Genomic DNA, 48,790 nt, shown 5'->3' with positions numbered 1-48,790 from the left:
ACGAGATGTCGGACGATGAGATGTCGGACGATGAGATGTCGGACGATGAGATGTCCGACGATGAGATGTCCGACGACATGTCCGCCGAGGAGATGGCCGCAGCGGAGGGCGACCTCGTTGCGACCGCCGCAGCCCGTGACGATCTGACGACGCTCGTCGCCGCAGTCGAAGCAGCGGGTCTCGCAACGACGCTCGCCAACGACGGCCCGTTCACGATCTTCGCGCCGAACGACGAGGCGTTCGTCGAGTACCTCGGTGAGATGGGCATGACCGCCGAGGACGCGCTCGCCGACACGACATTCCTGTCGACGCTGCTGCAGGGCCACGTCGTCGAAGCCGCCGACGATTCCGGCATGGTCGCCGGCATGGTCGACGTCCCGTTCGTCAGCCTCGCCGGAACCGAACTCCCCGTCACCGTCGACGGTGACACGCTCACCATCGGCGGGGCAACGATCCTCGAAGCCGACGTGTTCGCCACCAACGGCGTCATCCATGTGATCGACACCGTGCTGGCACCGGGCTGATGACCGATCAGGCGACACACGATCACGTCGGGTCGTCGCCCGGTGAGATGGACCCGTCGGCGGCGGAGCGCGAGCCCGTCGCTCGACTGGTCCATCCGCGAGCGATCCGCTGGCTCCATTGGATCAACTTCCCGCTGTTGATGATCATGATCTGGAGCGGGCTGCGGATCTACTGGGCCGAGGACGTCTACGCAGTGGGCCTCGGAGGCTGGCAGTGGTTCGTGTTCTTCCCGGAGTGGGTCTACGAGACCTTCGGGTTGGAGCGTCGCCTTGCCCGGGGGATGGCGTTCCACTTCGCCGTCGGCTGGCTGTTCGTGATCAACGGAGTGATCTACACGATCTATCTGTTGGTGACCCGGGAGTGGCGACACATCGTTCCCGACCGCCACTCGGCTCGCGAAGCAAAAGACGTCGTGTTCCACGACCTCCACCTACGCGCCGAGGCGCCCCCGCAGGGGAAGTACAACGCCGCCCAACGGCTCGCCTACACCGCCGTGCTGGTGATGGGGGTGATCGTCGTCCTGAGCGGCTTCGCCATCTACAAGCCCACGCAGCTGTATCCGCTGCCGCTGTTGTTCGGCGGATATCAGGGGGCGCGATTCGTCCACTTCTGGATGACGATCGGGATCTCGTTGTTCTTCGTGGTCCACCTGCTGCAAGTCCTTCGCTCCGGCTGGGGCAACTTCCGCTCGATGGTCACCGGCTACCTCGTCGAGCAGCGATCGAAATGAGCCCTGAGATGAACGACGAACACGACCATGACCATGACCATGCAACGAGCGACGCAACGAGCGACGCCACGAGTGAGTCAACCAGCGACGCAACGGGTGAGTCAGCCGTGGGCATCGCCGCGGCCGACCGCGACGAGGCGCGGCGAGCGGAGCTGCAAGCGTCGATGGCCGACGCGCCGACGATTCCCCTCTCGGAGTTCCGACGCCGCTCACGACGGTCGTTCCTGACCGGCGCGGCCGGAGCCGGTGCGGCGTTCCTCGGGTGGCGGTGGGTGCAGGACAGTCCCAGCGACGACGGCATCCCGCGACCGTTGCGCCAAGCGCTCGAGTTCAACGAGTCGCTGTGGAGCGACCTCACGGAGCTGACGGGAAACCGGTCGGCGCCCGAGCATCCCATCTCCAAGGCCACGCCGATCCAGGTCAACGGTCGGATCGGCATCCGCAACGAGATCGATCTCGACGACTGGTTCGTCCGTGTCGAAGGCCCCGACGGCGAGGTGCTCGACGAGCTCGACCTGTCGGTGTTCGAAGCGTTGCCTCAACGTGACATGGTCATCGAGCACAAGTGCATCGAAGGGTGGTCGAGCATCGTCCACTGGGGCGGAGCGAAGTTCTCCGACTTCCACGCTCGGTACGCCGACCGGGTGGGCGACGTCCCCTACGTCGGGTTCGAGACACCCGACGGGCTGTACTACGTCGGGTGGGACATGCCGTCGGCGCTGCACCCGCAGACGATGCTCGCACTCCGGCAGGGAACCGAACCGCTCACACAAGTCCACGGAGCGCCGCTCCGACTGGCCACGCCGAACAAGTACGGCATCAAGACGCTCAAACGGATCGGCGTGATCCGCTACTCCCGCGAGCGCCCCGCCGACTACTGGGCCGAACGCAGCTACGACTGGTACGCCGGGCTGTAGCTGCGACCCTGCGTTCGATCCAGGCTCGACCCGGCTACCTCTCCAGCAGCGACCGTTGGAGGGGCGCCGGGTAGCGCGGCCGGACGACGGTGTCGCCGGTCGTCGCCAGGTAGCGGTCGACGCTCTCGTCGACGAGCGATCGTTGCCGGACGGTCGTGGCCTCCAAGTACTCGACCACGACCGCTCCGTCGGGACGATGCGCCCACGTGCCGACGACGGCGCCGTCGGCGACGATGCTGTTGCCGGCGTTGCCGTTGCGATCGAACACCGTGTGACCGAACCGGCCGTGCTCACCGCAATACCAGTGGCGTTGCTTCCAGCCCATGACCGTCGGATCGAGACTCGGCAACACGGTCGCCCAGGTGGTCGGCGCCTCGACCCGATCGAGATCGTCGGGGAGCAACCAGGCGACGGCGGGACCCGGGTCGGGTTCGCCGTCGACCGACACGGGAACGGCTCCGACCGTCTCGAGCGCCCGTCGCGTCGCGCCGACCGTCCAGCCCGCCCACCACTGCAGGTCGACCGCCGTCGCGGGTCCGAAGGCACGAAGGTACGCAACCGCAAGCCTCGCTCGCGCTACGTCGGTGCCGATGCCGATGCCGATGTCGATGCCGATGCCGATGCTGTTCGCCGTGTCGCGGGCGGTCGTCGCGAGAACGGTGAAACCGTTCGGGATCCAGTCCTTGCTGATGGCCCAGCGGAACTCGCCGCCCACCCACGACCCGGTCGACTCGGTGCGGACGATCTCGCCGTCGAAGCCGAGGTTCTGGACGACCTGCGTGTGCGCACCCTGCGTTCCCTGGTACGTCGTACCTGCGGCGATGACGAGGGGGATCGCGAGGTCGGGGGCGTCGGCGCCGAGCTCGCGGGCCGTGCACGAACCGCGTGCGGCGATGACCTCGAGTGCGCGCTGGCGGGCGCCATCCAGCCAGCTCGCGGGATCGTCGATCCCGTTCGCGGCCAGCGACTTCTCCAGCTTCACCCACTCCTTGCGCGCCAAGTCCATCGTGCACGCCTGATGCGCGGCGGGCGCGAGGTCGAGATCGAGGATCCACACCGTGCGTCGCATCGCGTGATGACGGACGGCAGTCCGATCCTCGAGCAACGTGCGGTCGAGGGCCGCGCGTCCCGGCTCGGCGAGCCGCAGCGACACGCCGATCTGAGGCGTCGCCGGATCGGTGGCGTGCCAGGCTCCACCCAGCGCGCGAATGACCTGGAGCGCGTCGGCGGCTGCCAGTCCCGGAGCGAGCAGGTGCCGGACACCGAGACGCGCCCGACGTTCCTCGAGATCGACGTGACGATGGGTGGCGATCTTCACCATCACGACACGGTCACCATCACGACACGGTCACCATCACGACACGGTCACCATCACGACACGGTCACCATCACGACACGGTCACCATCACGACACGGTCACCATCACGACACGATCACCATCACGACACGGTCACTGGTGCCGTGCCGAGGGATCCTGCGGCCGGGCATGGCGACGATCGTAGATGGCCCAAGCCAGCGGATCGCTGCTTCCACCGCCATCCGTCCGCGCGCGATCGCGGCGCCGCGGGAGTGTGCGAAGGTCGCGGGGTGCAGTCGTTGGAGGTCGCGGGCGTTGGGCAGCGATTCGGTGAACGGATCGCATTGGATTGCGTGGATCTGAGCGTTCCCTCGGGGAAGGTGATCGGGCTGCTCGGCCCCAACGGTGCCGGCAAGTCGACGCTGATGCGGATCATCTTCGGCGTGATCGAACCCGACCAGGGCGTCGTGCGCTGGCGTGGGCGTGCCGCGACCCCGCTCGATCGCCGTTCGTGGGGGTACATGCCACAAGAACGAGGGCTGTACCGCGACATGCGGGTGATCGATCAGCTGGTGTGGATCGCGCGTCTGCATGGCCTCGACAAGGGCGTTGCGAGCGAGCGTGCGCTCGACCTGTTGGGCCGCCTCGGCTTGGCCGAGCGATCGCGCGACACCGTCGCGCAACTGTCCGGCGGGATGGCGCAACGGGTGCAGTTGGCGGCAGCGATGGTGCACGAGCCCGACCTGTTGGTCCTCGACGAGCCGTTCGCGGGGCTCGACCCGACCGCTGTCGAGTTCTTGTCGGCGGTGGTCCTCGACCACGTGGCGCAGGGCCGCAACCTGCTGTTCTCCAGTCATCAACTCGACCTCGTCGAAGACGTGTGCGAGTCGATCACGATGATCGACGCAGGCCGAGTCGTGCTGCAGGGCGACGTCGCCGGCCTCAAGCGCGAGAGCCCCGATCGTCATCTGCGCGTCGACGTCGCCGTCGAGGCCGAGTGGATCGCAGGCGCCCCGGCAACGATCTCGTCGACCGGTCCGTCGGGCACGCGGCTGCGACTCGAACGCCACGCTGATCCCGCAGCCGTTCTCGACCTGGTGCGAGCCCGCGCGGCGGTGTCCGACTTCGGCGTGGAGACCCCCACGCTCTCGGAGCTCTTCTTGGCCGCGGTCGGTCGTGACGCGCTGGTGTCACCCGACGCGTCGCCAACCGCGGAGGTTGCCGATGTCAGCTGACCCCGACACGACCGCGAGCGACCCGACCAGCGCGGGCGACACCGGCGCGAGCGACGCCGGGACCGGGGAGCTGCGTGCGATCGGTCTCGTGATCTCGCGAGAGTTGCGTGAAGCCTTTCGTCGCAAGGCGGTGTGGATCACGGCCGGGTTGTTCCTCCTTGCCTCCACCGCGCTGATGGTGCTGCCCGACGTGCTGGGTGGCGATGACGACGGCCCAGCCGAGCGGACGGTCGCCACCACGGGCGCGATCCCCGACTCGTTCGCCGACACCGTCGTCGTGATCGCTCGTTCGGTCGACATCGACCTGACCCTCGACGGCGACGCGCTCGCTGCAGCGTTCGACGTGCCTGCCACGACGGACATGGCTGAGACGACGGACTCGAGGGAGGCTGCTGGCACGGCTGACTCGACGGACACAACGGACTCGAAGGACACCACCGTCTCGAGGGAAGCGGCTGTCACCCCGGACACCACCGTCTCGACGGACACGGTCGGCGAGGCGACGGACGGCGGCGTCGCGGGCAGTTCGTCGACCGATCTGGCGACGTTGCTCGATGACGCCGACGTCGACGCGCTCGTGCGGTTCGACACCGACCCGGTGCGAATCGTGGTCGACAACGACGACGATCAACTGCTGATCTCCGTCCTCCGCCAGTCGATCCAGTCGACCTCGACGCTCGAGGCGTTGGGTGAGGCCGGGCTCACCGACGACCAGATCGCCGAGGCGGTGACGGCACCCATCACCGACGTCGAGATCCTCGACACCGAGCGAGGCGGTCGCCAAGCGGTGGCGCTGGGCGCGGCGTTCGCCCTCTACGTCCTGTTGTTGCTCTTGGCGATTCAGGTCGCGAACGGTGTCGCCATCGAGAAGGCGAGTCGGGTGAGCGAAGTGCTGCTGGCGATCGTGTCGCCCCGGGCGTTGCTGTTCGGCAAGGCGATCGGCGTGGGAGTGATCGGTGTGTTCACCCTCGCCGCCGGAGCGCTCCCGGTCGTGGTCCGATTGCTCGCGGGCGGGTCGATGCCGCCGGGGGCGGGACCGACCCTGGCCGTGAGTGCGATGTACTCGGTATTGGGCATCGCGCTGTATCTGTGCCTGGCCGGTGCGCTGGGTGCGCTCGTCGCACGCAGTGAGGAGGTGAGCAGCGCCGTCGGCCCGCTCACGTCGATCCTCATCGTCGGCTACATCGCCGGGCAGGCGACGTCCGACAACATCGTCGGCTTGGTGCTCGCGCTGTTTCCGCTGACCTCGCCGGTCGTGATGCCGGCGAGGGTGGCGCTCGACGAGTCGTCGATCGTCGAAGTGGCAGCCTCGATCGCGCTGTTGGCGGCTGCCGTCGTGATCGCCGTGCGGCTCGCAACCACCGTGTATCGGCGCGCCATCGTCCGAACCGGTCAGCGTCTCAAGCTGACCGATGTCCTGCGAACTCCCTGACCCGACCTCGACCGCCCGGCTTTCGACCGGCCTGACACGGGCCGGCCTGGTATCGGCTCGTCTGGGACGGGCTCGTCTGGTATCGGATGGCGCGACCCCGACTGGCGCGACCCCGACTGGCACGGCGTCGACCGGCCAGCCCCCGACTGGCCCGGCGCCGAACGGCGTGTCGGCGGCCCGGTCTGCATGATCTGCCCGCCACGGGTGGTGATCGTGAGCTCGCGTGACGGGTCGAGCGTCACCTTCCAGCGTTCGTCGTGGAGACGCGTGTGGTGGTGCTGGCAGACCGGCAGCAGATTGTCGAGATCGGTGCGACCGCCGTGGCGCCACCACACGACGTGATGGAGCTTGCAGCGGTCGTAGTGGACCGTGCATCCCGGTACCGCGCACGTCGCGTAGAGCGCACGCAGCGCTCGCCGTTGGGCGCGGTTGGCGAGTCGGGTCGAGCGCTCGAGATCGAGCTTGCCGGGAGCGTGGAGCACCACCCCGTTGGCGACGACCACCACGTCGGGTGACTCGACACCGAAGAGCTCCTGCAGCACCGAGAACGGCAGCTCGGCCGGAATGCCGTGGTCGATGACCGGCCCGACGTCGGCCGCGGACTGCGTGGTGTCGATCACGACGACCGCATCGATCCGCGAACGATCCGAGCCCGGGCGCGCGAGTCGGTCGGACGACCCCAGCACCAGTCGGCTCAACGCGAGCGCATCGACGTGACGTCGACGTTCGAGCGGATCGGACGGGGCCGGCTCGGGGACACCGTCGGCGATGATCGAACCCGCCGCTTCACGGAGACGTCGGGCGAGCAGGCTCCCGGTCGCCGGATCGAACCGACCCGAGATGTTGAACATCTCCTCGCCGTCGATCCACGTGCGGAGCCGGGAGTTGCGACGTTGACGCTCCAAGCGCTCCTCGCCCGACTCGCGCTGCAGCGACCGGACCTTGCGCTTGAGCAGTCGGTCGAAGTCGGCGGCGGACGACCCGGACGCAGCGTCGGCCAACTCGTCGCCCTGGTCGAACAGTTCGGCCCGTTGCTCCGCCTCGAGTTGACGACCGGCTCGGGTGAGCGCATCGACGTGGCCGGGCGAGATGGCGCCGTCGGACAGAGCATCGGAGATCGCCTCGACGGCGTCGAGCGTGTCGGCGCGTTCGCGCTGGCGGTCGGCCTCACCGAGCGAACACCGAGTCGCCTCGGCGATGGCGGTCTCGGGCGAGGTGCCCGGGAGCGCCGAGAGCATCCGGGTGAGTTCGGCATCGTGGGAGGCGAGGAACGACTGCACTTCGCGTGAGGCGGCCAGCGCCGCGCTGATCTCGCGCAGCCCGGCATCGGGCGAGCCGGTGGCCGCCACCACTCGCTCCAGACGCTCGATCGCCGCCGACAACTGCATACGAACAAGTGTACGACAGGGGTGTCACAGAGTAGGTGCGTTGGTCGACCAATCGCGGCGAACCGCTGCGTCGAACCTCGACACCCGTGGCCCCGGCGGACACGGTCGGCCAGGTCGACGAGCGATGGGGATCCGGTCACCCTGTGACACGGCGTCTCTACACTCGGCGGTGTCCATCCGGAACATCATCCGGAACTCTCGTCGTCGGCGGTGCCCTCTCATGCCCAAGTTCATTCATTCAGCGGATTGGCAGCTGGGCATGACGCGCCACTTCCTCGCCGGGGAGGCGCAACCTCGATTCGACGCAGCCCGCACCGATGCCGTGCGCACCATCGGCACGGCGGCCGTCGAGCATGGTTGCGAGTTCGTGGTCGTCGCGGGTGACGTCTTCGAGACGAACTTCGTCGACCGCACGGTGGTGCTTCGTGCGCTCGATGCGATGGCGGCGACCCCGAGCATCACGTTCTACCTCCTACCCGGCAACCACGATCCGCTCGACGCGTCGTCGGTGTTCCGGTCTCGCACGTTCGTCGACAACCGCCCCGACAACGTCGTGGTCATCGGGTCCGGTGAGTGCATCGATCTGGGCGACGGCGTCGAGTTGCTCGGTGCGCCCTGGTTCACGAAGCGACCGTTGGGCGACCTCGTGAGCGACGCGTGCGCTGACCTGGCGGCCGACGGTACGACGCGGATCGTCGTGGGCCACGGGGCCGTCGACGTGCTGTCGCCCGATCGCACCGACCCGGCCGTCATCTCGCTCGAACGACTCGAGGCGCTGATCGCCGAAGGGTGCCTCCACTACGTCGCGCTCGGCGACCGGCACTCCACCACGTCGGTCGGCAGCACCGGGCGCATCCACTACGCCGGTGCGCCGGAACCGACCGATTATCGTGAGGTCGACCCGGGCAACGTCTTGCTGGTCGATGTCGGCCCTGACCACTGCACGGTCGAGCCGATCCCGATCGGCTCGTGGCGCTTCGTCGACCGGCAGTGGCACCTCAACGGGCCGAGCGATCTCGACGCGCTCGAAGCCTGGGCCGCCAGCATCGAGCGACGCGACCGCTGCATCGTGAAGTTGAGCTTCGTGGGGCAGATCTCGCTGACCGACCAGGCGCGTCTCGACGATCTCCTCGAGCACTACCGGTCGTTGTTCGCGTCGGTCGAGACCTGGGAGCGCCACACCGACCTCGTGGTGATGCCCGACGACGACGAGCTCGCCGACCTGCAGCTCAGCGGATTCGCCGGGGTCGCGCTCGCCGAGCTGCGCGACCGCTCAGCGAGCGACGACGCCGTTGCTCGCGACGCGCTGGGCCTGTTGTTCCGCCTCGGAGCCGATCGCTCGTGAAGCTGCACCGCATCGTTCTGCGTGACTTCCGCGGCGTCGAGCACGCCGAGGTGGCCTTCGACGTCGACGGGGTGACGATCGTCGAGGGCGACAACGAGGTCGGTAAGTCGTGTATCCCCGAGGCGCTCGCGCTGGTGCTCGATTCGCTCGACTCGTCCCGAACCAAGCAGATCAAGGCGGTGCAGCCGGTCGATCGCGACGCCGGACCGGAAGTCGAAGCCGAGATCAGCACCGGTGACTACCACTTCGTCGTCACCAAGCGATGGCTGCAGAAGCCAGCGACGACGCTTGCGGTACTGCGTCCGCGCCGCGAGCAGCTCACGGGCCGTGAAGCTCACGAGCGCGTCGAGGCGATACTCGCCGAAACCCTCGACGCCGATCTGTGGAACGCGCTCAACGTGCAGCAGGGCAGTGCGCTCGACATCCCGGCGTTCAACGTCCCTGCGCTCGGGCGAGCGCTCGACGCGGCGTCGGGCGGCTCGATCAGCACCGCGAACGACGACACGCTCTGGGAGCGGATCGAGGCCGAACGCGCCCAGTACTGGACTCCAGGCGGCAAGCCGATCGCGACGCGCGAGGCCCGGCGCAAGCGGCTCGAGGAGCTCGCCGAGCAGGCTTCGGCGGTCGGGACGATCATCGGGCAGACCGAGGTCGACGTCGCCGAGGTCGAACGACTCGCTCGGTTGCTTCCGGAACTGGAGTCCCGTCTCGTCGGCGCGGAGGAGCACGCAGCCACCCTCGACGAGCGCCGTCGTGCCGCTGCCCAGGCGACCGCTGCGCTCGATGCGGCGCAGGCCGGTCTCGCCGCGGCGACCGCAGCGTTCGACGTCGCCGACGGCAAGGTCGATGATCGCTCGGCATTGATCGCCGAGGTCGACACCGCAGCCCAACTCGTCGGCGACCTCGAGGCCGCACGGGCAGCGGCCGCTCCGGCTCGTGTGGCCGCCGAGACCCGGCGAGCTGAGCTCCGCGAGTCGGTCGACACGCTGCGAACGACTCGTGATGCGTGCGATGTGGCGCTGCGTCTCGCTCAGCGAGACGCCGAGGCGCTGCGGCGTCGTGACGAGATCGAACAGACCCGACTCCGCCTCGACCAGGCCCGTGGCGCCCACGATCGACTGCGCGCCGCCGAGGAGACGCTCGAACGCGTCCGTGTCTCGGCGACCTCGCTCGCCGAGATCGAAGGGCTTCATCTCGCCTCCGTCACCGCCGACGCAGCACTCGGCGCGAGCGCGGCGACATTGCAGATCGAGGCGGTCGCCGACACGCGCCTCGTGATCGACGACACCGACATCGACCTCGATGCGGGCGGCACCCACGAACAGTCGGTCCCGGGGTCGGTGCGCGTCGATGTGCCCGGGATGCTGCAGATCACCGTCACGGCTGCAGCGTCCGCGCTCGATCTCGGCGCTGATGCCGCCGCCGCACGAGAACGCTACGAGCGAGCGTGCGCGGAGGTCGATGCGCCCGATGTCGGTGCAGCCCGAGCGTTGCTGGCCGAACGCAACGCCGCCGACGTCGATGCCGCCAGTGCCCGTCAAGCGTTACGCGACGCATTGCGTGACTCGACCATCGAGGCGCTCGCCAGCAGCATCGCGGCGCTCGAGACCCGCGCCGCCGAGTACGACGCCGAGCGGGCTGCGGCGTCGCCGGATCAGCCGCTCCCGTCCACCGTGGGCGATGCGCAGACCATCGTCAGCGAGGCAGGTGACGCGCTCGACGCATGCTCCACTCGGCTCGCCGATGCGCAGGCCGATCTCGAACGAGCCGACGACGCGCTCCGACAGATCGAGATCGACGCGGCCACGTCCGCCTCGACGCTCCAGAGCGCTCGCACCGACCTCGACCGACTGGCACAGCGACTTGCAGAGGCTCGCGAACGCGAGGACGACGAGCGACTCGCTGCGGCGGCTGTGACCGCTGCCGATCACGTGGCGGCCTGTGAGCAGGTGGTCGCCGACGCAGATCGCGCGGTCGGCGAGGCCGACCCCGCGCTGCTCGCGGAACTCCTCGACAACGCGACGGCTGCGACCAAGCGCCTCATTGCCGAGATCGATTCGGCGAAGCAGGCTCGCACCGAGGCGATGACGCGCATCGCGGTGCGCGGCGACGAAGGTCTCCAGCAGCAGCTCGACGACGTCCTCACCGAGCGCGCGCACGTGGAGTACGAGTACGAGTCGATCGAGCGCCGAGCCGAGGCTGCTCGACTGCTTCGCGACGTGGCATCGGCGGCCCGCGACACGATTCGGCAGCGCTACCACGAGCCGTTCCGCCGACAGATCGAGCGTCTCGGAGGCGTCCTGCTCGGCGAGAGCTTCGAAGTGGAACTCGACGACGATCTGCGCATCGCCACCCGCACCCTCGACGGTGTCACCCTCGAGTTCGCGCAGTTGAGTGCGGGTGCGCGTGAACAGCTCGGCATCATCAGCCGACTCGCGTGTGCGTCGATCGTGAGTGCGCAGGGTGGCGCTCCGGTGCTCCTCGACGACACGCTCGGCTGGACCGATCCGACGCGTCTCGGTGCGATGGGCGCGATCATCGCGGTCGCCGGCAGGCAGTGTCAGGTGATCGTGCTCACCTGCACGCCCGGTCGGTACTCCTCGATCGGCAATGCCGACATCGTCCGCCTCACGAAGTCCGGCGCGCGTGTCGCCGACTCAGCGCGCAACGGCGAGAACGACGTCGGTGACGAACTCGGCGATTCGCTCGGGTGACCAACCGAGCTTGGTCAGGTCGAGCACCTCACGCGGGTCGCTGACGACATTCCACGTGAACAACAGCAACGTCGAGTCGGTTCGCGGGTTCGCTGTCGGCTGGGGGTTCGCTGTCGGCTGGGGGTTCGCTGCCGGCTGCGTCAATGCGTCGAGGACGGGGTCGAGGGTTGCGCACAGGTGTGCGAGCACGGGGTCGCCGTTGCGTCGACGTTCGAGGAATCCGATCGGGGAGCGCAGCCGTACCGCCAGCTCACCGTGCTCCAGACATGCCTCGACCCACGCTCGGTTCCATCGTCGGAACCGGTCGCTCGCCGACTCGGCATCGCTCGCGGACTCCCGGAATCGGTCGATCGCGCGATCCGGCAATTGCAGCACGAAGGCCTGGATCGCGTCGTCGACCGAGGCGAAATGTCGGTATGCGGTGGCAGTCGACAACCCGGCCAGTTGCGCGACGTCAGCGAGTCGAGACGGCGCCCGTCCGTGCTCCGCGACCCACGCGTTCACCGCAGCGACGAGTCGCGCCCGCGAGTCGCGTCCGTCGGAGCGTTCAGGGGCCGAGCGGCCTGCCAACTCGTGCAGCGCTGGCGTGGCGGTGTCGCTGCGGCGTGACATGTGGCTACAGTAGCCGAAATGAGAACTGATTCGCATTTAGACGGATCCTCCGAGCTGCGGCTGCCTGAGCGCCAGACCCATGCGCGCACCACGCCGCGAGTGCAGGCGTTCGACGCGTGGATCCGCGGTCGGTTCGTCGATCTCAACACCGAACTCGAAGACTTGTACGCCGCGCAAGAGCACCGCACGCGTGTCGAGGGCGTCGGCGATGCGCTCAAGGCGGCGCTCGTCGAGGAGGGCCGGGAGTTGATCGTCGCGCTGCTGGAGGAGGGCAACACCGACGAAGGGTTCGATCGCAACTTCGAGCTGCTCGGCAACGTCGGGTACTACATGGCCGCGTGCCGCCGCCACGAGATCACCGAGCCGTCGCGCGAGCGCGTGTCGCCGCTGACGGAAGCCTCCGCGCTGGCGCTGCATCTCGGTGCCTCGGTCGGCACCGTGCCGCGCTTCGTGTCGAGCCACATGGAGACCTACAACCGCGCGGTCGACGGTGTGTATCGAACGTTCACGTGGCGAGAAGACGAGACGATCTTCCTCGACTACAACACCCGCTCGGCCCTCGCCTACATGCGAGCGGCCGACGCTCTCGTGCGCGTGCACCCGATGGGGGTCTCGCACCCCGCCACACACGACCTGCTGGTCGATGCCCGACGCGCCCTCGACGACGTGCTCGCCCTCAACGTCGAACTCGCGGAACGGCTCGACGTGACCGAGTTCTTCCATTGTGTGCGGCCGTACTACAAGCCGTATCGGGTCGGCAGCCAGGAGTACCGCGGTGCCAACGCCGGCGACTTCGCAGCGTTCAACCAGGTCGACGTCCTGCTCGGGCTGTGCTCGCCGGCCGACCCCGGCTACTCGGCGATCGTGATGGAGAAATTCCTGTACCTCACGCCGAAGGAGCAGGACCGTCTGCGCGACACGTTCCGCTACCCGAACTTGCTCGACAGCTTCCTGGAGCAGCACGACCTCGCGGACCGGCCGTGGTTCATCGCACACGCGTCGGCGTTCCTCGAGGTGTGTGCGTCGCATGCCGCGGTCGCTCGTCAGCACCACGACGTGCTCGTCGGAGACTTCATCACCGCACCGTCGCAGTCGCTCGCCGAGAGCGAACTCCACGGCATCACCGCCAGCGGCCCGCCACTCGAGGTACTCCTGCGCTCGCTGGAGAAGCTGCGCGACCTCCGCTCGGCGGCCGACCGCGACGACATCTCGACGCGACACGCCGACATCGAACGGCTTCGCCGACTCGTCGCAGCATCGTGACCGGCGACTCCGGGCTCGACGACACGGGGCAGGGCGGGCCGGCCGACGACGTCGCCAGGCGCTTCGTGCGGCCAGCGGGGACCTATCTCCTCAGTCACTCGATCGGCCTGTCGCCGAGCGAGACGGCGCAGCACGCGCTCGAGGCGCACCTCGGCGTCTGGGATCACGATCCGGCCGGTGCGTGGACGCACTGGCTCGCCGAGATCGAGGGTTTTCGCAGCGCGCTCGCTGCACTGCTGGGTCACGAGGCGGCATGGTTCTGTCCGCAGGTCAACGTGTCGAGCGGGTTGACCAAGGTGCTCCAGGCGTTGCGGCCGAGCGGGTCGGTCGTGATGACCGAGGAAGCGTTCCCGTCTCTCGGGTTCGTCGTCGACGCGCTCGGTGCGAGCACCGTCTTCGTCGAGCGCGACGCCGACGTGTTCGATCTCGACGTCTGGGCGGAGCGCTTCGACACTGCCGATCCGGTCGGTGCAGTGCTCATCACCCATGTGCACTCCAACACCGGCGAGTTGCTCCCCGTCGCCGACATCGCCCGTCTCGCGCGCGAGCGAGGCATCCTGACGATCGTCGACGTCGCGCAGTCGGCCGGCGTCATTCCGATCGACCTACGGGCGTGGGACGTCGACGTCGTGCTCGGGTCATGCGTGAAGTGGTTGTGCGGCGGGCCCGGCGCCGGGTGGATGTGGGTCCGCCCCGATGTGTGCGAACGCAGCGCGCCGACCGACGTCGGGTGGTTCTCCCACGAGGATCCGTTCGAGTTCGACATCCACTCGTTCCGCCCGGCATCCGACGCGTCGCGATTCTGGGGCGGCACGCCGTCGGTGCTGCCCTTCGCGATCGCCCGACGGTCGATCGAGCTCATCGACGCGATCGGGGTCCGTGCGATCCGGGCGCACAACGTCGCACTCACGAGCCGGCTCATCGACGCATTGCATCCTGATCTGGTGGTCAACCCGACGCAGGCCGATCGACGCAGCGCGACGGTGGTGATCGACGCGGGCCGTCAGACCGACGAGGTCGTCGATGCGCTCGTCGCCGCCGAGGTCCACGTCGATCGACGCCCGACCGGTATCCGGGTGTCGCCGCACGTCTACAACGCCGCGTCGGACCTCGACACGGTGGTGCGAGTGATCGACGGCGTGCTGGGCACGGCTTGACGGTCACGAGACGAGCGACCCGCGCACCGAGGATGAACGGCGTCGACATCCGACGGAGAAGGTAGAAAGGCAGCATGGCGTATCACCACGGCGGTCTCCCTGACACGCTGCGTCAGGCCACGGCCGAGTTGGTCGCGGAACGCGGACCAACGGGTTTCAGCCTGCGAGAGGTCGCCCGTCGCGCCGGAGTGTCACACGCCGCGCCCCAGCACCACTTCGGGAGCGCACGAGGGCTGCTGACGTCGGTTGCCGTCGAAGGCTTTCGGCGCCTACGCGACGAGTTCGTCGACGCCATCGCGCTCGGCGGCACGGCCGCTGAACTGCTCGAGCGAACCGGACTCGCCTACGTCCGAACCGCGCTCGCGTATCCCGGCCACTTCGGTCTCATGCTCCAGCACGACCTCGTCGATCCCGACGACCCCGAACTGGCGGAGGTGAGCACCGAGACGTTCGGGCTGCTGGTGGCCGTGATCGAAGCGGTGCGTGACGAGTGCAACACCGACCTCGACGTCGACGACGCCGCGATCATGTGCTGGTCGCTGATGCACGGTCTGGTGGTGCTGACACCGAAGCACGTCGAGATGGCAGAACGAGAGCTGACACCTCGACCGGAGATCGAGCAGCGGGTGCGTGCCTTCACCCACTACCTGATCGCCGGGTTCGCGGCGCGCGAAGATGGCGCATGCTGAAGTCGCTGGGTGCCACCGTCGCCAACGTGACGGCCCGGCTCGGAGCTGGCCGTCCCCCTGGCTCACCCCGATCGCTTTCCGACGTGTCCGTCCTCGCGATCACCAGCGCGCAGCGCCGTCGGCAGATTCGCACGCTGTTGCTGCTCGGCTTGGTGTTCGTCGTCATGGTCGCGTTGTTCAGCGCCGTGTTCCATTCGTTGATGGATCGCGAAGGCCGGTCGTACTCCTGGCCGACGAGCGTCTATTGGACGCTCACGACGATGACGACGCTCGGGTTCGGCGACATCACCTTCGAGTCCGACGCAGGTCGCATCTTCTCGGTCGTCGTGCTGCTGTCCGGCTCGACCTTCCTGCTCGTGATGCTGCCGTTCGTGTTCATCCAGTTCGTCGTGACCCCGTGGATGACCGAGCGCGAGCGCCGGCGCACGCCTCGCGAGGCGCCGTCGGGGTTGCGCGACCACGTGATCCTCACCGCGATCGGCCCGGTGGAGTTGGCGTTGATCGAGCGTGCCGGTCAAGCCGACGTGCCGTATCTTCTGATCGTCGACGACCTGGTCGAGGCCGGCCAACTCCACGATGATGGCGTCGCCGTGATGCTCGGGGCGTTGGACGATCCCGAGACGTACCGCCGAGCGCGGGTCGATCACGCCGCGTTGGTCGTCGCCACACGCAACGACCCGACCAACACCAACATCGCCTTCACCGTGCGAGAGATCGCGCCCGACGTCGACATCATCGTCAGCGCGAACTCGCCAGCAGCGGTCGACATTCTCGAAATCGCTGGCGCGAACCACGTCGTGCAACTCGGGAACATCCTCGGCTCCGCGATGGCAGCGCGTTCGCTCGGTCTGGCCGGACGCAGCAACGTGATCGGCGAGATCGCCGGGCTCCTCATCGCCGAAGCCGGTGCCGGTGGATCGAGCCTCGTCGGCCAGTCGCTCGCCGAGGCGCAGCTCCGCAGTCGCCTGGGCGTCGGGATCGTCGGCGTGTGGAATCGTGGCCACTTCGAGATCGCTACCGCCGACACCGTGATCGAGCCGTCGACGCTCTTGCTGCTCGCGGGCACCAAGAAGCAACTGGCCGCCTACGACGTCCGGCACGGAACGCCCGGTGCAGAGGATCGCCAACACACGGTCATCATCGGAGGTGGCCGCGTCGGTCGCGCCGCCGCCGCCGACCTTGCTGCGGAAGGCGTGTCGTGCACGATCGTCGAGCAACTCGCCGAGCGGGAACGTCCCGCCGTCCAGTACGTGATCGGTGATGCCGCCGATCGTTCGGTGCTGGAAGCAGCCGGGCTCGACGACGCCAGCGCCGTGCTGATCACGACCCACGACGACGACATCAACGTCTACCTCACCCGCTACATCCGAGGGTTGCGACCCGACGTGCGGCTCGTCTCACGAGCACGGCTCGACCGCAACGTCACCACGCTCTATCGCGCTGGCGCCGACTCGGTGTTGTCGTACGCGGCGACGGGCTCGGCAGCGATCTGGAACCACTTCCGGGGCACCGAGACGGTGTTGGTGTCGGAGGGGCTCGCCGTATTCCGCACGGCGGTGCCCAAGCGTCTCGTCGGTACGACCCTGGCCGACGCGCACGTGTACCGCCTGACCGGGTGCAACGTGGTCGCCGTCGACCGCAACGGCGTGATCGAAGGGAACCCCGACCCGCGACTGCCGCTACCGGCCGATGGTGAGCTGATCCTCGTCGCGACGCAGGAGTCCGAATCGCGATTCTCCGAGGAGTATCCGCACGCACGACGTCGGCGAGTATCGGCCGATCGCCATCAGCGCTGATCGTCGCCGAACATCGAACGCACCGCACGACGGAACGCGTCGACGTCGACGTCGAGACCGATCTGCCACCGGGCGAACTCCGACACCGTCGACTGCACCGATCCGGCTCCGGCGCGTTCGAAGAACGGAACGCGTCGGTCGGCGACGGTCGCTCCCCACGCTGGGCCGGGTGCTGTCTGCACGGCGAGTGGCAGCACGGGTCCGTCGACCAGCGGCAGGACGGCTGCCATCGTCGCGAGGAGGTCATGGCACGGGAACTCGCCAGGCGCGCAGAACGTTCCCGCCGATCGACGGTAGAAGTCGAGTGGCTCGTGCAGGAAGCTGGCTGCCGCGGTGCGCTCCTCGGCCAGCAGCGCGACCTCGGAGGCGGTGAACGTGGCCTGGTGGGTGACGTCGAGTCCGACCAGTAACGGCGGTTGCCGCCACGCCGCGATGACCACCTCCGACGCTGCGATCGGGTCATGTGCGATGTTGGCCTCGGCGGCGGGCAAGGCGTTGCCCTGCACGGCGATCGTGCCGCCCATGACGACGAGGCGATCGACGAGCGCCGCCAGCTTCGGCTGGGATCGCAACGCGATCGCGACGTTGGTGAGCGGGCCGAGTGTGACGAGGCTCACTTCGCCGGGTCGCTCGGCGCACACGTCGTGGATGAGCGCCGTCGCGTCGGGTTCGATCGTCCACGATGCCTGGGGGGAGCGACCGGTGTTGCCGAGCCCGTCGAGTCCGTGGATGAAGTCGGCGGGCCGCAACGCCGGCACTGGACCCGCCGGTGTGTGTTCGCCGATCGCGACGCGCACGTCGGTGCGGCCGGCCGCTTCGAGCACCGTGCACACGCTGCGAGTCGCGACATCGATCGAGACGTTGCCGCCGACGACGGTCACGCCAGCCAGGTCGACGAACTCGGACGTGGCCGCGAAGAACAGCGCGGCGGCGTCGTCGATGCCTCCGTCGGTGTCGATCACCAGTGGGCGGCTGTTCACCTCGTGCTCGTCATCTCGTGCTCGTGTTCTGATCTCGTCGTGCTCGCGTTCTGATCATCGCGGCGCGCCCGTCGCCCACTCGGCGTCCGGCGCGACGTGCGGAGCTGTCGCTGCCAGTTCGGCGAGCACCTTGCGGTACTCCAGCGTCATGCGATCGGCTTTCGTGTGCAGCTCGGTCGTCGGTTCGATCGGGAAGTTCGGGTTCACGTGCTCGAGCAGCGCTTTGTCTTCTGCCTGGACCTGCCGGTCGACGGCGGTGATCGAGTCCCACAGCTCGGGTGGCGGGTCGTCGTTGCGCGCGATGAACTGGCAGAACAGTGTGGTCTCGTCGTCGATCGGTGTGCAGGTCTTGAACAGCACGTGTTCCAACCCGTTCTCCTCGTAGACCATCCGGCCGCGGAAGACGAACGGTTGCACCAACGTCGCGTGCGTCGTGCGTCTCGTCAGGCCGACGTCGAGGCCGGTGTTGCGCTGCTGGCTGTCGTTGATCTGCGAGATCATCGTCACCGAGAAGTTGATCGTCGAACCGTCACGCTCGATCGGTCCGGATTCGAGGCGTGGATTGGCGGAGCTGCCGATGGAGTTGCGGTGGACCCAGGCGGCGTGGCTGACGTCGAGCGCGTTGTCGATGATCCGCGGCGCCGACGCCGTCCAGACCTCCATCATCTCGTGGATCAGCGTGTACCCGGCGGTGTCGGCTTCGTGGAGGTCGGGGATGTCGGCGCGCGGCATGCCGACGCACACCCAGACCAGTTCGTAGCGTTCGCCGGCGAGCACCTTGTCGACGTGCGCTCGAGGTGGGATCGGCAGGGCCGGGTCGGCCGACGGGATCTCGACGCAGCGGCCGTCGGCGTCGAAACGCCACCCGTGGTACGGACACGTGAGACACCCGTCGGTCACCCACCCTTGCGACAAGCGCGCTGCTCGATGAGGGCACTCGTCGACAGCAGCCTGGACGGTGCCATCGCCAGCGCGCCACGCGACGTACTGCTCACCGAAGATCCGAAACGCGACCGGCTCGTCGGCGATGTCGGCGCTGTACGCGATCGGATACCAATAGTCCCGAAACGCGGGGACCTCGCTGATCAACATGTCGGCTCCTCGAGCGCTGGTGCGGACGTCGATCCGGACCGTATTCACGCCACGGGTCGGGGCCAACACCGCGACCGAGAGTTCACGCCAGCGAAACAGACCCCCGATGTTCAGCGATGAGAATCGGTGCGAACAGGTCACGCCGAAACTCATCGCCCTTGGGTGAGTCGTACTGCGATGAGAATCGGTGCGAACAGGTCACGCCGAATCTCATCGCCCCTGGGGTGTGGTCAGGTGGAGGCGACGATGGGGAGTGTCGGGGTCTCACTTCCCGAGGCCCGTTCGACGGTGACGCCGAGCTCGAGGTCGCGCGGGTCGCGATCGTCGAAGCGCTGCTCGACGCTCCCCGACTCATCGGGTCGGAACAACCCGACCGACTGCGCTCCGCCTGCGTCGTCGACGAGCCACAACTGGTAGGTCTCGTCGTCGGAGAGTTCGGGCACGTCGGTGCCGAGGACGACGAGCGCGTCTTCGGACGGGGAGAAGGTGACCGTCAGCGCTCGGCCGAGTTCGCCGTCGAGCACGCGGGTGACCGCGTCGGGAGCGAGGGCGACCTCCTCGATCGGTGAGCGAACGTCGTCGTCGCCGCCGGTGATGACCGCGACGCCGCCGGCGAACAGCACGGCGACTGCGGCTGCTGCGAGGAACGGCATCCAACGCCCGCCGCGGCCGAGTCTCGGCCGGCTGACCGGCTCGGAGTCGTCGTCGAACTGATCGTCGAACTGATCCCGGAGCGCGCTCGTTCGATCGACAGGGCCGCGAGCGGTCGTCGACGAGTGTGCCGTGTCGGGCGCGTCCTGCTCGACGTTCGCGATCGCGGCGAGGACGTCGTCGCGCAGCGTGGTGGGCGGGGTGATCGGCTGGGTCGTCTGGAGCGCAGCGGCGACCGCGAGGTCGGCGTCGAGTTCGTCGGCGATCGTCGCGTCGGCAGCGAGGGCCGCGTCGAGTTCGAGCTCCTCGGCCTCCGTCAACTCACCGAGAGCAGCGAGCGCGAGGAGTTCGTCGATCCGGTCGTTCATGGTGCGTCCCCGATGATGCCACGCAGTCGCTTGAGTCCACCCCGTATGCGACCTTTCACCGTGCCGAGCGGCAGATCCAGTCGTTCCGCGATCGCGCCGTGCGGATGCCCGTCGATGAAGGCGAGCTCGATCACTTCACGCTGGTCCGCCGGGAGTTGTGCGAGCGCCCGCCCGACCCGTTCACGGTCGAGCGACGACACCACAGCGTCGTCGACGCCGTCGGTCGGTCGGTCCGGTTGGCGGCCGAGTTCGTCGATGCGGTTGCGCTGCGACTGTTCGCGTCGCACTCGGTCGACCGCCCGGCGGCGGGCGATCGTGACGATCCAGGTCGACACGCTGGCGCGGCTCGGATCGAACCGGTTCGCGCTGCGCCACGCCTCGACGAAGACCTCCTGCGCGACTTCTTCCGACATCGCCGGATCGCGCAGCACCCTGGTGATCACGCCGAGCACGATCGGTGCGACCGCGTCGTAGAGCAGCGCGAAGGCATCGTGATCGCCGCGCTGGATGCGCTCCATGAGCAGGTTGGGATCGTGGGTGACGGCGGCGATGCGCTCATGATGCCACGGGTGTGGCTCGTTCAACCCTCGACTCGTCGCTGCACGAGGTGCCGAGCTTGGTGTGGCCGTCGATCGCCGGCCGGGCGTTGGTCCGCTCGGCGGCGCCATGAGCATGGCGGTCACCGACATCCGACGAACTCCGTGAACGTGCAGGCGTGGAGCGACAGGAACCACACCGGACGACCCGGCGAACTCCACCGAGGCACCTCGAGTCGCAGCCCGGCGTCGGACAGCTCGACGAACGCATCAGGTGACGCAGCGGCCGAGACGGGGATCGCGATCGGGCTCGGTGCTGCGGTCCCATGCGTGACCACGAGCACGTCGGCTCGTCGTGACAACTTGACCTCGCCGAACAGATCGAGCAGCGCCGTCGTCGACGAGCCCAGCCCGACGGCGAGACCACTGTGGAGCTCGGCGAGCGCTGCCTGGGAGAACATCATCGGGCGTCCGACGAGCCCGCTGATCTCGATGCCCTGCATCGAGCGCGGACGGTGGGTTCGGTCGGCGGTGTCGGCTCGATAGTCGCTCATGTCAGTCGTTCGCATCGCCGTTCCCCCTGGATCACTCATCACTCGATCCGTCACGCTCGAACCGTCCCGGGACGCGACGAAGGCGGGGAAGGCCGAAGCCCTCCCCGCCGTCGTCAGCGTGTGATCAGGGCATCAACACGGCGTCGATCACGTGGACCGTCGCGTTGGCCGTCTGGATGTCGGCGCAGCCGACGTTCGCCTGACCGTTCACCACGAGGGTGTCACCGTCGACGGCGAGCGTGAGATCGTCACCGTTGACCGTGGTCACCGAGTCGAGCTCGGCGAGGTCGGTGCTCGAGAGCTGTTCGCCGGCGACGACGTGGAACGTCAGCACCGAGGTCAGCGCATCGATGTCGGCGAGCAGACCGTTGAGCTCTTCTTCGGAGAAGGCATCGAAGGCCGGGTTCGCCGGTGCGAAGATCGTGAACGGGCCGTCGCTGTTGAGCGTGTCGACCAGTCCGGCTTCGACCACCGCGGTCACGAGGGTGCTCAACGCAGGGTTGTTGGAAGCGGCGGTGCCGGCCGGGTCGTCGGTCATGCCGGCGAACGAGCCTTCTCCGTCCTCGGGGATCGCTGCGCACAGCGGGCCACTCGGCGCCATCGCGCCTTCCATCTCGCTGTCCATGTCGCTGTCCATCTCGTCGTCCATGTCGCTGTCCATCTCGTCGTCCATGTCGCTGTCGATGTCGCTCATGTCGTCGGTCGGCGGCATGAGGACGCTGCCGATGATGTGGACCGTGGCATTCGCCGTCGTGACGTTCGAGCAGAGGACGTCGACACCGTTGACGGTCGTGCCGTCGGGACCGAACTCGAGGTCGGCTCCGTTGACGGTCGTTGACATGCCGGTCGAACCGAGACCGGCAGCGTCGAGCAGCTCACCGGCCACCACGTGATAGGTGAGGATCGACGTCAGCAGGTCGTTGTCGGCGAGCACGGCGTCGAGGTCGGCAGCCGGGATGGCGGCGAACGCATCGTTGACCGGGGCGAAGATCGTGAACGGACCATCGCTGTTCAGCGTGTCGACGAGACCCGCCTGGTCGACGGCGCCGACGAGCGTCGACAGCAAGGGGTTGTTCGAGGCGGCGGTGGCGGCCGGGTCGTCGGTCATGCCGGCGAAGGAGCCTTCACCCTCGGTCGGAACCGCGCTACAGGCCGGACCGAACGGCCCGTCCTCGCTCATGGGAGCGTCGGTGCCGGATGCGGCCGGGGTGTCGGTGACGGCGGGTGCTTCGGTCTCGACGGGGGCGTCGGTGGTGACGGCATCGTCGCTGTCGCTACCGCAGGCGGCGGCGACGAGGGCCAGCGATGCGCACGCTGCGACCATCTTGGAGGTTCGGCGGGGGTTCATCTCAGGTGTTCTCCATCTTGTGTTGGGGGGTGTTCACGCTGCGATGCAGCGAAGGTGGGTCTTCGCCGAGTGAGCGGGGGGAGGGAGCTCACTCGACGAAGACCACGATCTGGTGTTGCCCGGAGGCACCGTCTGGCAGTGGTTCGGATCGTTCGTCGGTTTGGATCACACCGGATCCGTCGATCGCGCGGCAGCGGATCGAGGTGCGCGTGCGGTCGGTGCCCGACGGGGTGAAGCGGTACGCCCACTGCCGCCAGGTGTCGTCGTTGAGCGCGTCGCCGAGCTCGGCGGCCTCCCACGAGCCGTCGTCGATCTGCACCTCGACAGCGCTGATGCCACGGGTCTGCGCCCACGCCACCCCACCGATCGCCGCGGTGCCGTCGGGGCCGACGGTGAGCGTGCCGAGTCCGTCGACGGAGTCGATGCGGCTCATCAGCTTGACCGGTGCCCGGTCGGCGTACCCGCGCGGCACCCAGTACTGCTCGAAGTCCTCGAACGTGGTCAGCTCGATCTCGACGAGCCACTTCGTCGCCGAGATGTACCCGTACAGGCCGGGCACGATCAGACGAACGGGGAAGCCGTGCTCGAACGGCAGCGGCTCGCCGTTCATCCCGAACGCGACGAGCGCGTTGCGGCCGTCGGTCGCCGCCTCGACCGGGAAGCCACACGTGTAGCCGTCGATCGACCGGCCGACGACCTGCGTGGCGCCCGCCTGCACGCCAGCCTCCGCGAGGAGCTCGTCGAGCCGGACCCCGAGCCAGCGCGCATTGCCGACGAGTTCGCCGCCGATCGTGTTCGAGACACACGTCAGCGTGATGTCGTGCTCGACGACGTCGCGTGTCAGCAGGTCGTCGAAGCTCAGCCGAAGCGGTCGGTCGACCATCCCGGTGACGCGCAGCTCGTACGCGTCGGTCGGGAGCTGCGGCACTTCGAGCGCCGTGTCGATGCGGTAGAACTCGTCGTTCGGCGTGAAGAACGGTGCGATGCCGTTCACACCGGTGGAGCTCCCGATCTCGACGCCGGCCGGCACCGGTCCTGCAGACGCCGACGGCGTCGGCAGCGCGAGGGCTGCTCGCGACTCGGCGGCGCTGAAGCGGCTGCGAATCGCTCGACCGACCGCGCCGGCTCCCGCACCGAAGACCGCCAACGCCGCGAGCACGCCGCCACCGCGCACCAACACGTCCCGCCGCGACACCGTCGCCGACGGGCGAGCGGTCTCGTCGCGCCGCTCGACCGACGATGGCGCCGTCAGTTCGACGTTCGACACACCGGCTCGCACGTCATCGACGACGGCGGGTGTCATGGCGGGTGTCGCATCGGGCGCTACCTCGGTCGGCATGACGGCAGGCACGAGGGCAGACACGACGGCAGGCTTGACGGCCGGCACCTCGCCGGTCGTCGGGACCTGCACGTCGTGGTGGAGCCGCGCGAGGACGACGCGGTCGGCGACGGCGAGCGCGGCGGCACCGAGGGTGACCCCGATCAGCGTGGGGAGTGCGTCGTCGATCGAGCCGCTGACCGGACGGGTGACCGCGAGCGTCACGCCGATCACGCCGAACGCCGCGATGCCCACCATCGCCAGCCGGATCCGACCCACGGCAGTGGCGACCCCGATCGCTGCGGCGAAGATCGCCAGGAGCACGCCGATCCCGATCAGCAGGGCGAGCTTGTCCTGCGTCCCGAACCACTCGATGGCGAGGTCCTTGATCGCCGGTGGGACGTTGTCGATCACGCGGTCGCCCACGTCGAGGATGGGCGAACGCCACGAGCGGTGGAGCCCGGCGACGAGTTCCGCCACGCCGAGCGCGACGACCGCGACGATCAGCCCGCTGAGCGCTCCGATGGCGAGGAGGAGTCGTCGAGGTGCGTGCCGATCGGACATGTCGGCAGTTCGCACGCCCGCTCGAATTGGATGCCGTCGGCAACGGTCGCGTCGCCGCGAACTCGGTCAGGCGGTCGATCGGCGCCGTCAGGCCGCCGAGATCAGGGCAGCAGACGAACGGCGGTGAGGAGGAGCGTCGACCAGCCGGCGGCGAACGCGACGAGCCATGTTGTCTGGCGGTTGATCATCTCCAGCACGTCCCCGCGAAACGTGGCGATCTCGGTTCGCAACTCGTAGCGCAGTTGCTCGTCGGATGACTGCATCTCGTTTCGCAATTGCTCGACGGACGACTGCATCTCGTTTCGCAATTGCTCGTCGGATGACTGCATCTCCGTGCGGAGCTGCTGGAACTGGGAGGCGACCTCCGTGCGCAACTGTCGGTTCTGGGATTCCAGGTCGGTGCGCAGCTGTTGGTTCTGGGAGTGCATCTCGGTGCGCAGCTGGGTTGCCGATGCAGCGATCTCGGCGCGCAGGGTGCTGCCGAGGGCGTCGATGTCGCCGGAGGTGGCGACCTGATCCCAGGTGACTGGCGGCAGGTGAGACATGAGTGTGTCGGCTTCCTCGGACCCGAGGACGACCTCGAGCTTGCGATGAAGACTGAGTCTGGTTCGGTCGTCGACCGGCATGGCGGGTCCCCTTTGATCGAGTGAGCAAAGGGGGAGTCGGTGTCGTGAGGACACCAAGCGGCTGTGACGCGGTTGTCGGGTCGACCCTCGAGACCGCAGACGGGTTCTCTGCCACTCGCACGGATCGAGCGGCGCGAGTCGACCAGCGCGAGTGCAGCGCCGCGAGTTCAGCGGCGTGGGGCGAGGGGCAGGCCTTCGTCGGCGGTGAGGACCGAGTGCAGACGTTCGACTTCGGCGTCGGCTCCGCCGGCAGCTCGGATGTTGTCGGGGTCGGTGAGGTCGAGCAGGAAGCGTGGGCCCTCCGCGGCGGCGAATCTCGTTGCGTCGAGGTAGAGCCGCGGCTTGACCAGTGCGGGGTCACCGTTCTCCGGGCAGAACGTCAGGCAGTTGCCGCACTCGTTGCACAGCTCGCTCAGCACCAGGTACTGCTGTCGTCCGGCCGAGGTGAGTTCGTCGGCGAGAGCGGCTGGCGTCGGCACCTTGAAGAAGGCGTCGTTCGGGCACACGGTCACACAGAAGTTGCAGGCCACGCATCCCCACATCTCGAGGTCGTGATCGACGGATCGTGGCAGCTTGGTGTTGCCGTCGACGTGGTAGGCAGCGAGGCCCTCACCCGTGATCGCTGCGAGGTGGGCGGCAGCGGTGTCGCGATGGCCGGCGCCCTGTGACGACGTCAGTCGCGCGGCGCGGAACCCGTCGAGGTCACGCGAGCCGGACTCGGTCACCGCGTTCATCAGCGCGTTGAGCATCGGCACCAGGCGCCCGTAGCCACCGGGCTTGAGCAGGTCGGAGCACACGCTCGCGGGCCGCACGCCCATCGCGATCGTGTCGGCGAGATTGTCCTTGTTGACCCCTGCCGAGAAGCTGACCATGATGTCGCCGTCGTGGCCGGGGATCATCAGACGTCCCGGCAACGCGTCGGCGAGCCGATCGAGCACGGCCGTTGCAAGCACGTGCAGCGGCGGGCCTGACAGGTACATCGTCTGGTCGGGCATCCACCCCTTGTGGTTGTCGACGACGAGCGTATTGGTGAGCTTGATGCCGAAGCGGTGGTCGTGTTCGGTCGCGAAGGCGTGGAGTTCGTCGATCAGCGTGATCGCCCGATCGAAGCGCAGATCCTCTTCGAACGCGGTCGGTACCAGCCGGACGTCGTCGTAGCCGAGCGCGCCGTGCACGATCGCGTCGACGCCGTCGAGGCCGAGCAGCGTCGGGTTGAGCTTGACGATCACGTCGATGTCGTGCCGCGTGATCAGATGCTTCGTGATCGCTTCGATCTCGTCGGGCGGGCAGCCGTGGAACGTCGACAGCGTGATCGTGTCGGAGATCGCCGGCGGGAACTCGAGATCGCGTGCTGCGGCGAACGCGTCGGGGATGAGCGGGCGCAACCGCTCGATCTCGTCGCGGGCGTTGGCCATCGCGTCGATGAAGCCGGCGACCTTGTCGGACTGGATGCCGGCGAGGTCGTAGCCGACCGACATGTCGAACACGAACGGGCCCGGATCATCACCGAGGAACTCGGCGAGGGGTTCCCAGCGCTGCAGGATGTGGATGATCATCCACGCCTTGACGTACTCCTCGAGGCTCTGTGCGACCGTGAGCTCTTGGCTCCACTCGATGTTGTAGCCGATCGTCTGCATGTCGATGCAGGGCCGCGCGATGTCGAGGTCGTCGAGAATCTGGACCGTCTTCAGTTCGAACAGGCGTGAGCCACCGAGCCAGGCGAGCACGATGTTCTGTGCCATCTGACTGTGCGGCCCGGCTGCGGGGCCGACCGGCGACGCGGCCGGGCGACCGAGGAACTCGAACGACAGGTCGACCGCGTCGGGGCCGGTGTCACGTTTCCAGAACCGCGCGGTCGGCAGGTCGAAGATCCGCTTGCGGGTCTGCCATTCGTGCGCGATCCGCTCCAGCAACACGTCGAGCGACAGCGGCGTCAGCGGGGCGACCCCGTCAGAGCTGCCGGTGGCCGCGCCGGACTGGGTGCTGGTCTCGTCGTCGGTCGTCGTGTTGGTCTCCGTATCGATTTCCTGGTTCATCACAGCTCCTCGAGGGCTCGGTGGAGGCGGGTTGCCTGTTCGGCGGCTTTGGCTCGGATCTCGTCGGGATCGACACGCGTCGCGACGCCGTCGCGCAACGCCGGCTCGCCGCCGATGTCGACGTCGATCGCGCGGATCGTCGGCGTGAACGCGACGTGCCACGGCTCGATCGTCGAGTACGACCAGGTGACCGTGTCGGCGGCGACTTCAGGGAACAGCGCGGCGCCCTGTTGCAGCCAGGCCCAGGCGGTGTCGGGCGACGCGTGCACGTCGGCCTCGCGATGTTTGACGTAGGCGAGTTGGAACTCGGCGAGCATGTCGGCCCCGATGCCGTCGGTCCCCAACGCCACCGGATTGGCGAACCGCGCCGGCGCGGCGTAGCCGACCGAGTTGTTCATGTTGGACCGAGGGTTGTGCACGATCGTGCCGCGCAGGCCGTGATCGTCGGGAAGGTACACGCCGTGGATGATGAGCCAGTCGTCGGTGCTCAACTCGGCGAGCCGCTGGTGGGCGCCGTGATCGTCGGACCCCTCGGCGACGTGGATGTGGACGCCGACCCCGTGTCGTGCGGCGAGGTCGGCCGCTGCAGCGAGGGACTCGTCAGAGCAGGTGAACGAAGCGTGCACCCCGACCATCGCCCGACGACCGGTGCTCGCGGATTCGGTGAGATACCGCTCGTTCTCGGCGAGGCCGCGTGCGGCGCCGTCCGCTCCGTGTCGGTCGGTGATGCCGTAGCAGGTGTTGATCCGCACGCCGACCTCCTCGCAGGCCGCCGCGATGACCGAGAGCGAACCATCGATCGCGTTCGGTGATTCGTGGTGATCGATGATCGCCGTGGTGCCGGCTTCGAGCGCTTCGAGCGCGCCGAGCTTCGCCGACCACTCCAGCATCTCGAGGTCGAGCGCACGGTCGAGGCGCCACCACACGTTCTCGAGGATCTCGAGAAAGCTCCCCGGATCCTTCGGCGGCGCGGGCATCCCGCGAGCCAACGTCGAGTACAGGTGATGATGCGCGCACACCAGCCCCTGCGTCACGCTGCTCATCCCGGCACCTCCAGGATCCCGAACGTGACGGGAACCTCAGGTCCAGGCACCGGCTCGCTCCCGGTTGGCGAGGTTGACGAGGGGGAGTTCGGCGTGCCACTCGCCGGTGCGGTCGTGGATCGCGGCGGCCACGGCCCCGGCGGTCGGCACGAGCCCGATCTCGCCGACGCCCTTGATGCCGTACGGCGAATCCGGTTGGGCCGCCTCGACGAGGATCACGTCGACCGGCGGCATGTCCTTGGGGCGGATGATGTCGAGGCTGCGCAACGTGTCGTTGACCGGCCGTCCCGACTCGTCGCACGGGAACCCTTCCGACAGCGCGTAGCCGAGTCCCATGTGGACGGCTCCCTCGATCTGACCTTCGCACAGCATCGGATTGACCGCCCGCCCGACGTCGTGGGCTGCGACCACCCGCTCGACGTCACCCGTCTCGCGGTCCATGATCACGACCTGCGACGCATACCCGAACGTCGAGTGGATGACCGGATTCTCCAGCCCCTCGTTGATCGAGTTCGTCCAATCGACGCGGTACTCGCCTTCGTAGTCGACGCCGACCTGGCACCCGTCGGCGAGCGCGGCCTGGCACGCCCGCTGTACCGACCCGGCGCCCATCAGGGTGCCGCGGCTGCCCGTGGTCTGGCCGGCACCGAGCTCTCGCGTCGAGTCGACGATGACCTCGATCCGCTCGGCGTCGATCCCGAGTTCCTCCACGGCCACCTGCAGTGCGACCGTGTGGACGCCCTGGCCCATCTCGGTCCAGCAGTGGCGGACCTCGACCTTGCCGTCGGGTCGGAAGTGCACGACGGCGCGGGCGATCTCCTTGAACCCGTTGCCGAGCCCGGAGTTCTTCAACCCGAGCCCGACGCCGACCGCCTTGCCGGCCGCGACCGCGTCGTCGTACGCGGCCTTGACCGCGTCGAGGCAGGCGCGAGCACCGAGGCTGCCGTCGTCCATCACCTGACCGGGACCCCAGACCGCGCCGGGCTCGATCACATTGCGCGACCGGATCTCCCAGCCGGAGATGCCGACCTGCTCGGCGAGTCGGTCGAGCACGCCTTCCATCGCGAACTGCGCCTGGTTGGCGCCGAAGCCGCGGAACGCGCCGCACACCGAGTTGTTGGTTCGGGCGGCGATCGCCTCGACGTCGATGGTCGGGGACACGTACGGGCCGCTCGCGTGGCCGGCAGCGCGCTCCAACACCTTCATGCCGACCGAGGCGTACGGCCCGGAGTCGCCGATCATCCGCACGTGCAGCCCGACGAGCTTGCCGTCCTCGTCGCATCCCGCGCGGTAGTGCATCCGGATCGGATGCCGCTTGGGATGCATCAGCAGCGACTCTTCGCGCGACAGCGTGATCTTCACGGGGCGTCCGGTCAGCCAGGCCGCGAGCGCGGTGTGCGCCTGATTCGACATGTCTTCCTTGCCGCCGAACGCGCCGCCGTTCGAGACGAGCTCGGTGGTGACCCGCTGCTGGTCGATGCCGAGCATCGCGGCGATGTCGTTGCGGTCGTCCCAGATGCCCTGGCCGCCCGAGTACACGTACAGCGTCTCGGGCTCGACCGGCCCGTTGTCGGCATCGCTGCCGGCGGGCATCGTCGGCACGGCGAGCGTCGACTCGGGTTCGAGGAAGGCGTGTTCGATGCGTTGGGTCTGGAAGATCTGGTCGACGGTGAAGGCTGCCTCGGCCAGCGCGGCGTCGACGTCGCCGCGTGCGTACTTCGACGTCGACAAGATGTTGCCGTCGAGTTCCCACACGGCCGGCTCGTCGGTCTCGATGACGCGCACCGGGTCGACCATCGGCTCCAGCACGTCGTAGCCGACCTCGACCAGCTCGGCTGCGGCGCGGGCGATCTGGCGGGTGTCGGCGACGACGACGGCCAGGACGTCACCGAGGTAGGCGGTGCGCCCGCCGACCGGGATCATGATCGGCCAGTCCTTGTGGATCAGCCCGACTCGTCGGGCGGCCGGGATGTCGTCGGCGGTGAACACCGCGTGGACCCCCTCGACTGCGAGGGCGGCGCTGGTGTCGATCGAGATGATGTCGGCGCGAGCGTGCGCGCTCAGATGGAGCGCGCCGTGCAGCATCGCGGGCACGGTCATGTCGTCGATGAAGTCGCGCTGGCCGACCGACAACTCGCGTCCCTCGTACTTGATCCCACGCGATCCGACCCCGCCCGGCTGGACGACGACCGGTACATCGTCGTGAGCCAACGCTTCGACCGCGTCGAGCACCTTGATGTAGCCGGTGCAGCGGCACAGGTGGGCGCCGAGATGGCGCGAGGCTTGCTCGCGGGTGAGGTCGGCACCGTGCTTGTCGATCAGCGCCTTCGTACGCACGACGATGCCGGGCGTGCAGAAGCCGCACTGGAGCGCGCCGCACGCGGCGAAGGCGTCGGCCATCTTGGCGACCTCGGCCTCGTCGATGCCTTCCAAGGTGACGATCTCGGCACCCTCCACTTTCGACATCGGCGTCTGACAGGAGATGCGTGCCTTGCCGCCGATGAGGACGGTGCAACATCCGCACTGACCCGACGGCGAGCAACCATCCTTCGGTGAGGTGACCCCCAACTCGTCGCGCAACGCTGCGAGCAGATGCGGATGGTCGTCGGACGCGGTGACGCGCTGTCCGTTCAATTCGAACTCGGTCATGGGGTGCTGCCTTCCGGGGTCGCGTCCGCGTGGTCCTCATGCGAGTCGTCACGCGAGTCGTCGGTCGGTGTGGTGATCTCGATGCCGTGGACGCCGGTCGGATCCGCGAGCGCCGTACCCGCGGCGACGTCATCGTCTTCGCCGAACACGATTTCGTGGCCGTCGACGAGCGCCTGGGGTCCGTCGGTCGACGTGATCAGGTGGTACATCTCCGGGCGCCGGTAGCGGTCGAAGTCGAACAGCGTCTTCTTGTACCGGTCACACATGTCGAGGTCGCAGGCCACGCTGATCAGCTCGTCGCCGATGCTCGTGGCCTGTGCGACGATCTGACCGGACGGCGCGATGATCACCGACTGGGCGAGCGACTCGACGCCTTCTTCGATGCCGCCCTTGGCGACGCCGACCACCCAGGTGCCGTTCTGGTACGCGCCGGCCTGCATCACCAGTTGGTTGTGGAACGACTGCAACGGATTCTGCGACGGGTCGGGTGCGTAGTTGAGCGGCGTGTTGTAGCCGATCAGGATCATCTCGGCACCCTGCAAGCCCATCACCCGGTAGGTCTCCGGCCAGCGCCGGTCGTTGCAGATCGCCATCCCGACGATGCCGCCGAACGCGGGGAACACGCTGAACCCGTCGGGCGATTCCTCGAAGTAGCGACGCTCGAGGTGTTGGAACTGCCGCCACGGCTCGTAGTTCTCGTGGCCGGGGATGTGGACCTTGCGGTACTTGCCGACGATGTCCCCGGCGCGATCGACGAGCATGTACGTGTTGTAGCGATGGCCGTCGGGCGTGAGCTCGGCGTACCCGAGACAGAAGCCGACGGCGAGCCGCTTGGCTTCGTCGAACAGTGGTTTCGTGGCCGGATTCGGCATCTCGATCTCGTAGTAGCTGTCGAGCTCGGTCGTGTCGCCGCCGATGCCGGTCGGCCCGCCCTCGTCGAGATACCAGCGGGGAAAGAACGTGGTGAGCGCCAGCTCGGGGAACACGACCAGTTCGCAACCGAACTCGGCGCCGCGTCGCAGCAGCGCGAGCAATCGATCGACGACTTCTTCGCGCGATTCGTTGCGAGCAATGGGTCCGAGTTGAGCGGCGCCGATGGTGATCATGCGAGTCATGAGAGGTCGCTCGCTGCGAGTCGGAGCATCACGTCGAGCAGGACGTTCGCGCCGGCCTCAATGTCGGCGGGCTCGGTGTACTCGGTGACGTTGTGGCTGATCCCGTTGACGCTGGGCGTGAAGATCATCGCGGTCGGGCAGATGCGGGCGAACATCTGCGCATCGTGCCCTGCGCCGGAACACATCCGGCGGATGCTGTGGCCGCGCTCGGCAGCCGCAGCCTCGATCATCTCCGCCACCCGATCGTCGAACTCCACCGATGCGAACCGTGCGAGCGAGCGAGCGGTGACCGTGACGCCCTCGGCCGCTGCCGCGTCGGCGACGAACGCATGGAACTCGGCTTCGGCCGCTTCGAGGGTGGCATCGTCGGTGTTGCGGAGATCGACCGTCATGGTCACCTTCGACGGCACGACGTTGACGAGGTTCGGCACGTGGCTGACCACGCCGCAGGTGGCGACCTGCGCGCCGCCGAAGCGCTCGGCCAGTTCTCTCACGAACACGTTGATCCGCGCGGCGACGACTCCCGGATCGCGTCGCAGCCGCATCGGGGTGGTGCCGGCGTGACATGACTGACCGATGATCGTGAGCTCGGTCCACGAGATGCCCTGCACCGCTTCGACGGCACCGAGTTGGATGCCTTCGTCTTCGAGGATCGGCCCCTGTTCGATGTGCAACTCGACGAACGCGTGCGGCACCGCACCAGGGATCGGCGCCGACCCGAGATAGCCGATGCGTTCGAGTTCGCCGCCGACGCTGAGGCCGTCGCGATCGGTGATCGTCAACGCCTCCTCCAGCGCGAGCCCGCCGACGTACACGAGGCTGCCGAGCATGTCGGGAGCGAACCGGGCGCCTTCTTCGTCGGTGAACCAGCCGACCGCGAGCGGTCGGGGGAGATCGAGCCGGGCGGTCATCACCGTCTCGATCACTTCGAGCCCGGCGAGCACACCGAGGTTGCCGTCGTAGCGGCCACCGGTCGCCACGGTGTCGATGTGTGAGCCCGTCATCACGGGTGCGATGCCGTGATCGAAGCCGGGCATCGTGGCGATCACGTTGCCGATGCCGTCGACGGTGATGTCGAGGCCGAGCTCGTCCATCCAGGTGCGTACGAGGTCGCGGCCTGCCTTGTCGTCGTCGGTGAGCGCCAGGCGAGCGCATCCGATCGTGCCCTCGATCGCGCCGATCGCGCCAAGTTCGTCGAGACGGCTGATCAGCCGCTCACCGTTGACGCGCAACGGTTGCACGCTCCCCGATTCAGGTGAGAGGTCGGTCATCGTCACGAGCCGCGACCGTACCAAACGACCTTTACAAATTGTCAACGACATCTGTGAACGTTGGGTTTCGTAGCCGACGCCTCGCGCCGCATGCGTAATGTTTGCCACGTGGCTGACGCACACCTCGAAGTCCTGGTCGAACCGTTCAAGGAGAACGACCCGGGCCCGCACGTGCTCGCTGTCGTCGCCGCCATCGAAGCCGAGGGCATCGACGCCGACATGGGCCCGTTCGCTACCACCGCCGACGGTGACCTCGACGCGATCACCGAGGCAGCTGCGGCCGTGGTCCGCGCCAGCCTCGACGCCGGCGCCACCGCTATCCAGCTCCGCATCGAACGCACCTGACCAACAACATCTGGGGTCAGACCCTGCGTGTTCGACACCTGGGGTCTGACCCTGCGTGTTCGACACCTGGGGTCTGACCCCAGGTGTTGAGCGGGGGTGGCGTGCGATGATTGGACGGTGGGTGTGCAGCAGCTCCTCGTGATCCGACACGGTCAGACGGAATGGTCGCGTACGGGATTGCACACCGGTCGAACCGACATTCCACTCACCGATGTCGGACGAGACGAAGCTCGAGCGGCCGCACGGACGCTGGACGGATGGGGGCTGCAGCGTGCCTACAGCAGCCCGCTCATCCGTGCCCTCGAGACGGCCGAGTTGGTGAGCCCGGCCTGTGGTCTGGTCATCGACGACGACCTGGTCGAGTGGGACTACGGCGACTACGAAGGAGAGTCGACGCCCCAGACTCGCGAGCGCGTCCCGGACTGGTCGGTGTGGACCCACGAGATCGTCGGGGGAGAGTCGGTCGACGACGTCGGCGCTCGCGCCGATCGATTCCTGGAGCGATTCGACCGCGAGGTGCCCGACGGCAACGGCGTGGTGTTCGCCCACGGACATCTGCTGGCGATCCTGATCGCTCGATGGTGCGGCCTCGCGGCCGTCGAAGGTCGTCGCTTCGCGCTGGCCACCGCCACGGTCAGCCTGCTCGGCCAGCACCGCGACGACCGGGTGATCCGCGCGCTGAACCACCGGGTCGGCGACGTCCTCGACCCGCCGTTCCGCACCTGATCCGATTCGCCTCACCAGCGACGACGACGATCCTGAATTCGTCTGGCGCCAGGCTCGGGTTGCTCGGGGCGGCCGTAGAATTGCCGGATGGCTCAGAACTCGATGATCGCCGGTGCGATCCTGATCGTCGTGGGCGTCTTCGTCACGCTCGTGTCCGACTCCGGCAGCGTCACGGCGCTGATTCCGGCCTTCATCGGCGTGGTGTTCGTCGTGCTCGGTGCGCTCGGGCGAGCGAAGCCCGATCTGAATCATCACCTGATGCACGCCGCCGCCGCGCTCGCACTGCTCGCGATCCTGGGCAGCCTCGGATCGGCCATCGGACGGGGCAGCACAGGGTGGGCCCTGTTCGCCCAGCTGGCGACCGTTGCGGTTGCCACCGTCTTCCTGGTGCTGTCGATTCTGTCGTTCCGCGCCGCCCGCCAGGCCCGCGAAGCCGCCGCGAACTGAGCGTTGACTCGTAGGGCAGCTCCGACGCTGCGCGAGGATGTGTCGATGCATGATCTCGTGATTCGCAACGGCCGGATCGTCGACGGAACCGGCGCTGCGCCGGTCGACGGCATGAGCATCTCGGTCGACGGTTCGACGATCACCGGGATCGGGCCGGACGCCGACATCGGCCCGGGCCGTCGCGAGATCGACGCTGCGGGGCAGATCGTCACGCCCGGCTTCGTCGACATCCACACGCACTACGACGGTCAGGCCACATGGGACGGCGAGCTCGAGCCGTCGACCCCGCACGGCGTCACCACGGTGGTGATGGGGAACTGTGGTGTCGGGTTCGCTCCGGCCAAGCGCGACGAGCACGAGTTCCTGATCGAGCTGATGGAAGGCGTCGAAGACATCCCCGGCGCCGCATTGAGCGAGGGCATCTCGTGGAACTGGGAGAGCTTTCCGGAGTATCTCGACGAACTCGACCGCGGTGAGTACGCCGCCGACGTCGCAGCGATGATCGCCCACGGCCCGCTGCGCACCTACGTGATGGGCAAGCGTGGGGCCGACAACGAACCCGCGAGTTCCGATGACATCGCCCAGATGGCGGCCCTGGTCCAGGAAGCCGTCGAAGCGGGCGCGATGGGGTTCTCGACCAGCCGCACGATCGGTCACCGGGCGATGAACGGTGACCCAGTGCCCGGCACGTTCGCCGCAGAAGACGAGCTGTTCACGATCGGCCGGGCGCTGCAGCGCGCCGGCAAGGGCGTGTTCGAAGTGGCGCCTGCAGGTCTGGCCGGCGAGGACCTCGTGGCGCCGAAGAAGGAGGTCGACTGGATCTGTCGTCTGGCCGACGAGATCGGTCGGCCGGTCACGTGGCTGATGTTGCAGAACATGGTGGAACCCGACGAGTGGAAGGAGCTGATGGAGCTGTCGCAGCAGGCGCAAGACGCCGGGCGCCAGGTCATCCCGCAGGTCGCCGGTCGCCCCTTCGGCATCCTGATCGGGCTCTCGACGAAGCATCGCTTCAAGGACATGCCGAGCTTCGCATCGCTGCGCGATCTCTCGTTCGCCGAGCAGGCGGCAGCGATGGGTGACCCCGACCTCAAGGCCCGACTCATCGCCGAGTCGACCGCGGTGATGGAGAGCGTCCGCGAGACCCAACCGATGGCGTACCAGGTCGTGAACTCCTACGAGCGCCAGTACCTGCTGGGCGATCCGGTCGACTACGAGCCGACGCCCGACCGTTCGATCGCGGCGCAAGCCACGGCCAACGGCGTCGAGCCGATCGAGGAGTTGTACGAGCGCCTGCGTGATCGCGACGGCGAGGCACTGATGATGATGCCGTTCCTCGGTTACGCACACGGCAACGGTGATGCGCTCTACGAGATGCTGACGCACCCGGCCGCCGTGCTCGGACTCGCCGACGGCGGCGCACACGCCAACTTCATCTGCGACGCGTCGACGCCGACGTGGATGCTCACGCACTGGGTACGTGATCGCAGCCGCGGGCCGCGTCTTTCACTCGAGCACGTCGTCAAGAAGATGACGGCCGACACCGCGGCACTGTTCGGGTTCACCGACCGTGGCGTGCTCGCGGTGGGCAAGCGTGCCGACATCAACGTGATCGACTTCGACAACCTCCGGCTACGCGAGCCTCGGCTGGTGGCTGACCTGCCAGCCGGTGGGACCCGGCTGCTGCAGGCGGCCGAGGGCTACACGGCGACGATCGTGGCCGGCCAGATCACCCGCGAACGCGACGAGTTCACGGGAGTGCGACCAGGCCGCCTCGTCCGCAGCTGACGCACAGGTCATCGTGCCAGGCACGATGACCTATGGGGGTACCCGGGGTCAGTCGACGCCGTCGTGGAGGCGGATCGAGAGGCAGGTCACGCAGCCTTCGAGTTTCTCGAACTCGCTGATGTCGACGGCAACGACGTCGTAGCCGAGCGATCGATAGTGCTCGGCTGATGTCGGGCAACTCGACGCGACGAGGATCCGGCCGTCGCCGAGATCGACGACGTGCGCGCCCGACTCCTCCGGCGCCAGGTACAACCGAGCGAACGCGTCCGGTTCGTCGACCAGCGGCGCGTAGCCGACGATCGTTCCGTCGGGGAGCGCGGTCAGGCACGACTTGAGATGCAACGCTGCGGTGACCGGGACCTCGACGACCGTCGCTCCTTCGGCTTCGAGCAGCCGACGGAACTGCTCGATCCCGGCGGCGTCGGATCGAGCGCTGCGCCCGACGTACACGGTGCCACCGACCTTCAACACGTCGCCGCCGTCGAGGTGGCCCGGCGCCTCGATCGACGCCACGCTGTAGCCGAGTTCGCTGAAGCGGTCGCCGATCGCGTCGATCTCGCCGCGTCGCGACTCGGCGCCCGGCCGACACACGATCGCAAGCTCGCGATGTACGACGACGTTGTCTTCGATGAACACACCATCGGGGTGGTCGTCGAGTGCGGGAACCTCGATGACGTCCCAGCCGGCGGTCCGGAACGCGTCGACGTAGTGCGCCCACTGCTGCTCGGCCAGAGCGACGTCGACCGGTTGACGATCGACGTAGCTGATCTCTCCGTCGGCGAGTCTCGGGCTCGGTGGACGCACCACGATTCGGCGGGACGTGTCGCTGTCGATCACGCCGCCACTCTACGAAGCGACGAATGGAGCGACAGAGTGGGTCAGACCCACTCTGTCGCTTCGAGTCGGTGGTCAGCTCAGGTGAGCGGGCGACGGCGTGCGGCGATGAGCACCGCGCCACCTCCGCACAACAGGAGCAGCGCAATCAACGCCGTGTTCGAGTTGGACGAACCGGTGGCAGGCAACTCGGTCACCGGGTTGGCTGTGGTGACCGGGGCGGCGGTGGTCGGCGTCGCAGTCGCCGGCGGCATCGTGGTGGTCGCATCTGGCATCGTCGTGGTGGTGGTCGTCGTGTCGACCGGAGCTGGCGCGACGTCGACGCGCATCAGCCGAGACGTGCCGCTGACCTCGAACGACACCGCGAGAAGCGGCACCCCGGTCGGGCTGTCGGCGGCGCTGATGAACGCGATGCCTTCCGGTGACACGTCTCCACCGCCGGTCACCAGGTTCTGAGCCTGATCGGTGGTCTCCGCCGTGTTGAGGTAGTCGATGAACACCGGTGCGCTCGGCGTGCTGATGTCGTACATCATCACGCCCCCCGACCGTTCGAGGCCGATGAAGGCGAACGTGCGCCCTTCGATCACACCGACGGCGAGCGCCTCGGGCTCGGGGCCCTTGTCGTCGCTGCGTTCGTCGGTCTCGAGTTCGTCGAGGTTGAAGAAATCGGTACCGAGCAGACGCTGCTCGAAGTCGTCGCCGCTGTCGAACACGACCGTGCCGTCGAGCGCCCGAATCGTGAACGAACGAGCGCCATAGGAATAGACCTGCTCGATCTCACCGGCACCGTTGAACGTCGTCGGGAACGCACTCGTCGTGCGGAGGCGGCCCAGGTTCTCGTCGTCGCCGTCGGTTGCGGCATACGGCGGCTGCGCGACGCCGAAGTCGCCGACTCGCTCTTCTTCGGAGAAGCAGTCGTAGTCACGAGCGTCGCCTTCGTTGGCCGAGACGGTGTACAAGGTGCCGTCGATGTCGACCACCGAGATGGCGTCGGGCTGGTACATGCCGAGCACGTTCCACGTCGCGATCGCTTCGGCGTTGTCGCGGTTCGAGGGGTCGAGGCCGTTGCCGTCGAGCGAATGGTCCTTGTAGCCGAGCGGCACGATGTCGGTCACGGTCGCGGTGGCGATGTCGACGACCGCGATCGCGTTGTTCTCCTGGAGCGTGACGTGTGCGGTGGTGCCGTCGGGCGTGATCGCGACGTACTCCGGCTCGAGGTCCTGCGAGGCCGTCGATCCGGGGAAGAAGATACGGATGTTCTCGGCGCGCATCGCCGCCTCCGTGCCGTCGAAATCGGTGAAGTCGGCGGTTGCGACGGTGTCGTTCTGCGTGTCGATGATCGAGATGGAACCGGCCGGGTCGACGTCGAGTGACGTTCCGTCACACACCGGCTCGGCCTCGTTGGCGACGACGATGTAGCGACCGTCAGGCGTGAAGGCGATCGAGTCGGGCAGCACGCCCACCGTGTACACCTGGTCGAAGGCGCCGGCGGTGGTGAAGACGGCGACGGCACCCGGCAACACGGGGTCGGCGTTGGCGACCGCTGCGGCGACGAGCCCGTCGCCGACCGCCACGCTCTGGATACCGGCGCCATACGACGAGATGTCGAGCTGCGTCACCAGCGTGGGCGCCGCCGGGTTGGAGACGTCCACGACATCGATCGTGTTGTCGACACCGTTGGTCGTGAACATCTGGTTGGTGACGGCGTCGAATGCGATGATCTCGGATCCTCCTTCGCCATCACCGCTGTCGTAGACGCCGAGCGCCGTGAGTCCTTCGTCGACGTCGGTTTGCGCCGAACCAAGGAATGGGCTGGCGCCGAGCAGACCGACAGACGTCGCTGCGGCGGTGATGATGAGGGTGCGTGGTTTCACAACGGCTCATCGGAGCAGCCGGAGTCGTCGCGGAAGCGACGCCGCCATGAACGTGCAGCGTCCGAAGTGTGAACTGTCGGCGAACGATGATGCGGCTGGTCGCCTGGTCGAAACGAGCGAAGCGACAGAGTGGGTCAGACCCACTCTGTCGCCTCGAGTCGGGTCGACGGCCGGGCCAGTGAGGCGGGTCAGCGCGGTTGCAGGTGGATGCCGGCGAGCATGCAGCGCACCGATCCGCCGGCGAGTTCGATGGTGGGAATGTCCACGTCGACGATCGTCGACCACTCCTCGATGCGTTCGATCTGCTCAGTGGTCAACGCTCGTCGTGCCCGCGTCGACATCGCCAGCACCGACCCGCTCGACCCGGTGAGCTCGAACGCGTTGCCAGCGAAATCGGCGACCTGATCGTGCCGCAGCGCGATGACGTCGCGCCCCGATCCGGCGAGTCGCTCCACGATCTCGTCGCGTCGGGTCGCGTCGACGATGGCGTCGAGACCGACCAACGCGAACGAGGTGGCGACACACATCAAGACGTTCGTGTGATAGATCGCGATGCCGGCCGGATCGACGGCGTCGAACGCCATCGGTTCGTAGCCGAAGTTGGTGCAGAACCGCTCGAGCACGATCGGATCGGCTCGATGCGAACGCGCCACGTACGCGATTCGATCGAGATGATCGAGCACCATCGCACCGGTGCCTTCGAGGAAGAGCCCGTCGACTTCCAAGCCTGAGTAGTCGATGACGTCCTGCACCCGGTACGCCTGCTTGAGCATCTCGATGACATCGCTGCGACGTTCGAGCCGCCGGTTCGGCGTGCACATCGGGAACACGGCGACGTGGCCGCCGTGGTGCGTCGAGAACCAATTGTTCGGGAACACGCTGTCGGGCGTGGCGTGGCCGTCGTCGTCGAACAGGTGCACCGCGATGCCGTGTCGCTGCAGGACGTCGGCCACTGCAGTTGCTTCGTCGAACGCGTCGCGAGACACGGTCATCGCCGCCGCGTCGATCGGTGCGTCGGTCTGGAAGACGTTGTCGACGCGTGTCTGTTCGTTGGGTTCGAAGTGGTGCGGTCGGATCATCACGACCGCGCGCGGCGCCTGGACGCTCGTGCGGGTCGCGAGTGCCATCAGGCCCCCGCCACGGGAACGGGCAGCAGGGCGAACAGGTTCTTCGGATCGGCCGGCTCCGCGATCAGATCGATCTCGTCGAAGTAGTCGGTGCCGGTGAGTCGATCGTTGAGGAACCGCAGCGCGCAGAAGTCCTCGATCGCGAACCCGACCGAGTCGAAGACGGTGAGTTCGTCGGTCGACGTGCGGCCAGGGCGATCACCGGTGAGGACCTGCCACAGCTCGGTGACCGGCCAGTCGCGAGGCAGGAATTGGATCTCGCCTTCGATGAACGACTGCTCGGGGTACTCCACGAAGAGGGTCGCCCGCTTGACGAGGTCGAGTTCGAGTTCGGTCTTGCCGGGGCAGTCGCCGCCGATCGCGTTGATGTGCAAGCCGCGGAGTCCGCTCGGGCCGGTCCGGGCGGCTCGGACCATCTCGTCGGTCAGGATCGTCGCGTTGCGCTTGTCGGCGGTGCACGTGGTGATCACGTCGACACCAGCGACCGCCTGCTCCGGCCCAGTGCACACGGTGACGTCGAAGCCCATCGACGTGGCGTTGCGCTCGAACTTGTCCATCGCTGCGGGGTCGACGTCCCAGATCCGCAGCGTGTCGATGCCGAGCACCGCTCGGAACGCCAACGCCTGGAACTCGCTCTGCGCGCCGGTCCCGATCATGCCCATCGTCGACGCCCCGGCGGGGGCGAGCACCTTGGCTGCCATGGCAGACGTCGCCGCCGTGCGCAGCGCAGTGAGCAACGTCATCTCCGACAGCATCAGCGGGTAGCCGGTGTCGACGTCGGCGAGCGCGCCGAACGCGGTGACGGTCTGCAGCCCGCGGGTGGAGTTGATCGGGTGGCCGTTGACGAACTTGAAGCCGTACGTGACACCGTCGCTGGTCGGCATCAACTCGATGACACCGTGGCGGGAGTGGCTGGCGACCCTTGGGGTCTTGTCGAACTCCGGCCAGCGGCGGAAGTCCTCTTCCATCGCGGTGACGAGGTCGACGAGGAGAGCCTCGATGCCGGTGTCGGCGACCCATCGAGCGAGGTGATGAACGTTGACGAAGCGGACCATGGCCCAACGCTACGGCTGATCGATGTGCACTCTCAATCGTCAGAGCGGGAGAAAAGTGAGCGTAAATAGCGCAAGATGTGCACCCAATACACTCACTATGATCAAAACGTGCTCGATCTCGATGACACCGACCGGCGACTGATCGCGCTGTTGCGCACCGATGGGCGAGCGCCCGTCACGACGCTCGCGCGACGACTCGGCGTCACCCGTGCAACGGTCAACAACCGCCTCGATCGGTTGATCGAGTCTGGCGCAGTCCTCGGGTTCACCGTGCGCGTGCGTGAGGACTACGGCGACGACGACGTCCGCGCGGTGTCGCTGATCGAAGTGCAGGGCCGCAACACGACCGAGGTCATCAAGCAGCTGCGAGGCATGCCGGAATTGCAGTCGCTCCACACGACCAACGGCGGTTGGGACCTGGTGGCCGAGATCCGGTGCGCGTCGCTGCGCGACTTCGACGACGTGCTGCTGCGCATCCGCAGTTGCGATGGGGTGATCAACTCCGAGTCGAGTCTGCTGTTGCGCTCGGTGTTGCGCTGACGACACCTGCGACAGAGTGGGTCTGACCCACTCTGTCGCTAGTGCAGCAGACGGCCGTGGCGGTGCATCGTCGTGCTGATCGCCTGTTCTTTGACCCAGTGCTGGAGCTCGAGTCGGCCGTCGGCAACGGGCGGTGTCGTGTCGATGGCGATGTCGGCACGGTGGAGGAGACGTCGTGCTTCGTCGGACATCTCTGTCAGGAGTCGAACCCGATCGACGCCGCGCGCGATCACGTGCTCGGCGAATGCGAGGTCGCTCGACTCCTGAGGTGTCGAACTCTCGACGTCGACACCGGTGATCTCGGCTGCGGCCTTCAGCACGTCGATGGCGACAGCGTCGATCGTTGCGCATCGGACGGCGACGTGGTCGAGCGGCACGTAGCGCAGCACGTTCGACTCGACCGCCAAGCCGGACGGGTCGTGCTGTTGCGTGAACCAGTCGGCCCACGCGGTCCGATAGGCGCGGCGGACACCGTCGAGATCGGTGAGCGCTGCCTCGGAGCTGGCGACGCGTGCGAACTGCGCGACGTAGCCCGGCCCGCCCGCTTTCGCTCCGCCGCCGACCGATGACCGCTTCCATCCGCCGAACGGCTGGCGCTGCACGATCGCGCCGGTGATGTGGCGGTTGACGTAGGCGTTGCCGACCTCGACCGCGGCGAGCCACTGCGCCACCTCGGCGTCGTCGAGCGAGTGGATCCCGCCGGTGAGCCCGAATGCCGTGGCGTTCTGCAGACGAATCGCGTGATCGAGGTCGTCGGCGCGTATCAACCCGAGCACCGGCCCGAAGCACTCCGTGCGATGGAACCACGACCCCTCGCTCACCCCGAGACGCACCCCCGGTGACCACGCTCGGCCGTCGGCGTCGAGACAACGGGGCTCGACCAGCCACGTCTCGCCGGGTTCGAGTGTCGTCAGCGCTCGCTCGAGCGCCCCGGTCGGCGCTTGGACGAGCGGTGCCATCATCGTCGCCGGGTCGGTCGCCGGACCGAGCCGCAAGCTGGTCACCGCGTCACGGAGCCGTCGCTGGAAACTCGGGTTGTCGTACACCTCGCCCACCACGATGCCGAGACTCGCGGCCGAGCATTTCTGGCCAGCGTGGCCGAATGCGGAGCGCACGAGGTCGGCGATCGCCTGATCGAGATCGGCCGCCGGTGTGATCACGAGCGCGTCCTTGCCGCTCGTCTCCGCGAGTAGGCGGAGATCAGGCCGCCAATCGAGGAACATCGAGGCGGTGTCGTACGAGCCGGTCAACACGACGGTGTCGACGTCGCGATGCGTGACGAGTCGCGTGCCCACCGGGCCGTCGTCGCACACGACCAGCTGCAGCACGTCGCGAGGCACGCCGGCACGCCAGAACTGCTCGGCGATCCACGCGCCGGTCGCGACCGACTCCGGTGCCGGCTTGAGGATCACCGAGTTGCCTGCCGCGATCGCCGCGGCCACGCCGCCGGTCGGGATCGCGTACGGGAAGTTCCAGGGTCCGACGACGACGATCACGCCGCGACCGGTCACGATAGATCCGTTCGCCTCGGCGTGATCGAGCGCGTCGCTTCCGGCGGTGGCGTCGTAGCGGCAGAAGTCGATCGCTTCGCTCACCTCGGGGTCGGCCTCGTGCGCGGTCTTCGCGACGTCGTGGGCCATGAGGCCGATCGTCGCGGCGCGCTCGCGCTCCATCAGATCGGCAACGTCGAGCAGCCAGCGTCGGCGCGTCGCACGATCGTGGTCGGCAGACGCGAACGACTCGGTTGCGGTCGCGACGATCTCGTCGATGCGCGCCTCGGCGGTGACGCGGTCGACGACCGGCTGGGGAGGATCGGCGAGGGCGGCCGTGATCGCCGAGCGCACAGCGGTGTCGGTCACGTCGCTGTCGGCGGCATTGTGAAATGCCCCCGACGGGGACGCCGTCGACGCAGGGTCGACGCGATCGGCGTCGTGGTGATCGTGGGAGATCGGAGCGCGGCGTCGACGCGTCGCGACGGAGTGGCGCTCGTCGACGCTGCGCCTGAAGCGTTCGGCCTCCTCGGCGAACAGCGGGGAGTGCGGCGTCAGGGTGAAGAGTGATCGGAGGAAGTTCTCCGGTTGTGTGTTCTCGTCGAGGCGTCGTGTGAGATACGCGATGCTGGCGTCGAAGTCGTCGTCGTCGACCACCGGCGCGTACATCAACAGGTCGCCCGCGTGAGCGTGGACCTGTCGGGCCTGGGCCGGTGCCATGCCTTCGAGCATCTCGAACTGGAGCTGGTCGAGCGCGTCGCGCTCGGCGCCGATGGTCAACGCCCAGGCGACGTCGAACAAGTTGTGGCTCGCGAGACCGATCCGCAGCGACTCAGCCCACTCGGGACGCAACGCCGAGTCGAGGATCGCCTTGTAGCTCGCATCGACGTCGGCCTTGGTCGGATAGGGCGCGGCCGTCCAGCCGTGGAGTTCGGCCTCGGCGCGCTCCATCGCCAGGTTCGCTCCCTTGACGAGGCGGACCTTCACGCAACCCCCGCCTGCTTCGTGGCGCGTCGCCGCCCACGCGCCGAGTCGCTCGAGCGCCTGGTGGGAGTCGGGGAGGTACGCCTGCAGGACGATGCCGGCATCGATCGCCTGGAACTCCGGCTCGCTCAGCACTTGCATGAACGCCTGGAGCGTGAGTTCGAGGTCGCGATACTCCTCCATGTCGAGGTTGACGAACGTGCGCGGCTGCGCGGCCTCGGCCCGTCGGTACACCTGGCGCAGCCGGTCTTCGATGCGAGCCAGCGAATGTTCGAAGGCCAGCGCGTCGAGGTTGGCGACGATCGCCGAGACCTTCACCGACACGTAGTCGACGTCGGCGCCCTCGATTCGTTCGCAGACGATCCGCATCCGCTCGTCGGCTTCGTGATCGGAGAGGATGGCTTCGCCGAGCGGGTTGACGTTGAGCCGTACGCCTTCCTCGCTGCGCTGTGCGACGTGGTCGGCGAAGGCCGGGTCGCGGGCGGGGAGCACGATGCCGCGCGTCTCGTGCTTGATCCGGCGGACGACGAGTGGCATCACGAGACGCGGGAGCAGTGGTGCGACGAGTGCGCCGACGCGAAGCAGGAGCTGGTCGACGCGCCCGACCGCGGTCGTCGGGTGACGCCGTACGACGTCGGCGAACGTCTTCGCCGCAGCGGTCGGCGAGTCGATCCGCACGACCTGATCGGTGAGCGCGAAGATCATCTCTCGTCCGGACGGGTCGGCCAGGAGCGCTCCGAGCCGCGCCTGTCGTCGACGTTCGGACCGAGACATGTCCTCGAGGCTGTCGGCCAGCAGTGTGCGGGCGAGCGCGACGGCGCGGTCGGCGAGCTTCGCGTCGGTGTCATGGTCGTGGTCTGACCAGATGGGGGCGTGATCGCGATCGATCTCGGACGGTACGGTCTCCATGTATCCAGGCAAATCGAGATCCCGGCCCGGGTCTTGTATCGATTCGCCGCACCGGAACGAGGATTCGTACCGGTGCGGCCTGAGCCAGCCTCGGGAGCCGTCGTTGCATCGCGATACGGCAGCACGACGTGGCACCGCGATGTGGCACGGCGATGTGGCACGGCGATGTCGCACCGCGATGTCGCACCGCGATGTGGTGTGATGGTGCGATGCTGGATCGCTCGCTCGAGGCGGTGACCGACGTGCTCGCGACCACGCCACACGTCATGTTCTGCGTCAAGTCGAGCGATGGCCGGTACCTGTCGGCCAACCAGGCGTTCGCCGATCGCGCCGGCGTCGATCACCCAGGCGACGTGGTCGGGCGCCGCGCCCGCGAACTCTTTCCGTTCGAGTTGGCCGAGCAGTACGAGCGCCAAGACGACGAGGTACTGCACTCCGGTCGCATGCTCACCAACGAGCTGGAGGTGATCACCCGTCCCGACCGATCCTTCGGGTGGTTCTTGACGTCGAAGTCTCGCTGGACCGATACCGACGGGGTGCCGGTCGGAGTCGTCAGTGTGTCGATCGACTTGCGAACGCCTGTCGATGCCGCAGCGCCCCACGCGCAGCTCGCGGCGGCCGTCGACGTCGCACGGCGGCGATACGCGGAGCAACTCCTCGTCAGTGATCTGGCCGTGGCCGCCGACATGACCGTCGCACAACTCGAACGCACGGCTCGGCGGGTGCTGGGTCTCACACCCAAGCAGTTGATCATGCGGTTCCGTGTGGAGCGAGCGTTGCAGCTGTTGGTCACCACATCGGACCCGATCGCCGACGTCGCGCACGCGTGTGGCTACTACGACCAGAGCGCCTTCGGCCGACATTTCCGGCGCGTCGTCGGCACGTCGCCGTCCGCGTACCGAGCGACGCATCGACCCTGACCGCCTCGCCGGCGCTGGGTGGGTGGCGCCCCGAGGTGGCCGACTGACTTGCGCACCGGCACGACCGGCAAGAATGAGCCGATGTCGGACACGGTCGCACGAGAGCAGTCGTCTCGTGTGATCACCGTGGCCACGTTGCCGTTCCTGCTCGGCGGGTTCCTCGGACCGGTCGGGACCATGAGTGTCATCTCGATCTATCCGGAGCTGCGCGACACCTTCGATGCGTCGACGAGCGCCGTCAACTGGTCGCTGAGCGGTTACCTCCTGCCGATGGCGGCGCTGATGCTCGTGTCGGGCACCATCGGCGAGCGCTACGGCCGTCGTCGGGTCACTCGGATCACCTTCATCGGCTATGCGATCGCGTCGGTGCTGTGCGCCCTCGCACCGAACCTCGGCCTGTTCATCGCCGCTCGCGTCATGCAGGGGGTGTGCAACGCGTTCATCACGCCGTTGCTGATCGCGGGCTTGTCGGAAGTGATCGCCCCCTCCCGTCTCGGACGCGCTGTCGGCGTGTACGCCGGGTTCCAGGCGGCCGGCGGCGCGATGGCTCCCTTCATCAGCGGGCTGGCGGCCGTCGTCAATTGGCGCCTCACCTACGTCGTGATCGGTGCGGTCGCGGTCACGCTCGCGTTCCGTCCGCCGAGCGGCGAGCCGCGGCCCGCCGCATCGGCGCCGCCGATCCGCCCGTTGCTCACGCGACGGATGTCGGCGCTGTGGCTCGCCGCACTCTCGGCTGCAGCGGGGCCGATCGGTCTCGGCGTGCTGATCGGCGTGCACCTGCGTGACGAGTTCGGTGTCAGTTCGTCGACGACGGGGATCGTGTTGCTCGTCGCCGGCTTGTCGACCATGGCGTTGAGTCCGACCTGGGGCCGCCTGATCGACGTCTGGGGTCCGCGCCGCGCCGCGCTGGTGTCGGCGTTGAGCGTCACGGTGCTGACCGCGCCGCTCGGGCTCATCGGCAACTCGTGGTGGCTGGCAGCAGCGTGGGTCGTCGGCTCGGCGCTGGTGGGGTTCGTGCCGGTCAATCTGCAGCACCTCGCGGCGATCGCGGTACCGGACAACCGGGGTGGTGCGCTGTCGTCGGTGTTGTCGTTCCGGTTCTTCGGCCACGCGATCGGGCCGGTGATCTGGGTGCCGCTGCTCGCCGACTCGCCCGGCTGGGCGTTCGGCGGCGCCGCCGCGCTCGGCCTGGTCACGCTCGGTGCGCTGCTGGCCTCGACGTCGGCTCGCGACTGACACCGCGAGCGCAGCTGTCGCTGCCACGATGGTCGACGATGTCCGCTCGCTCGAACTCGCCGTCGAAGGCTGTCCCGGTGTCGACGGCGCGCAGGCCGACGCGAACGGGTGCCGCACTGCTCTCGCTGGTGTCGCTGGTGGTCGGGTCGTGTGGCGGCACCGATGTGGTCGCCGTGCCAGGCGTGGCCGACCCGGCGACGCCGACCGGGCCGGTCGCCGCGTCTGCTCCGGCGTTCGTGCCGGTCGACGCAGCCCCCACGAGTTCACCGGTCGTCACGCACGATGCCGGCCCGGTCAGCACCGTCGCATCCGAGACGGTGCTCGACACGATCGCTCGCCCAGAGTCGACTGGGATCTCGACCGGTCTCTCGACCGGCTCATCTGCGGGCAACGCTGCCGGTGCGGTGGTGCTGCCGCAGGTGTCGGGCTGGCCGGCGTTCGATCTGCACCTGCAGACGTTGCTCGCGGGCGGGTCGAGCGCCGTCTCGGCGACGGTGCTGCGCGATGGCGAGATCGTCCACGAGGTCGCCATGGGTAACCGTCTGCTGGACGGGTCGGACCCGGTGACGATCGGCGACCGGTATCGGGTCGCGAGCATCAGCAAGGTGATCACCGCGATCACGATGCTGCAACTGGTCGAGGCGGGCTTGATCGATCTCGACGCGCCGGTCGGGGAACGCCTTGCCGCACGCGTCGGCGTCACCGCGACGAGCGATGTCGCTCGGATCACGCTGCGGCAACTGCTCACGCACCGGTCGGGCATCGGCCAGTACGAGGACCTGATGTTCCGACGTCAGGTCGAGTCGTGTCCGGCTGCCGGAGCGATGGCGCTCGGCCGAGGACTCGAGCGGCTCCCGGGGACGACGTTTCGCTACAGCAACGTCAACTTCTGTCTGCTCGGCGAGTTGATCGAGGACGTGACCGGGGAGCGGTACGTCGACGTGGTCGCCCGCGAGCTCCTGACGCCGCTCGGGCTCGACGGGATGCGACTCGCCGGGACGTTCGACCTCGGCGACGGCGACGTCGAACACGACTCCGATGCGGGACGGAACTACATGGAGGTGCTCGACGGCGCGGGCTCGTGGATCGCTTCGTCGACCGACGTGGCGGTGATCATCGACTCGCTGGACCTCACGACGCCGGGGTGGAAGCCGCTCGGCCCGGCTGCGCTCGGCGCGATGACCACGATCACCGTCGACCCCGAGCCGCCTGCCACATCACCGGGTGAGTCGCCTGGTGCGACGTCGAGCGTCCCGCCGCCGACCGT

General features: G+C 67.9%; 40 protein-coding genes and 1 pseudogene (1 of these 41 running past the window's edge). 19 read left to right on the top strand and 22 right to left on the bottom strand.

Annotation, left to right across the window (positions count from 1 at the left end; translation table 11 throughout):
* From ACE37B_RS23515 to ACE37B_RS23505, 3 genes are all read left to right on the top strand, one after another.
* A partial coding sequence (locus tag ACE37B_RS23515) for a fasciclin domain-containing protein (protein ID WP_409925786.1) occupies positions 1-524 on the top strand: 524 nt, incomplete at its 5' end.
* Complete coding sequence (locus ACE37B_RS23510; RefSeq protein WP_409925785.1) at positions 524-1,255, top strand: cytochrome b/b6 domain-containing protein; 732 nt, start codon at positions 524-526, stop codon at positions 1,253-1,255. The genes ACE37B_RS23515 and ACE37B_RS23510, both read left to right, overlap by 1 nt.
* 8 nt (positions 1,256-1,263) lie before the next feature.
* Positions 1,264-2,172 carry a molybdopterin-dependent oxidoreductase gene (locus ACE37B_RS23505; protein ID WP_409925784.1) on the top strand — a complete coding sequence of 303 codons (909 nt, stop codon included), beginning with the start codon at positions 1,264-1,266 and terminating at the stop codon, positions 2,170-2,172.
* Positions 2,173-2,206: 34 nt separating this feature from the next.
* Here ACE37B_RS23505 and ACE37B_RS23500 read toward each other — a convergent pair whose 3' ends face one another.
* Positions 2,207-3,493, bottom strand: coding sequence for a winged helix DNA-binding domain-containing protein (locus ACE37B_RS23500; RefSeq protein WP_409925783.1), 1,287 nt, complete (start codon positions 3,491-3,493; stop codon positions 2,207-2,209).
* Positions 3,494-3,759: 266 nt separating this feature from the next.
* Here ACE37B_RS23500 and ACE37B_RS23495 point away from each other — a divergent pair, with 266 nt between their 5' ends.
* On the top strand, positions 3,760-4,704 hold the full coding sequence (locus tag ACE37B_RS23495; protein ID WP_409925782.1) for an ABC transporter ATP-binding protein: 945 nt from the start codon (positions 3,760-3,762) through the stop codon (positions 4,702-4,704).
* Positions 4,694-6,136, top strand: a complete 1,443-nt coding sequence (locus ACE37B_RS23490) for an ABC transporter permease (protein WP_409925781.1) — start codon at positions 4,694-4,696, stop codon at positions 6,134-6,136. Before ACE37B_RS23495 ends, ACE37B_RS23490 begins: the two co-directional genes overlap by 11 nt.
* Here the strand turns inward: ACE37B_RS23490 and ACE37B_RS23485 are convergent.
* Positions 6,097-7,524 (bottom strand): DUF222 domain-containing protein, encoded by a 1,428-nt coding sequence (locus tag ACE37B_RS23485; RefSeq protein WP_409925780.1) that lies wholly within the window; start codon positions 7,522-7,524, stop codon positions 6,097-6,099. The two genes, ACE37B_RS23490 and ACE37B_RS23485, sit on opposite strands and share 40 nt — an antisense overlap.
* A 220-nt stretch (positions 7,525-7,744) precedes the next feature.
* Here ACE37B_RS23485 and ACE37B_RS23480 point away from each other — a divergent pair, with 220 nt between their 5' ends.
* A complete protein-coding gene (locus ACE37B_RS23480) occupies positions 7,745-8,869 on the top strand; it encodes an exonuclease SbcCD subunit D (protein ID WP_409925779.1) in 1,125 nt (374 codons plus the stop codon).
* Positions 8,866-11,583, top strand: a complete 2,718-nt coding sequence (locus ACE37B_RS23475) for an AAA family ATPase (protein ID WP_409925778.1) — start codon at positions 8,866-8,868, stop codon at positions 11,581-11,583. The genes ACE37B_RS23480 and ACE37B_RS23475 overlap by 4 nt, the downstream gene beginning before the upstream one ends.
* Here the strand turns inward: ACE37B_RS23475 and ACE37B_RS23470 are convergent.
* On the bottom strand, positions 11,527-12,195 hold the full coding sequence (locus tag ACE37B_RS23470) for a TetR/AcrR family transcriptional regulator (RefSeq protein ID WP_409925777.1): 669 nt from the start codon (positions 12,193-12,195) through the stop codon (positions 11,527-11,529). The genes ACE37B_RS23475 and ACE37B_RS23470 overlap by 57 nt on opposite strands.
* An 18-nt stretch (positions 12,196-12,213) precedes the next feature.
* Between ACE37B_RS23470 and ACE37B_RS23465 the strand changes: the two genes are divergently transcribed.
* The 4 genes from ACE37B_RS23465 (at position 12,214) to ACE37B_RS23450 (ending at position 17,100) form a co-directional block, all read left to right on the top strand.
* Positions 12,214-13,458 (top strand): PrnB family protein, encoded by a 1,245-nt coding sequence (locus ACE37B_RS23465; RefSeq protein ID WP_409925776.1) that lies wholly within the window; start codon positions 12,214-12,216, stop codon positions 13,456-13,458.
* Entirely contained in the window at positions 13,455-14,615 is a 1,161-nt protein-coding gene (locus ACE37B_RS23460) for an aminotransferase class V-fold PLP-dependent enzyme (protein WP_409925775.1), read from the top strand. Before ACE37B_RS23465 ends, ACE37B_RS23460 begins: the two co-directional genes overlap by 4 nt.
* A gap of 74 nt (positions 14,616-14,689) precedes the next feature.
* Positions 14,690-15,304 carry a TetR/AcrR family transcriptional regulator gene (locus ACE37B_RS23455; protein WP_409925774.1) on the top strand — a complete coding sequence of 205 codons (615 nt, stop codon included), beginning with the start codon at positions 14,690-14,692 and terminating at the stop codon, positions 15,302-15,304.
* Positions 15,298-17,100 (top strand): potassium channel family protein, encoded by a 1,803-nt coding sequence (locus ACE37B_RS23450; protein WP_409925773.1) that lies wholly within the window; start codon positions 15,298-15,300, stop codon positions 17,098-17,100. Before ACE37B_RS23455 ends, ACE37B_RS23450 begins: the two co-directional genes overlap by 7 nt.
* Here ACE37B_RS23450 and ACE37B_RS23445 read toward each other — a convergent pair.
* The 14 genes and pseudogenes from ACE37B_RS23445 to ACE37B_RS23380 all read right to left on the bottom strand — a co-directional run bounded on the left by ACE37B_RS23445 (position 17,091) and on the right by ACE37B_RS23380 (position 33,251).
* Positions 17,091-18,080: a nucleoside hydrolase gene (locus tag ACE37B_RS23445; RefSeq protein WP_409925772.1), complete on the bottom strand. Its 990-nt coding sequence runs from the start codon at positions 18,078-18,080 to the stop codon at positions 17,091-17,093. The two genes, ACE37B_RS23450 and ACE37B_RS23445, sit on opposite strands and share 10 nt — an antisense overlap.
* Before the next feature lie 54 nt (positions 18,081-18,134).
* A complete protein-coding gene (locus ACE37B_RS23440) occupies positions 18,135-19,172 on the bottom strand; it encodes a Rieske 2Fe-2S domain-containing protein (RefSeq protein ID WP_409925771.1) in 1,038 nt (345 codons plus the stop codon).
* A gap of 230 nt (positions 19,173-19,402) precedes the next feature.
* A complete protein-coding gene (locus tag ACE37B_RS23435) occupies positions 19,403-20,191 on the bottom strand; it encodes an anti-sigma factor (protein ID WP_409925770.1) in 789 nt (262 codons plus the stop codon).
* Positions 20,188-20,775, bottom strand: a complete 588-nt coding sequence (locus ACE37B_RS23430) for a sigma-70 family RNA polymerase sigma factor (protein WP_409925769.1) — start codon at positions 20,773-20,775, stop codon at positions 20,188-20,190. Before ACE37B_RS23430 ends, ACE37B_RS23435 begins: the two co-directional genes overlap by 4 nt.
* 95 nt (positions 20,776-20,870) lie before the next feature.
* A complete protein-coding gene (locus tag ACE37B_RS23425; RefSeq protein ID WP_409925768.1) occupies positions 20,871-21,281 on the bottom strand; it encodes a hypothetical protein in 411 nt (136 codons plus the stop codon).
* 124 nt (positions 21,282-21,405) lie between these two features.
* Positions 21,406-22,008: a fasciclin domain-containing protein gene (locus tag ACE37B_RS23420; protein WP_409925793.1), complete on the bottom strand. Its 603-nt coding sequence runs from the start codon at positions 22,006-22,008 to the stop codon at positions 21,406-21,408.
* Positions 21,988-22,629: pseudogene (locus ACE37B_RS23415) on the bottom strand (fasciclin domain-containing protein); the annotation flags it as partial. The gene ACE37B_RS23420 and the pseudogene ACE37B_RS23415, both read right to left, overlap by 21 nt.
* 88 nt (positions 22,630-22,717) lie before the next feature.
* A complete protein-coding gene (locus ACE37B_RS23410; RefSeq protein WP_409925767.1) occupies positions 22,718-24,511 on the bottom strand; it encodes a molybdopterin-dependent oxidoreductase in 1,794 nt (597 codons plus the stop codon).
* Between the two features lie 101 nt (positions 24,512-24,612).
* The gene (locus ACE37B_RS23405) at positions 24,613-25,137 is read right to left on the bottom strand and encodes a hypothetical protein (RefSeq protein WP_409925766.1); all 525 of its coding nucleotides are present in this window, start codon (positions 25,135-25,137) and stop codon (positions 24,613-24,615) included.
* Between the two features lie 167 nt (positions 25,138-25,304).
* Positions 25,305-27,173: a 4Fe-4S dicluster domain-containing protein gene (locus ACE37B_RS23400; RefSeq protein WP_409925765.1), complete on the bottom strand. Its 1,869-nt coding sequence runs from the start codon at positions 27,171-27,173 to the stop codon at positions 25,305-25,307.
* On the bottom strand, positions 27,173-28,216 hold the full coding sequence (locus ACE37B_RS23395) for an amidohydrolase family protein (RefSeq protein WP_409925764.1): 1,044 nt from the start codon (positions 28,214-28,216) through the stop codon (positions 27,173-27,175). Before ACE37B_RS23395 ends, ACE37B_RS23400 begins: the two co-directional genes overlap by 1 nt.
* A 36-nt stretch (positions 28,217-28,252) precedes the next feature.
* On the bottom strand, positions 28,253-30,865 hold the full coding sequence (locus ACE37B_RS23390; RefSeq protein ID WP_409925763.1) for a molybdopterin cofactor-binding domain-containing protein: 2,613 nt from the start codon (positions 30,863-30,865) through the stop codon (positions 28,253-28,255).
* Positions 30,862-31,980 carry an N-carbamoyl-D-amino-acid hydrolase gene (locus ACE37B_RS23385; RefSeq protein ID WP_409925762.1) on the bottom strand — a complete coding sequence of 373 codons (1,119 nt, stop codon included), beginning with the start codon at positions 31,978-31,980 and terminating at the stop codon, positions 30,862-30,864. Before ACE37B_RS23385 ends, ACE37B_RS23390 begins: the two co-directional genes overlap by 4 nt.
* Positions 31,977-33,251, bottom strand: a complete 1,275-nt coding sequence (locus ACE37B_RS23380; protein WP_409925792.1) for a Zn-dependent hydrolase — start codon at positions 33,249-33,251, stop codon at positions 31,977-31,979. The genes ACE37B_RS23385 and ACE37B_RS23380 overlap by 4 nt, the downstream gene beginning before the upstream one ends.
* A 108-nt stretch (positions 33,252-33,359) precedes the next feature.
* Between ACE37B_RS23380 and ACE37B_RS23375 the strand changes: the two genes are divergently transcribed.
* The 4 genes from ACE37B_RS23375 to ACE37B_RS23360 all read left to right on the top strand — a co-directional run bounded on the left by ACE37B_RS23375 (position 33,360) and on the right by ACE37B_RS23360 (position 36,554).
* Positions 33,360-33,596 (top strand): thiamine-binding protein, encoded by a 237-nt coding sequence (locus ACE37B_RS23375; RefSeq protein ID WP_409925761.1) that lies wholly within the window; start codon positions 33,360-33,362, stop codon positions 33,594-33,596.
* 117 nt (positions 33,597-33,713) lie between these two features.
* Positions 33,714-34,322: a histidine phosphatase family protein gene (locus ACE37B_RS23370; RefSeq protein ID WP_409925760.1), complete on the top strand. Its 609-nt coding sequence runs from the start codon at positions 33,714-33,716 to the stop codon at positions 34,320-34,322.
* 102 nt (positions 34,323-34,424) lie between these two features.
* Entirely contained in the window at positions 34,425-34,769 is a 345-nt protein-coding gene (locus tag ACE37B_RS23365) for a hypothetical protein (RefSeq protein WP_409925759.1), read from the top strand.
* 45 nt (positions 34,770-34,814) lie between these two features.
* Complete coding sequence (locus ACE37B_RS23360) at positions 34,815-36,554, top strand: N-acyl-D-amino-acid deacylase family protein (RefSeq protein WP_409925758.1); 1,740 nt, start codon at positions 34,815-34,817, stop codon at positions 36,552-36,554.
* Between the two features lie 48 nt (positions 36,555-36,602).
* On the opposite strand, the gene ddaH is transcribed toward ACE37B_RS23360, so the two are convergent.
* The 4 genes from ddaH to ACE37B_RS23340 form a co-directional block, all read right to left on the bottom strand.
* Positions 36,603-37,391 carry a dimethylargininase gene (gene ddaH, locus ACE37B_RS23355; RefSeq protein ID WP_409925757.1) on the bottom strand — a complete coding sequence of 263 codons (789 nt, stop codon included), beginning with the start codon at positions 37,389-37,391 and terminating at the stop codon, positions 36,603-36,605.
* Positions 37,392-37,468: 77 nt separating this feature from the next.
* Positions 37,469-39,262 carry a choice-of-anchor I family protein gene (locus ACE37B_RS23350; protein ID WP_409925756.1) on the bottom strand — a complete coding sequence of 598 codons (1,794 nt, stop codon included), beginning with the start codon at positions 39,260-39,262 and terminating at the stop codon, positions 37,469-37,471.
* A 188-nt stretch (positions 39,263-39,450) separates the two neighbouring features.
* The gene (gene ctlX / locus ACE37B_RS23345) at positions 39,451-40,389 is read right to left on the bottom strand and encodes a citrulline utilization hydrolase CtlX (protein WP_409925755.1); all 939 of its coding nucleotides are present in this window, start codon (positions 40,387-40,389) and stop codon (positions 39,451-39,453) included.
* Complete coding sequence (locus tag ACE37B_RS23340; RefSeq protein WP_409925754.1) at positions 40,389-41,444, bottom strand: ornithine cyclodeaminase; 1,056 nt, start codon at positions 41,442-41,444, stop codon at positions 40,389-40,391. The genes ctlX and ACE37B_RS23340 overlap by 1 nt, the downstream gene beginning before the upstream one ends.
* 108 nt (positions 41,445-41,552) lie before the next feature.
* Between ACE37B_RS23340 and ACE37B_RS23335 the strand changes: the two genes are divergently transcribed.
* Positions 41,553-41,984 carry an Lrp/AsnC family transcriptional regulator gene (locus tag ACE37B_RS23335; RefSeq protein ID WP_409925753.1) on the top strand — a complete coding sequence of 144 codons (432 nt, stop codon included), beginning with the start codon at positions 41,553-41,555 and terminating at the stop codon, positions 41,982-41,984.
* A 38-nt stretch (positions 41,985-42,022) separates the two neighbouring features.
* Here the strand turns inward: ACE37B_RS23335 and ACE37B_RS23330 are convergent, their stop codons facing one another.
* Positions 42,023-45,367, bottom strand: a complete 3,345-nt coding sequence (locus ACE37B_RS23330; protein ID WP_409925752.1) for a bifunctional proline dehydrogenase/L-glutamate gamma-semialdehyde dehydrogenase — start codon at positions 45,365-45,367, stop codon at positions 42,023-42,025.
* 209 nt (positions 45,368-45,576) lie between these two features.
* On the opposite strand from ACE37B_RS23330, the gene ACE37B_RS23325 reads away from it, so the two are divergent.
* The 3 genes from ACE37B_RS23325 to ACE37B_RS23315 form a co-directional block, all read left to right on the top strand.
* Positions 45,577-46,287: a helix-turn-helix domain-containing protein gene (locus ACE37B_RS23325; protein WP_409925751.1), complete on the top strand. Its 711-nt coding sequence runs from the start codon at positions 45,577-45,579 to the stop codon at positions 46,285-46,287.
* Positions 46,288-46,368: 81 nt separating this feature from the next.
* Positions 46,369-47,523: an MFS transporter gene (locus ACE37B_RS23320; protein WP_409925750.1), complete on the top strand. Its 1,155-nt coding sequence runs from the start codon at positions 46,369-46,371 to the stop codon at positions 47,521-47,523.
* Positions 47,524-47,561: 38 nt separating this feature from the next.
* Positions 47,562-48,790 carry the 5' portion of a serine hydrolase domain-containing protein gene (locus tag ACE37B_RS23315; RefSeq protein WP_409925749.1) on the top strand. It continues 226 nt past the right edge of the window, so only the first 1,229 of its 1,455 coding nucleotides appear in the window; its start codon is at positions 47,562-47,564; the stop codon falls past the right edge of the window.

This window comes from Ilumatobacter sp., assembly GCF_046290335.1.
Lineage (GTDB): Bacteria > Actinomycetota > Acidimicrobiia > Acidimicrobiales > Ilumatobacteraceae > Ilumatobacter_A.
The sequence above is the reverse complement of the archived record's forward strand: the minus strand, read 5'-3'. Positions and strand labels throughout refer to the sequence as shown.

Bases quoted from the DNA above. Each gene is read 5' to 3' on its own strand.
- ACE37B_RS23510 (WP_409925785.1), top strand. From the start codon at position 524: ATGACCGATCAGGCGACACACGATCACGTCGGGTCGTCGCCCGGTGAG.
- ACE37B_RS23505 (WP_409925784.1), top strand. From the start codon at position 1,264: ATGAACGACGAACACGACCATGACCATGACCATGCAACGAGCGACGCA.
- ACE37B_RS23500 (WP_409925783.1), bottom strand. From the start codon at position 3,493: ATGGTGAAGATCGCCACCCATCGTCACGTCGATCTCGAGGAACGTCGG.
- ACE37B_RS23490 (WP_409925781.1), top strand. From the start codon at position 4,694: ATGTCAGCTGACCCCGACACGACCGCGAGCGACCCGACCAGCGCGGGC.
- ACE37B_RS23485 (WP_409925780.1), bottom strand. From the start codon at position 7,524: ATGCAGTTGTCGGCGGCGATCGAGCGTCTGGAGCGAGTGGTGGCGGCC.
- ACE37B_RS23480 (WP_409925779.1), top strand. From the start codon at position 7,745: ATGCCCAAGTTCATTCATTCAGCGGATTGGCAGCTGGGCATGACGCGC.
- ACE37B_RS23470 (WP_409925777.1), bottom strand. From the start codon at position 12,195: ATGTCACGCCGCAGCGACACCGCCACGCCAGCGCTGCACGAGTTGGCA.
- ACE37B_RS23465 (WP_409925776.1), top strand. From the start codon at position 12,214: ATGAGAACTGATTCGCATTTAGACGGATCCTCCGAGCTGCGGCTGCCT.
- ACE37B_RS23455 (WP_409925774.1), top strand. From the start codon at position 14,690: ATGGCGTATCACCACGGCGGTCTCCCTGACACGCTGCGTCAGGCCACG.
- ACE37B_RS23450 (WP_409925773.1), top strand. From the start codon at position 15,298: ATGCTGAAGTCGCTGGGTGCCACCGTCGCCAACGTGACGGCCCGGCTC.
- ACE37B_RS23440 (WP_409925771.1), bottom strand. From the start codon at position 19,172: ATGTTGATCAGCGAGGTCCCCGCGTTTCGGGACTATTGGTATCCGATC.
- ACE37B_RS23435 (WP_409925770.1), bottom strand. From the start codon at position 20,191: ATGAACGACCGGATCGACGAACTCCTCGCGCTCGCTGCTCTCGGTGAG.
- ACE37B_RS23425 (WP_409925768.1), bottom strand. From the start codon at position 21,281: ATGAGCGACTATCGAGCCGACACCGCCGACCGAACCCACCGTCCGCGC.
- ACE37B_RS23410 (WP_409925767.1), bottom strand. From the start codon at position 24,511: ATGTCCGATCGGCACGCACCTCGACGACTCCTCCTCGCCATCGGAGCG.
- ACE37B_RS23405 (WP_409925766.1), bottom strand. From the start codon at position 25,137: ATGCCGGTCGACGACCGAACCAGACTCAGTCTTCATCGCAAGCTCGAG.
- ACE37B_RS23400 (WP_409925765.1), bottom strand. From the start codon at position 27,173: ATGAACCAGGAAATCGATACGGAGACCAACACGACGACCGACGACGAG.
- ACE37B_RS23395 (WP_409925764.1), bottom strand. From the start codon at position 28,216: ATGAGCAGCGTGACGCAGGGGCTGGTGTGCGCGCATCATCACCTGTAC.
- ACE37B_RS23390 (WP_409925763.1), bottom strand. From the start codon at position 30,865: ATGACCGAGTTCGAATTGAACGGACAGCGCGTCACCGCGTCCGACGAC.
- ACE37B_RS23385 (WP_409925762.1), bottom strand. From the start codon at position 31,980: ATGACTCGCATGATCACCATCGGCGCCGCTCAACTCGGACCCATTGCT.
- ACE37B_RS23380 (WP_409925792.1), bottom strand. From the start codon at position 33,251: ATGACCGACCTCTCACCTGAATCGGGGAGCGTGCAACCGTTGCGCGTC.
- ACE37B_RS23365 (WP_409925759.1), top strand. From the start codon at position 34,425: ATGATCGCCGGTGCGATCCTGATCGTCGTGGGCGTCTTCGTCACGCTC.
- ACE37B_RS23360 (WP_409925758.1), top strand. From the start codon at position 34,815: ATGCATGATCTCGTGATTCGCAACGGCCGGATCGTCGACGGAACCGGC.
- ctlX (WP_409925755.1), bottom strand. From the start codon at position 40,389: ATGGCACTCGCGACCCGCACGAGCGTCCAGGCGCCGCGCGCGGTCGTG.
- ACE37B_RS23340 (WP_409925754.1), bottom strand. From the start codon at position 41,444: ATGGTCCGCTTCGTCAACGTTCATCACCTCGCTCGATGGGTCGCCGAC.
- ACE37B_RS23330 (WP_409925752.1), bottom strand. From the start codon at position 45,367: ATGGAGACCGTACCGTCCGAGATCGATCGCGATCACGCCCCCATCTGG.
- ACE37B_RS23325 (WP_409925751.1), top strand. From the start codon at position 45,577: ATGCTGGATCGCTCGCTCGAGGCGGTGACCGACGTGCTCGCGACCACG.
- ACE37B_RS23320 (WP_409925750.1), top strand. From the start codon at position 46,369: ATGTCGGACACGGTCGCACGAGAGCAGTCGTCTCGTGTGATCACCGTG.